Here is a 57,671-nt window from a genome sequence, read left to right as displayed (position 1 = left end):
GTAATTTAGCAAATGGCTCTCAAAAAACTTATGAAATACTAGAGCGTGATCCGAACATCGACGTTTTGGAGTATGGCTGCCTTAGTTACTGTACAAAATGTTCAGAATCATTTTATGCAATCGTCAATGGTGAACTAGTTGAGGCTGATTCTCCTGAAGAGTTGACGAAAGCCATTTATCAATTTATCGAAGAAAATCCGTTATGGTAATGAAGGCGTAATACCTCATTCATATACTGATGAAACGCTTACTAATACTAAATTTGAACATATAAAAAGGATGTTATGCCAAAAAAATCGACATAAGCATCCTTTTTTTATGTTTGAGTTATTAATATGTTTGAACAAATCAATTATGCCTCGGCAATTAAAGCTTCTACTACATAGGTAGGTTGCTGTTCCTTCTCAAGTACAGCCTTTGTTGGTGTAACACCCGTATTGACATGGATTGTGTCACAGCCAAAACGAATTCCACACATAATATCTGTGTCGTAATTATCGCCAATCATCACCATTTCATCTTTCTTAAAGCCATGCTCTGTTGCAATGACTTCAAGCATTGCAGGTGATGGTTTACCGATATAGATTGGCTCAACGTTTGCAACTTCACCTACTAATCGGGCAAACGACCCATTACCTGGTAAAAATCCATGTTCTGTCGGGAATTTAATATCTTGATTCGTAGCTATAAACGTCGCACCATTTTGCACAGCAACTGTCGCCTTCGCAAGTGTCATATAATCTAGATTTCGATCGATTCCCATAACAAATACCTCTGGCTCATCCTCGGTAGGTTCAATGCCTTCATCAAATAACGCTTTACGAATACCATCAGAACCTAACATGGCTACTTTTTTGCCAGGGAAATTCAAGGCTACATATTTTGCTGTAACTAATGCACTAGAGTAAATATGCTCTAACGGTGCATTCACACCTATAGCACTTAAAGCTTCTTGCAATTGCTCTCTTGTTTTAGAAGAATTGTTTGTTACGTAAAATGGCTCGATTCCTGCTTGTTGTAACTGATGAATAAAAGTAATCGCAGAAGGAATGCCTTCCTTTCCACGGTACACTGTACCATCTAAATCAAAACAATACGCCTTGAAGGTTTTCATTGATGATCCTCTGGTAAAAATGCTGATACAGGGCCGAGTTCATTTGTTAAATAACTATTCACAGCTGGAGAGAATTGCTTTAATGCTGGTAAAGTCGTTGTTAACACATTAACAACTTCCTGAACATCTACATCTGTGAATTCACGAACAAGCATTTTACGTAAGCCAACTACTGCTTTTAGCGGTGCTTCCATTTCAGTAGATACAACTTTTTCATCGATTAAAATATCAATAATATCCTCATAGCTTCCTGGATCACGCATAATGAAGCCGTCAATCATTAAATTACCTACGTCCATCATTGACTCCATCACATTGTGACCAATTCGCTCGATTGCTAATTTCTTAATATCGTTTTCTAGCCAGCTATCTTCTGACTCTAAAGTTGCTAATAGTCCATCTAAGTACTGTAAATTTTTTGTGATTTTATTACGATCTACAAAATACACAAGGAAAGCCCCCATTCAAATCTTTAAAAGTTGATAGTCATTTCTCTTCTATAGTACCATATCTATAGGACTGGAAGGAGATTAAAAGATGGAACGTTTTTTTTTATATGATGATGTAGAAGATACGAAAACACGCTTTGTTAGTTTTGCAGGGAATAAGTTACGTTATGATTTGGCCATTTTACAATCGGGCCGTTTCTTTGGGAAAGTGCTTGTCATGGATATTCAATTTGGACGCTTTGCTATAATTGGTCCAGATGATGTAGAAGAGCCTGGCTATCTTGAACACGTATACAATCGCACTGAGGAAGATACAGTCGAGCTACGGGAATATTTACGTGAATTATTAAATTAACATCCTTCAAAGTGGGTGTTTTTTGTATAGCAATTAAGAATTTAATACAAAAAAATTCCGCTTTTCTGCGAACATAGGGTTCTACTTTGCGCACTGTGCAACAGAAGGTTAGCGGAATTTTTTTGTAAATATCTTAAGTATCAATGATGCCTCGACGGATCGTGCTTCTATTTTTCATTATTCAATTTAGCAGGATTATCCTTATTGCGAGGCTTGTCTTTGTTTTCATTGTCGTTTTGTTTTTTGGCTTGTTGATTTTGCCCAATTACTCCTAAGTCATCAACACTAATATCAAAGCCAAATCCATATTCTTCTCGATCTAACGATTTTTTATTTTCTTTAGTCAAATTAATCACCTCCAATAAATAAATTATCCTTTTTTACATGATTTATACGCTTTGTCTTTCCAATTCAACAATACTAGCGTTATGCTGTTGCATCTTTAATAATCCAATCAGCAGCACTAATTAAATCTGGAAAAATCGCATCTGCCAGCGGATCTTTCGCACCTAAAAATACTCCCTTAGTTCCTGCTCGTTTGCCTGCTATAATATCTGTATCCGTATCTCCCACCATGTAGGAATTTTCCATGTCTATATTATATTTTTCACCAAGATCGACGATTAATTTACTATTGGGTTTACGGCAGGCACAACCTGACTTTGGTTTATGGGGGCAATATACGACTTCGTGAATAATGGCCCCTTCTTTCTTCAATTCTTTTACCATATGCTCATGTATTTTTTGTAGCTGCGTTTCTTTCATAAACCCCAATCCAACGCCACCTTGATTGGTTACTACAAATATATAGTCGAAGTATTTATTCAATTTTTTTATAGCTTTCGAAACATGCGGCAGGAAATAGAGATCCTTTGGTTTATTGACAAATTTAACGCGATTCGTTAACACTTCATTGATGACCCCATCACGGTCCAAAAATACAGCTTTTTTCATCTAAACAACACACACCTTTAATATAAAATAAGTAGGTTGGTATAAAAGCCAAATATACAGGCATCTCAATAGCGTGAGGTTGATTTCCGTTCCGGCTGGGCGCTTTCCTGGGGGTGTCCGATGAGCCGCTTGGGCCAACACGATGTTGGTCACGAAGGCGTTATCACAGGACGTGATGGTTTTAGCCTTCGTTCCCCTATCGCTAATCCCCAAGGAGTCGCCCAGCCTCCACTCCAATCAACTTTATCAAGGGAATGCGTTTTATCAAGTGTCATCCCAACTTTGGTGAAAAGCCAAAAATAAAATAATTTTGCATTGCTTTTATTATTACCAAATTTAAAAAACCTATCACTACAAAGTAAAAACCTGATGCAAATTTTGCATCAGGTTTTTAAAGTTTTATTCTGCTATTTGTGCATTTTCAACAAGCTTTGTCACTTCATGATCTTCACTCACTACAGCTTCTGGCTGTTGAGTAGATTTACCGGATTTTCGCAAGACGAAATATGCACAGCCAAAATTACAATACTCAAATAAATAATCTTGTAGTGTACTAATCTTCGTATCGAAAGTGGCTTTCTGATTTTTATCGTCAAAAAAGCCTTTTAAGCGTAATTGACTATAGCCCCAGTCGCCCACAATAAAATCATATCTGGCTAAAATATCTGAGTATCGTTCCTTGAATACTTCCTCTTGAAAAGCTTCTTTGTAATCTTCAATAATCTCGTATTCATATCCTTCAATATTGATCAAAGTGGCACCGCCTTCTATTTCAACATTTGTTTTTACTGTTCTGCTTGTAGCTGACGTTCTTTTGTTGCTTCGTTAACTTGTTCATCAGCATGATAGCTACTACGTACAAGTGGGCCTGCTTCACAATGCTTAAACCCTTTTTCCATTGCGATTTTACGCAGTTTACCAAACTCTATTGGAGAATAATACTTTTTAACAGGCAAATGCTTTTTCGTTGGCTGTAAGTATTGACCAATTGTCATAATATCTACGTCGTTTGCTCGTAAATCGTCCATAACTTCTAAAATTTCTTCATGTGTTTCACCTAAGCCTATCATTAATGATGACTTTGTAGGGATGTCTGGTTGCATTTCTTTTGCCAAACGAAGAAACTCTAATGAACGCTCATATTTTGCACGTGCACGTACTCTTGGCGTTAAGCGACGCACTGTTTCAATATTATGATTTAAAATATCTGGCTTCGCATCCATTAACATTTGAAGGTTCTCTTGCAAACCACCTAAATCGGACGGTAAAACTTCAACCGATGTAAACGGACTTTTACGACGAATCGCACGTACTGTTTCAGCTAATACTTGCGCACCGCCATCCTTTAAGTCATCACGAGCTACCATTGTAATAACTACGTGCTTCAAGTTCATAATAGCTACAGAATCTGCTACTCTTTCTGGCTCAGCTAGGTCTAATTCATTTGGTAAGCCTGTTTTAACAGCACAGAAACGGCAAGCACGCGTACAAACAGATCCAAGGATCATCATTGTTGCTGTACGACGTTCACCCCAGCATTCATGAATATTAGGACAGCGTGCTTCCTCACATACTGTATGCAGATTTTTTTCACGCATGAGCTTCTTTAGCCCTTTATATTCATCGTTTGTGTTTAATTTAATTTTTAACCAATCTGGTTTTCTTAAATATTCTTCTTTTTCTTTGCTTGTAGGTTTACAAGATGTCATACGGATATCGCCCCTATCAAAAATATGCAGTTTTTTATTACTATCTTCACTGTTGTCAATGTAACATAATAAACGCACTCCAACAACTATCATAATCAATTTTGCCTCGGCAAAATTGCATCCGGAATCGGCTTTGTGCTTAGGCCTGCACGACGCAGGTCAGTTAGCCGTTATCGCATGGATGCGATGATCTTAGGCTAACAAATGTTTTTTTGCGCTAAAGCTAAGCGGCAGAAACGTGTTTTGACTATGCGAAAGCGAAGCGGCAGCAAAAGGGTTTTATCTGCGCGAAAGCGAAGCGACAGCAACACGAAGTTGGTCACTCAGTCTAAGAATGCCACACGACGTGGTATTCTTAGACTGAGTTCCTCTATTTCAGCGGGTATTAGGAAACCTGTACCTGTCGCTACGCTTTCGGTACAAAAGACAACCGCTGAAAGAAGGTAAACATTTCTACTTTTTAGGTGAGACAGGTACTTGAATGGAAGGTACCTCTTCACCACCATTTGAATAAACGCTTGGCACATCCCCTCTTACTAAGCCCATTGCCACCGGAATATCCTGAGTAACTGTAGTAGTTTTACTAGCAAAAGGGACAATAATTTGCACATTTACTTCTATATGAACCCCTACCGTCATATATGCACTATTTATACCGTATTCCTTTATTGAAGAAGTAACTTCACTATGCACATTGCCAATGACATGAAAGCGTATCGGAATTTTAGGTCCTAAATTCCCGATTAAAGGGATATTTGCCGCCTGACTCAACGGCATATAAAAAACTACCCCATTCCCTTCATTGATCTTGTTATAATCATATTCAACATTATCAAGAGTTGGCAAATGCGACAACTCCCCTTGCTCTGCCTGCTCTAAATACAATTTTACTTGATTGACCGTTTCTGTCCGAACTCTATTAATCGTTTCTGTATTAACTTTTAAATCAGCATGGTTGCCAGGGGATACTTCTACAAGAATATCATTAACATCCATAACACTTGATGTACGAGAATCAATCGCTTTACTCACAACGGAAGATGCAATCTTAGCCGTTTGTATTTCAGCATAATCTAAGTAGGTCGGCATAAGCTTCTCATTTAAATAATAAATAAATAAAAAAACACCGATAATAACAAATACAACTACTAGGGTTAATCGATTCAACCGACTTCCCTTTTTCCTATAGGTGCCGTGATTACTATATGATCGTAATTTCATTCTTTTTCGAGGGAAAAACAAAAAATCTCCTCCTGTTCCTTAACGTATGAACAGGAGGAGATTTTTATTCGATTTTCAATGGTGCAATATAATCCACTTCAACGCTTTCTATTATTACGGCTGGGTAGCTCCCTAAATTAATTTCATATGTAGCTGCTAATAGTTGATTTTGCTCCTCAAAAATACGAATCCACGGTAAAGCTGGATTCAATGTATTTTGTCTTGATACAATACCTCGACGTCCATCCGATAATTTTAAAATAACACCATTTGGATAATGTACAACAGACCTTTTCAATGCTTTTACAATACGTGCATCGTATATAGTTCCAGCGCCTGCTTCTAAAATTGCTAGACCCTGAGAAGGTAGCATTTTTTCACGATATACACGACTTGTAGTCACCGCATCAAAGACGTCTGCTACACCAATAATTTTGGCGAACGGGTGGATTTCAAAATCTACTAATCCCCGTGGATAGCCACTCCCATCAATCCGTTCATGATGTTGGAAAGCACAATGTGCAACAATCAACGATATGGAATGTAAATTACGTAACAAGTCAAAACCATATCGAGTATGCTGCTTCATCGATTCAAATTCCTCACACGTTAGGCGCTCAGGCTTTGTGAGGATTTCTTTTGGTACCATAAGCTTCCCAATGTCATGTAACAAAGCGCCAATCCCAATTAAACGTAAATCCTCAGCTGAGTACCCAAGCTCTCTAGCAATCGCTATCGAATATAGTGTGACTTGAAAGGAATGTTGATATAAATATTCATCGAATAAATACGCATCTGTTAGTATTGTTAAAATTTCAACATTACCCCTAACTGCCAACAGTAACTCGTCTACAATTGAAACAATAGCTTTTGATTGTTGGTCAAGCACATAAGAGGCATTTACTGGACTTAAACCATTGATTGATTGGAATGAATCTTTAATGGTTGAAATTGCTTTATTTCGAATATCAGTTGAAACTGTTTCCTGTACCTCAATACCCTTAGAAATTTTATCGTCAATATATAAATAATGCATATTTAATTGTTGAAGTCTTTGTATGATACGTTCATTAATGACAACATCTTTCTTTAAAAGAGGATGCCCCGCCTCATTCCAAATGGTTCTTGCTAATACCATTCCTTCTTTTAATACATCGATTGAAATTAATCGCATGACCTTTTCCCCAATCCATTTTGAAAGCGTTTTATCTACTATTACTAAAGAATCTTTGACCATAATCTATCATAATGTTTCGTAAAAATTCGGGTAGAATATATTTTTTCTTAGCATATTTAAAGCTTGGATAAAAATAACCGAACGTAAACAAATCAAGTGTTACTAATTTATAAATTCGATCATTATCTGCAAGCTTCCCATTGATAAGTAATTGACGATCTTCATTCATTGAAAAGCCATAGGTTAACATCTTCCCAAAAATAACGCCTCTAAACCCTAATCCTTTTAGCTCAATATAGGGCCATTCTTCATTTTTAGATTGCTGAAAAATTTCTTTCATTTCAGCAACTGATAATTCAATCGTACATAAATTTATAGGATGTGGGAAAATTCTATGCAAATCTAGTGCTGTCACTGTTCCCTTAGGTAAACCATCTAAAAAAATACCCGCGTTAAATAACGCACAATCTGCTCCACTTTTCTCTAAAATCGCACGCGCAAACAAATCGGATAATTGCGAATAATGGAACCATTCCTTATTGTACGATTTTTCCGTAGTGAATACTGGAATATCGAGTAATCGTTTGCCTTCTTTTTCAAAAGATTGAACGATTTCATGTTCATTTTTAATCGCAGGCAAATCACTATTATGAATTAACGTATCCTTTTTTTCAACAATTTTCCTGTTTTTTGTATCATATCCTAACATAAGATGGCCAGTATATTGGCCAAATTTTCCTCCACCCGTTAATAAAACGCCATTAATAAGCTTTCCATTAGGGAGAACGTGATGTGTATGTGAGCCGAATATAACATCTATTTCTGGGCATTCCTCAGCTAAAAGCTCATCCTCTGATATCCCTAAATGTGACAAACAAACAATTATATCTACTTCTTCCCGAAGCTGAAGTGCTAAGCGAATGAGTGTACTTCGTGCCTCATCTATCTCCCAGTCTAATTCGTTATAATAAATTTCAAACATAGCCGTTGCTGCAATGACTGCAACCTTTGTGCCATAAGCAGTTGTTAATACAACATACGGCTTCATCCACGTTGGATTTGGTCCTTGAGAGGCATTCACATTAGCAACTACTACGTCAAAAGTTGCTTCATCATACAAATGGTGCAGCTCCACATGGGACAATGTTATACCTTCATTATTACCAATCGTTACTACATCGTAGCCCGCTTCATTCAATAACCTCACATTGCCCTTACCGACTGTTGCTTCCGTATAAATATTTGAACGATCTAAATGATCGCCGACATCAAATAAATAACTTGTTTCTCCCATGGTTGTAAGTTTCGTACGCATTTCTTTCACATAGCTTTGCATTCGTGGCCAATACTTAAAATGACTGTGCAAATCATTCGTGTGAAAAACATGAATTTTTTCCAGCAATTAAGCCACCTCTTCTTTAAAATAGCTTCTATGTCTGTAGAAGACTTTCTATCAAAGTCTCGTTTACTTTTCGGACCTATAGACATCTAAAATCAATGTGACAATAAACCTTCGATAATAGAACGAATTCCTAATAATAATAAAATAACTCGAAGCGCTACTACAAGCGTATCTGATTTAATTCTTTTATTTAATGCTGCCCCTAGCTTTGCTCCAATATAAGCTCCTGGAATAACAGGAATCGTATAAAGCCATGGAACGTGTCCTAAATAAATATGACTCGCTGAATTAACAATCGACGATAAAAATACCATGAACATCGATGTTGCCACTGCCACGTGCGGTGGGAATAAAAATAAAATAATCATGGCAGGCACAATCATCGAGCCTCCACCGATACCAAATAATCCAGAGGCAAAGCCAATGCCAAATGTTAATGCAATGGCAAACCAAATTGGATACCCATATATAAAGGTATTTCCTTCTTTATCTTTGAATTCCTGTTGCATACCGTTTTTTACAAACCATTCTACAGGTTTCAATCGATCACGTACAAGTAATATCGTCGCTAAAATGATTAGTAAAATACCAAAATACAAATTAAATGATGGTACATCTAGCCCCTTATTTACCCATGCGCCCAGCATCGTTCCAGGTATACTCCCTATAAAGAATATCCAACCACTCTTATAATCAACTGTTTTAGATTTCATATAGCTTAACGTAGAGGCAAGTCCAGTAAAAATCATCATGACAACAGATAAACCAACTACTTTTTGAGGAGTGATATCTGGAATCATCCCTAGATTTAACCCAACGTATAAAGTTGCTGGGACTAAGATAATTCCTCCACCAAGCCCCACCAACGAGCCAATTATCCCAGATAATAATGCAATAATAACTAAAACAAAAAATTCCATTATAGTTCCCCTTCAAACATGTTTAATTGTTTAGGCGCTAACCCTATATCTCTAATCGCTAAAATACCTTGTAATTCCTTTGCATTTTTCGCAGCATGAAGCCCTGAATTATTATTAAATAATACATACAGTTCCTGTACTTCTGATTGAAGATGCTTCAAATGCTGTCCAAGCTGCTGTAATTCTTCACTATTATAATCATATAAAAAACGAACCTTCCGCCAGTTCTCGGCATTTCCAGTATTACGCCACCCATGAATGTTACGTCCATGAATACGTACAAGTGCCTTAGTCGCAGTAACCGTAGGATAAAATGGTACAGAGCCCACGCCAGCCTGTGGTTCATCACAAATTGTATGAATGAATTGATGCTCTCGTAAAAAATCCATTGTTTGCTGCACTACATTGTCCGCATACCATGTTCGATTGCGAAACTCAATCGCTACGTCAAAGCCTTTGAGCTGCTGCCTAATATACAATAAGTATTGTACATTCTTAGTCTGACAATCAAACCACGGCGGGAATTGTGCTAGTACCATTGCTAGCTTCCCATGACGTTTAAATTCATTGGCACATTCGATAAAGGCATTAAACATGTCATTCTTTGATTCAAACGGTATATCGCCACGTAAATGACCAGTCATCCCTTGATAGGCCTTCACAACAAAACGAAAATTTTCGGGTGTATCCTCACACCATTTCCGTACATTTTCTTTAGAAGGTATGGCATAAAAAGAAGTATCCACTTCGACCGTTAAAAAATGCCCTGTATAATCGAATAATTTGTCCTTTGAGGCAGTCACTTCACTATAAAGCGAAGGATGATCACCCCAACCAGTTAATCCAACTATAATCATGTGACCCCCTCCTCTATGTACATTTATCATAGCATACACTTTCTAATGAAATATGAACGTATCGTAAAAAAACACACCTTATAAATATAGACAGCTAGATGGATATTACCATCATTTACCTATATGATAAAGTAAAGGATTATCATCATAGCGTGGGGTTGATTTCCGTTCCGGCTGGGCGCTTTGTTGCTAATCCCCAAGGAGTCGCCCAGTCTCCACTCCAATCAACCTAAGCACATGGTATACGTTTTAATAAATGTCATTCTGAACTTTTAGTCAAAATATAAAATTCATGCGAAAGGATAGTGTTATAAATGATTACTGAGCTACAGCAAAATGAATTTCACAGGTGTAAAGAGCTGTTGAATAAACAAGGCCAATTAGAAGTTCAAGCAGTTGTAGAGGGAGTTAATCCTGGACGAATATTTGTGGATAATATCGACACACCACGTACAGCACTTATTTGGTTAGGCAACAATGATGGATTTTTATTTATAGGAAATGAAAAAAATGACCAATTTAATAATCAAATAAATGATTTTATCGATCAAGTTATTGTACCCGAAGCGAAAAAAGTGGGGTTACATTACTTTGAAGGTATTGGTAACCATCAAAAGTGGAATCAAACGATTGAAAAAATATTTAAACATCGTGAACTTGGTAGTTGGAAGCAAAGAGTATATAAGCTACATAAAAATAACTATATAGCTAATAATGAGCCCGATATTAAAGAAGGCTACACTGTTTTAAAAATCGATAAGGCTCTCTTCAACGATAACACAATTAAAAACCCTGAATATTTACAGTCAAAAATATTATCGTTTTGGTCTTCTTCTGAATGTTTCTTGGATAAAGGAATTGGGTACTGTGTCGTTTACAATCACCATATTATTAGTCTTTGTTTTTCAGGCTTTGTTGTTGAAAATGTCCATTGCATAGATATCGAAACTTTAGAAGCCTACCAAGGAAACAAATTAGCACAAAATCTTGCTCACCAATTTGTAAAAGATTGTTTGGCCCAAGATTCGATTCCCTATTGGGATTGTATGGAGTCAAACAAGCCTTCCATCGCCGTAGCAGAAAATACAGGGTTTACCAATATTTTTAACTATGTAGGATACGAGTTTTCATTTAACTAATATGGTAGAAACCCCGTTAAGTGCATCGTGTCCACTTAACGGGGTTTAATAGTAGTTAGGCTTTAATTAATAAAACTTCACTACATCTTCAAAAGGTAAAGAAGTTTTTTCTCCTGGTTGTTCATTTGGTTCACCAAATGGCATTTGAGCTACTAGGCTCCATTCTGCAGGGATATTCCAAGTTTCTTTAACTTCCTCGTCAATAATTGGATTATAGTGCTGAATAGATGCGCCAATTCCTTCAGTAGTTAAAGACATCCATGTTGCGTATTGTAACATAGCATTTCCTTGATGAGACCAGAATGGGAATTGCTCTTTATAAGAAGGTGCGTTTTCTTGCATTTGTTTGATTGTTGCTTGATTTTCAAAGAATAAGATTGTTCCTACTCCATCTTTAAAGCCTTGTAAACGCTCTTCTGTTGCAGCAAAATTTTCTGCTGGAACACGAACACGCAATGTTTCTTTAACAATATCCCAAAACTTTTCGTGCTCATTATCCATTAAAACTACTACACGTCCACTTTGCATATTAAATGAAGATGGTGCATGTACACTGATTTTTAACAGCTCTTCAATTTTTTCTTTTGTAATCGCTGCGTTCTTTTTCACTTTACGGATTGAACGACGATTAATAATTGCATCTTTTAAATTAGTTGTTGTTAATGACATTTGTATTTCCTCCAAATTTTAATTAAATAAATTTTATTTACATAGATTTTTACAGGCGCTTCATTTTATACGTCACTGTTTAAATCTAGTATTTACATTCCTATTTTTTTAATTGCTGATCGATGACTTGCGCAATTCTTTCTTTACTAGCTAATCCTTGGATCATTTCATCACCAATAATTAGTGTAGGAACAGCCGTAATATTCGCTTCTTCATAAGCATGTTTTAAAGCTTCTTGATGAGCTTCACGATATTTACCTGAAAGCAAAGCTTCCTTGAACTCTTCTTTTGGCAGACCTACTTCATTCGCTAATTGAGTTAACACGTCTACATCCTCAATATTTTGCTCCTCTTGGAAAAACGCGGTGAAAACTCTATGATGAAATTCATTTCCTTTTCCATGTACTTTAGCGAATTGATATCCTTCAAAAGCTACATTTGTATAAGGATGTGGAGATACACGCGGTAATCGCATATCAATCCCTAACTTTTTAGCTGTAGGAAGAATATAGGAATCCCACGACCCTAATTTAGCAGGCTCTTTCCAAGGATCGATTTTAGGATATGGTTTAGGCCTTAATTCAAACGGCATCCACTCTATCTCTATATCCTTTTCTTTTGCAATTTCATCCAATGGCCCTTTCCCTAAAAAACAGAAAGGACAAATAAAATCCGAATATGCTTTTATTTTAAGAGTCATCCAATAAAAACTTCCTTTCTTTTTTGTTGTAACCATTTTAGTTACAACAAAGTCAAATAAATATGCATTCAGGTGAAAAGATAAAAGAATGCATTTATTGTGATTGTTGAATTTCATGGATTAAAGATGTAATCACTTGTTCCATCGTAATATTAGCTAATACTTGCTCCATCGCTTCTTGTGCTTGCACTAAAATTAGCTCTAACACAGCCTGTATATTTGCACCAATAGGACAATCAGGATTGGGATTTTCATGTAGATGAAATAACTTATCTTCTTCTACAACTTCTACTGAACGAAAAACCTCTAGCAAAGTGATAGCATCTAGATCTTTGACTAAAGAAGCTCCACCTGTTCCCCGGCGCACTTGCACTATACCTGCCTTTTTAAGATAGGATAATATTTTCCTAATTACTACTGGATTTGTATTTACGCTTTCCGCCATAAATTCTGATGTGCAAATGGTCGATGGATTTTGTTTGATGATTGATAAAATATGAACAGCGATTGTAAAACGACTGCTAATTTTAATCTTCATCACCTCCAGCTGTAACCATTATAGTTACAACAGAAAAATAAGTCAACTGTTTTATAAAAAAATACAACATGCGAAAAAATATAGATTGAAAAACTGTTGGGTCTATACTTGAACAAGCTATTTTATAAGATACTGCTACATACCTTCTTAAAACTTACTTCGACTGTATGCTGGTCCTCCTTCCATAAGAGGGTCTACCACGTTTACAAACACTTGATTATTTTTAAAGGTATTGATATTTTGAACAATTGAATTCTTCTTGAAATCTTCTAATGCATTTGGCGAATCTGAGTTTTCATCTGCTGAGAATTGTATAAATAAATAGTCTAGATTCATATCTGCCAATTACACTACAGAAAGTGCTTCTTGCTAACTTCATTAGGAACCTCTAAACCAAGCTCTCCGTATCATACAGGATTTAGGAATACTTCTTTTGGATATACATAAGGTTGCCCTCCTCTAGCCCTTAAGTTTTTCAATTAAAGTTGATTTTGCAGCTTTAAGTAAAGCGTGTATAGTATTATAAAAGTAAAGTTCCCAAAGCATTGCTGGATCTGGCACCTTTCACAGAAATAACAGTATTCAAAAAATTTGAGTTTACCTATAGTCTTTTGTTTAAAAAAGAAAAAAAGTGGGGATGCACATGTACATTTTTATCGGGGTAATTATCTTCTTTCTACTCATTTTTGTCGCACTATGGATATTACCACTGAAGTATCAAAAAATTGAATGGATTGAAACGAACGCACAGATTATCGAAAGTGATTTTTCACACCGAACAGTTGGCCATGAGATTACATATGCAAAAGGAGAATCAAAACGTAGAGTAAAGTTGACAGTACAATTTACGTCATTACAAAATAAATCAATCACTGTCACGCGCAAAGTATGGACATATACGAAAAATCGTGCTTTTTTTGAGGAAGGACAATGGGTGACGATTCTTTATAATAAAAAGAAGCCTCAACAGTTTAAACTCAAATATCAAATATAGAAGGTTACTAAGTTAACTGAATGGGAGATCATTCTTTTTTCCATCGATTGAATCATCCTAAAATAAACATCAACATTTCAAAAGCATATCAATTATACCTCGGCATAATCGTCCGGAAAGGAGTTCTTTATGCTTGCACAAAGAACTCCTTTCCGACTTACGTGACGTCCGCCAGAGGCTTTCACTTATTCCATAGTAATATTAGCTAATACTTGTTCCACCGTCATCCGCTTCTTTTTCCCCCTCATCCTCTTTCTAACCAAAAAGTGAATTCTTTTTATCTAGTAGCTCGATTTATTCAGAGGTCACTGACTAGATGAAGTAATTTCCTTCAGAAACTCCTTTGTCTGCTTCAGGCTACTTATGCTAGCCGGGGAGGCCATATCAAACTGATAGCCATGACCTACCTTCATTTCAGCAGGGTCGAAAAATAGAGAGTTGACTTGAACGTCCTTTTCTTTAAGTGTATCCACGAAAGTCCTAGCCTGTGATTCAAACGAATTCGTATTGCCGTCAGTCACAAATGCTGGTGGAAAGTCTTTTGTAACGTACTTTGAAAGGTTTAAAATATCAAATTCCGAGTTGTTCATCCAGTTTTTATCGCCCAAAATGCCCCAGCCCATTCGCTTGAGTACGAATTGTTGTGAAGACTTTAAATCGATACGCTGTATTTCTGAGATATCGTATGGAGCGCTGTATAACAATAATCCTTTGATTGCGTTGGTCGGCATCAGTTGTGGAATTTCCACGAGCTTTGCATATTCAGCATTGGATTGGATTAGGGCAAATTCTCCCGCCAAGAAAGCACCCGCTGAGGAACCGGCTAAAATCACTCGTGATGGGTCCAATGGATACTTCGAAGCCAAGTTCTGCAAATATGACCATACTTCCCCGACTTGTTTCGTCTGATCAAACAAAGTGGCTCCAGGCGCTAACTCGTAGTTCATCGATACTACAGCATAGCCATCAGCGGCCAAAGCTCTTGAATAGTTAGCGGCCATAAACTTATCTCCCGTAATGAAGCCTCCTCCATGGATAAAGAGGATAACGGGCAGTGGCTTTGAATCGCCTTGAGGGAGATAAAGGTCGAGTTTATTTTCCTGATACTTGGATGGATATGAGATGTCTGAGATCACCTGAGTTTGCTCCATGAGCGTGGGTAAATCAGATGGATTGGAACCAAAATTTTCAGGATTATTCTTGCTAGCCAGTAGTTGCATCACCCAAATCGTCGGCTGCGGCGTCCAAATGGCAAAGGCCGATGTGATCAGAACAATAGCCAAAAAAGCCATCAGTATAAGCTTAGTTAATTTGAGAATTTGCTTTTTTCCTATTCGTTGACGGGATTCTAGTATCTGCGACATAGATAATGCTCCTTTATAGTATTTTTGTCTACTATACTACATATTTATCATTTTGCAATTTTCAGATTTTCGAACAAAGAATTCAAACCTATAAAAAAACGCCAGGCAATTGTGTATAACGCCCTCGCTAGGCAAAAATGAAATGACTTTGCACAATTACCTATACACAAAGCATAAAATAAGTTGATGGTTAAACAAAAGGAGGACAATGATGTATCCAAATCAATACTATTATCATTATGCTCCACAGCATAATAGTACTTATCCTATGCTAAACGATGCTCAACTTGTAAATGATATTCAGAAGGCAATTAATGCTGAGTATAGTGCCGTTGCTTGTTATGAGAAGTTAGCTAAGATGGCACCTACGGAGGATGAGAAGAATAGAATACTTGAGATCCAAAAGGATGAACTACGCCATCTCGATGAATTTAGCAAAATTTATACGAATTTAGCAGGAAGAAAGCCTTCTTATCAAATAATTGAGGAATGCCCTGACAACTATAGGGCCGGAATCGAATTTGCTTTTAAAGATGAACAAGAAACTGTTGATTCTTATTTAGATATAGCAGATAAAGCAAATGATTTGATGATTAAAGAAAGGTTTCGACGTGCAGCAGCAGACGAGCAAAATCACGCTGTGTGGTTTTTGTTTTTTTTTCAAAAAGCCCCGACATAACACATATAAATAAACAAACTCAAAATTACGGTCATCCAGATTTATTACATCCTCCTACATTGGCATCCCCTCGATTGTTGGGTGAAAACTTAACTCAAACTATTTTTGATAATTTTCTAGGGAACTTTAACTTTTTTAATAATACATTTGGGCATATAAATACTTTATTACCGTTTTTCGGACATAATTGGGTACCGTTTTCTAATGATGAATCGCAGTTATTCGTAACAAACTCAGATAACAATAAAATAGCATATGCGACTAAGAGTCATAGGGATAAAGACAATATTTCTATATACGAATCGTTTATAGCTTTTAATATTCCAACTGAAAATTTTCCAACCGTTTTTTCTCAACTTTATAACGACTCTTTGAACCACCAAAACAACATTAGATACTTACCTTAAAAATCAAAAGAAGGAGACGAATTTTAAAGTTCGTCTCCTAGCCATTTTTTATTTAATTTCTTTCCATAAAGACAATGCGAATATCCAATTTGGATCTCCATATCCTTGATAGCTTTGCACAGCTTCATATATTTTACCTTGATGCTCTACTTTATCGCCTTTTGTGTACGCCTTAGATGGACTCCATTGCTCATAAGACGCCCCTTGCTCTTTTGTAGTCACAGTGAAAACGGAACTTTTATTAGATTCATTTCCAGCTGTATCAACAGCAGTGACTGCATACTTATATGTTGTATTTGATTGTAGATTCATGTCCATAAAGGAAATAGTTTTCGATGTTCCAACTACAATCATTTGTCCTACTTGTGTGCCTCGATATATAACATAGTGGTCAACTGCTACATTATCTTCTGATGCACCCCACATTAAGTCTACATTTGAGGCTGTTACTCCCATCGCATGAAGTGAAGTTGGTTGCGTTGGTGCTTCTGTGTCCGGAACTGCATTCATTGTCTCTACAGCTATAGATTCACTTTCTTTAGAAACATTTCCAGCTGCATCCACTGCCTTTATTGTATATGTATATTTTGTATTCACTTTTAAATTTTTATCTGTGAATGTTGTTCCTGGTACCGTTCCAATTGCTTTACCATCACGTAATACTTGATATTCTTTTACACCCACATTGTCTGTAGAAGAATTCCATTTTAGCTCGACACTGTTAGAAGTGACTTTCGTTGCCTGTAATCCATTTGGCTGAGTTGGAGCTTCCTTATCTACATCCACATTATTCACCAAATTAACATCAATTACATTATAAAAAGCATTTGAAGTATTCGCTACATCCCAAACAGCTAAAATAACGTGGTAGCCACTACGATCAGTTGGTACGTTAATTGTATGAGTTAAATTAGTTGATGCTTCAGTACCGTTATGTTCAACAGTTCCAATTGGCTCAAGATCCGCACGAGTTAATGGTTTATTAGGATCCCATCCCTTTTTTGTAATATAATAGTGCCATTTGCTTGTTAAATGCGACGCAGTGTACTTCCAAGTAAAGGTATTTGGTCCCCCTGTAATCGTATTCTTAAACCAGCGATTTACAGATTGTTGATCGAGGATGCCACCAAACATACCTCCCGCTGATGCGATTTTACCATCAACTGGTCCACCTTGTGGAAATCCTTTTTTGGCCTCCAAGCTCTGAGGCTCATACATAACGTTTCCACAACTCAAGTTAAGCGCGCCATAACTTTGGCTACATAAAGCAGCACGGCTAGCCGGTTTTTCAACAAACCCATGTGCATATGCATTTGGCGCCATTGCAATCCCCATGATTCCAGCTGCTAATATGGCAGCACTTAATCCCTTTTTACTTTTACTTAATTTTGTGAATTTAGTGTTCATATAAGTAGTCTCCTATCTTTGAAAATGTATTTCTACTCGTATGATAGACTATGGATTAAAAATTAAGCAACCTATGTATGAATATGACAAAAGTCTCATTATACTGTTATGTTTTTTCACAAAAGATGTATATTAAAAGCTCTAAATATAATAAATATCTTATAATTATGTGCCTTTTTATTTAAAAGAGCTTTGGATATTATTAAAGTGTTCATAAAATATTCAAATTAAAATTTGTCAATTCATGATCATCTTCATAATTTTTTATTTCGCGTAAAATAGGTTAGTAAGCTATGCAAACAACATCTGCATAAAAAAAATCGAGTGCAATGCACTCGATTTTTTTATGTGGCAATAATGGGCTTTGACCTTGGCGCAATACCTTTATTTACCAACTATTATCGGCGTATTATCCGATAGAACCTTCCATCTCGTAGTCGTATATTTCTTGTAAACCAACTAATTAAATCACATTAAAATGTTGTTATATCAACCTTTTATAGAAAGTGAATTGTCAAAATTAAATCATATAAATACAATTAACTTAGCACAAACTTGGCAAAACACTTACTTTTTAACCTTATCTTACTTCAATGTTGTAAATATAAACTTCATAATCATCCATTTCTGGGAAAGCTATGGATGAAGGTATTATAAAGTCGTATTTTTTTCCAGCATTTAATGAGGAAAGCGTCTTATTTGAGCCACCAACAATTTTTCCATCTTTTTTAAATACAATTCCAACATCAACAGAAGAAATGTCAACTTCACTTGTGTTTTCTATAAATCCACTAACTTCATAACTCTTTAAGACACTTCGTTCTACTGTAAGATTCGTTAAAGAAATATCAGATGACGTAACAACAGGCTTTTCCTCTATAATCCAATCTTTATCTTTTACTTCAAGCTCTACGCTAATATCAGCAAAATCTTGATGTTGGATGGCTGGAAAATTCATTACTACTGTTTCACCTGGACGAATTGTTTTAACAGATTTTGGCTCTGATATCACTACACCATTATCATCTGTGATAGTCCATTTTATATTTGAATATTGCGCAGTATGCTCACTATTTGGATTTTTAAATACACCTGCTACTTGCAAATAACCGTCTGAATCACGCTCATATCCATATTCCACTACTTCCAAATCTTTAATTTCAATTTGTTGACTAACATCTTCATTGCTTCTTTCATTATGTACTTCATTTTTTGATACACTATCGGAAGTTTTGCTATTTTCGCAAGCAGCCATCATAATTACTATGTAAACAAAACTTAATACATAAATAACTTTTCTCATAAATCCTCCTAATCAAACAATATCTACCAATAAGTATAGCATATCTCAAATTTTAACAATATATTTTTATAATTATTTAAGTAGTAGCTATTAAACATAAGACATTATGTATAATTTTAAAAAAACTTTTTTTAAAATTATAACTAGAATGATGGAACTTTTTAGACAGCCTCTTTTGATATGCACATGGCATGACTTTGCATAAATTTAGCACGAAGTAAGAAGGCAAAAAAATACCCCGTCACAAACATTTATGTGACGGGGTTTGAAGTTTTATCCAATACTGCCTTCCATCTCGAATTTTATGAGACGGTTCATTTCTACTGCGTATTCCATTGGTAATTCTTTTGTGAATGGCTCGATGAAGCCCATTACGATCATTTCTGTCGCTTCTTCTTCAGAAATACCACGAGACATTAAGTAGAATAATTGTTCCTCTGATACTTTTGAAACTTTCGCTTCATGCTCTAAAGAAACATTATCATTTAAGATTTCGTTGTATGGAATTGTATCTGAAGTAGATTGGTTGTCCATGATTAACGTATCACATTCGATGTTAGCACGTGCACCACTTGCTTTAGGGCCGAAACGAACTTGACCCATATACGTTACCTTACCACCTTGTTTAGCAATCGATTTAGAAACGATTGTTGAAGATGTGTTTGGTGCCATATGAATCATTTTCGCACCTGCGTGTTGGTGTTGACCTTTACCCGCTAATGCGATTGATAATGTCATACCACGAGCGCCTTCACCTTTAAGGATACAAGCTGGGTATTTCATTGTTAATTTAGAACCAATGTTACCATCGATCCATTCCATCGTACCGTTTGCTTCAACAACAGTACGTTTTGTTACTAGGTTATAAACGTTGTTTGCCCAGTTTTGAATCGTTGTATAACGGCAGTATGCATCTTTACGTACAACAATTTCTACTACTGCTGAGTGTAAAGAGTTTGTCGTGTAAACAGGAGCTGTACAACCTTCAACATAGTGTACGTGAGCGCCTTCATCTACAATAATTAACGTACGTTCGAATTGACCCATGTTTTCAGAGTTAATACGGAAGTAAGCTTGTAATGGCGTTTCCACTTTTACACCTGGTGGTACATAGATGAATGATCCACCTGACCAAACAGCTGAGTTTAGTGCAGCGAATTTGTTATCAGTGTAAGGTATCACTTTGCCCCAGTATTGTTTGAATATATCTTCGTTTTCACGTAAAGCTGAGTCAGTATCTTTGAACACAATACCAAGGTCTTCAAGGTCTTGTTTCATGTTATGATAAACAACCTCAGATTCGTACTGAGCAGATACACCAGCAAGGTATTTTTGCTCTGCTTCTGGAATACCTAATTTATCGAAAGTTGCTTTAATTTCATCAGGTACTTCATCCCAAGATTTTTGTGTAGCTTCTGATGGTTTTACGTAATACGTAATTTCATCAAAATCTAAATCTCCTAGGTCGCCACCCCATTGCGGCATTGGTTTTGTATAGAAAGTTTCAAGTGCTTTTAAGCGGTATTCAAGCATCCACTCTGGCTCTTGTTTCATAGTTGAAATTTCACGGACGATTTCTTCAGTTAAACCACGTTTTGAACGGAAAATTGATACGTCCTTGTCATGGAATCCGTATTTGTAATCGCCAATATCAGGCATTTTTTTAGCCATCGTTTCTCCTCCGTTCATGTTGTTATCTTGTTTCAAGCTCGGATATCTTGCTTTGAGTGAAAGCACCTATAGTGACTCTCACTCAAATTTAGATATTATTGCTTTACACCTTTTTCCATCGCTTTCCAAGCTAATGTCGCACATTTAATACGTGCCGGGAATTGAGAAACACCTTGCAGTGCCTCAACATCCTCAAGGTCATATTTCTCGCTATAGTCTTCGCCCATCATCATTTTAGAGAAAATTTCAGCAAGCTCTAATGCTTCCTCAACTTTTTTCCCTTTAATGAGCTGCGTCATCATGGAAGCAGAAGACATCGAAATCGAACAGCCCTCACCGTCAAACTTCGCATCTTCTACAATACCGTCAGTCACTTTTAGCGTTAAGTGAATACGGTCTCCACAAGTCGGATTGTTCATATCGATCGTTACAGCATCGTCTTCAATAGATCCTTTATTACGAGGATTTTTATAGTGATCCATAATGACTGAACGATATAGTTGATCTAAATTATTAAAAGACATCGCCAAAATACTCCTTCGCAGAACGTAACCCTGCAACTAGGCGGTCAATATCTTCTTCCGTGTTATACAGATAGAAGCTTGCACGCGCTGTCGCTACTTGTTGAAGACATTTCATTAGTGGCTGTGCGCAATGATGTCCTGCACGAACAGCAATACCGTTCATATCAAGAACCGTTGCCACATCATGTGGATGTACATCGTCTAAGTTAAACGTTACAAGTCCACAACGCTTCATTGGGTCACGTGGGCCGAAAATTTTAAGTCCGTCAATTGTTTCAAGCTGATCCATCGCGTAGCCTGCAAGTTTATGCTCATGCTCCGCAATGTTATCTAGCCCAATTTCAGTTAAGAAATCAATAGCGGCTCCTAAACCTACTGCACCTGCAATAATAGGAGTTCCACCTTCAAATTTCCACGGTAATTCCTTCCACGTTGAATCATAAAGTCCAACAAAGTCAATCATTTCGCCACCAAATTCAATTGGCTCCATCTTTTCAAGGTGTTCCTTTTTACCATATAGTACACCTATTCCAGTTGGTCCGCACATTTTATGACCTGAGAACCCTAAGAAATCTACATCCAAATCTTGTACATCGATTTTCATATGTGGTGCCGCTTGTGCACCATCCGCTACCATTACAGCACCGTTCGCATGCGCGATTTGAGCGATTTCTTTAATTGGATTAATCGTTCCAAGGACGTTTGACGCCATTGACACCGACACAATTTTTGTTTTAGGTGTAATTGTCGCACGAACCTTTTCTAGGTCAAGTGTGCCATCCGCTTCAAGCTCAATATATTTCAGCGTTGCATTTTTTTCCTTCGCTAGTTGTTGCCAAGGAATAATATTAGAGTGGTGCTCCATGTGAGTAATGACAATTTCATCACCCTCAGCAACATTAGCACGACCATAACTTGATGCAACTGTATTTAAAGCAGTTGTCGTACCGCGAGTAAAAATAATTTCTTGTGTTGACGTAGCATTAATAAAATTACGAACCTTTTCACGTGCACCCTCATACTTGTCAGTAGCACGGTTACCTAATGTATGCACACCACGGTGAACATTAGAATTATCGAATTCATAATAATGCTTCATTGCTTCAATCACTTGAATAGGCTTTTGAGAAGTTGCTGCGCTATCAAGGTAAACAAGCTTATGACCATTTACTTCCTGATCTAAAATTGGGAAATAGCTTTTAATGTCTTTATTCATCATTAGCGAACTTTCCTTTCAATAACCTCCGTCAGTTGCTTTTGAACGCCTTCAATAGGTAATTGCGTAACAACTGGCGCAAGGAATCCATGGATAACAAGGCGCTCTGCTTCTGCTTTCGAGATACCACGACTCATTAAGTAGTAAAGTTGTAGTGGATCCACTCGACCAACAGATGCTGCGTGTCCTGCTGTTACATCGTCTTCATCGATTAATAGAATCGGGTTTGCATCGCCACGAGCTTTTTCAGAAAGCATTAACACACGTGATTCTTGCTGTGCATCCGCTTTTGTCGCACCGTGTTCGATGTAGCCAATACCATTAAAGATTGATTGTGCTGCATCTTTCATTACACCATGCTTTAAGATATGACCATTTGAGTTCTTACCCCAGTGACGAACTTCAGTAGTAAAGTTAAGTTTTTGTTCACCGCGACCAACAACTACTGTTTTTGTATCAGCATGAGAACCGTCACCGATTAGATGTGTAATGTTTTCAGAAATAGTATCTGAGTCATTCATTAAGCCAAGAGCCCAATCTACTTTCGCATCACGAGCTAGTCGTGCACGACGATTTACATAAGTAGTATATCCTTTCGCAAGTACATCAACCGCACCGTAAGTAACTTGTGCATTGTCTTGAACTACTACTTCTGCAATGATGTTCGCTTGACCTTTTGCTTCTTCAACTGTTGAAATATATGTTTCAACATAAGTTACAGCTGAATTTGCTTCAGCAACAACTAACACATGGTTATATAATGAAGCTTCTGCGTTATCGTTTAAGAATACTACTTGAAGTGGTTGTTCGATAATGACATTTTTAGGTACATATACGAACACGCCACCGTTAACAAGTGCCGCATGAAGCGCTGTTAATTTATGCTCATCAACTTTTACAGCTTCTGTCATAAAGTACTTTTTAACAAGGTCGCCATGTTCACGAACCGCTGTTAAAATATCTGTAAAAATAACACCTTTATCAGCTAGTTCTTGTGATGTTTTAATGAAAGCTGGTGTGTTATTGCGTTGAACATAAAGATTTTCTTGTGCTTCAAAATCAATTAAAGCTTTTGCTTCTTCTGGTAATGCATCAAGTGAAGCAAATCCTTCACTGTCAACTGTGTGAGTTGGGAAATTTACGAAATCCCATTTTGTAATATTTGTTCTGTCTGGTTTTGGCAAATCTAAACCAGTTACTTTGTCTAGTGCTGCCGCGCGAAGTTCTGTAAACCAAGCCGGTTCTCCATTTGCTTCTGAGAACGAGCGCACGTCCTGTACTGTTACAGGCAAGTTAAGTTCCACTGTCATGCTAGTTCGTCCTCCCTCTTATGCTTCTTGTTCTTCAGTTTCTTCTTCGATACCTAATTCTTTTTTAATCCAGTCATAGCCTTCCGCTTCTAAACGTTGTGCTAATTCTTCGCCACCTGATTTAACAACGCGACCTTGCATCATTACGTGTACATGATCTGGTGTAATGTAGTTAAGTAGGCGTTGGTAGTGAGTGATCATTAAGCAGCCGAATCCTTCTCCACGCATTGCATTGATTCCTTTAGAAACAACTTTAAGCGCGTCAATATCAAGACCAGAGTCAATTTCATCTAAAATTGCGAAAGTTGGTTTAATCATCATTAATTGAAGAATTTCGTTACGTTTTTTCTCACCGCCAGAGAAACCTTCATTTAAATAACGTTGTGCCATATCTTCGTGCATTTCAAGGAATTCCATGTTTTTATCTAATTCACGGATAAATTTCATTAGAGAAATTTCATCGCCCTCTTCACGGCGTGCATTGATAGCTGAGCGTAAGAAGTCAGCATTTGTTACACCAGCGATTTCAGAAGGATATTGCATAGCTAGGAATAAACCTGCTTGAGCACGCTCGTCCACTTCCATTTCAAGTACATTTTCGCCATCAAGTTCTACTGTACCAGAAGTTACTTCATATTTAGGGTGACCCATAATTGCAGATGCTAGTGTTGATTTACCAGTTCCGTTTGGTCCCATGATTGCATGAATTTCATTTGTATTAATTGTAAGGTTTACGCCTTTTAAAATCTCTTTCCCGTCGATTTCAACGTGAAGATCTTTAATAACTAAAGTTGACATGAAAATACCTCCATAGTGTGTTCAGTGAATGGTGAACCATTCCTTAATTATCATCATTCTAATCTTAACTGAAAATCGTTCTCTATGCAAACCATTTCAATCACTTTCAATTTTCTCTGAAACAATCCTTAAAAACAAAGAGTTTGTAAGCATTTTCAGATTATTGCCAATCGTCATTGACAATGAGAATCAACTTACCTCATTTTCAATGAAATAATTCTAATTGAGAATCAGTTTCATCTAGCTACATAGTGAAAACCCCGCAGAAAGTGCGAATTGTAGCGGTTTTGTGACAGAAATGTATAAATAACAATACCAATACTATAACCTTTTTTATTAGAATGGAATCAAATAAAGGAAAAAAATCAAGGGTACTAGTTCGTAAATTTAGGACTTACCATCATAACGTGGGTTGATTTCCGTTCCGGCTGGGCGCTTTGTTGCTGACGCTTCGCTTTCGCACAGTTAAAACATTTGTTGCTGACGCTTCGCTTTCGCACAGAAAACATCCGCTGCGCTGCAGGGTCTCGGGCCAACACGAAGTTGGTCACGAAGGCGTTATCACAGGACGTGATGGTTTTAGCCTTCGTTCCTCTATCGCTGATCCCCAAGGAGTCGCCCAGCCTCCACTCCAATCAACCTATTTGCATGACAAATGTTTTAACAAAATGTCGTCCCAACTTCAATGATGGACTAAAATTTATTGGAAATTCCAACTCATCACCCACTTTTGATGACGAGCCAAAATTAATAATTGAAAGTCACGCAATTTTCTTTTAATCATTAAAGCTCGCAAGCTAACATTTGTTTATTTACAATCATTTTTCATCTTAAATAGTATATAATTGAGGTATAATCAATCGTATTTTTCGATTAATAGAGGTGAGGATCTAGTGGAGTTACGTCAATTACGTTATTTTGTTGAAGTTGCTGAGCGTGAACACATTTCAGAAGCTGCCGAACATCTTCATGTTGCTCAATCTGCAATAAGCCGACAAATTGCTAATTTAGAAGATGAATTAGGCACACCACTTTTTGAACGTGTAGGACGAAATGTTAAATTGACACCGATTGGAAAAACATTTCTCGAGCACACAATTACAGCTTTAAAAGCCATTGATTTTGCCGCAAAGCAAGTTGAAGAATATTTAGATCCTGCTAAAGGTACGATAAAAATCGGTTTTCCTACAAGCTTGGCTAGCTATGTATTACCAACTGTTATTTCAGCCTTTAAGCGTGAATATCCAGATTTGCAATTCCAGCTCCGTCAAGGCTCCTATCGTTTTTTAATAGATGCAGTCAAAAATCGCGAGTTAAATTTAGCTTTTTTAGGTCCGCTTCCACCAAAGGACGAATCGATCCATTCAACAATATTATTTACTGAAAATATCGCTGCATTATTACCAGCAAAACATCCATTAGCCAAAAAGGAAAGTATTCAGCTTGCTGATTTACGTAACGATTTATTTGTATTATTCCCAGACGGATACATACTACATAAAGTAGCTATGGATGCCTGCCGAGCTGCCGGCTTCTCACCGAACGTCATCTCCGAGGGTGAAGACTTAGATGCACTAAAGGGTCTTGTCGCTGCAGGCATCGGGGTCAGCTTATTACCAGAAAGCTCACTGTATGATTCAGCTGCTCGCTTCACAGTAAAAGTACCGATTACTGCACCTACGATCCCAAGAACAGTCGGTATTATTTCACCTGTAAACCGCGAAATTGCACCATCAGAAAAAATTTTTTTAGACTTCGTGACAAATTTCTTTTCACGACTTTCTCAATTTCAATAAAAAAATCGCCGAAGTTGGCGATTTTTTTTGCTTAAGGCTTAAGGTGCTTCTATTCTTCAGATTGGCTGTTCTATCCGTCGCTCTCGCCTTTCCATCCGTCGCTTTGATGTTTCTTTCCGTCGCTTCAGCTCTTCTTTCCGTCGCTCTGGTTTCCATCCGTCACTTTGGCTCTTCTTTCCGTCTCTCTGATTTCATCCGTCGCCTTGGCTTTTCTTTCCGTCGCTCTCGCCTTTCCATCCGTCGCCTCAGCACTTTTATCCGCCACTTTGACTGTTCTATCCACGATTTTGACTGGTCTATCCGTCGCTCTCGCCCTTCCATCCGTCGCTTTGATGATTCTCCGGGCTCCCCTTTTTTCCGCGTTCCATCTAACAGGCTGGGCACAAAACGACATTACTTATCACATTGCTTAAAAGAGTTGAAAGCAATACAATTGTAATTGGAGGGATAATTATGATTAAGACAGCTATCTGTGATGACATACCCCAAATGGCGGATGCAGTAGAAGAATTGTTAATACAATACAATCAAAAATTATTTGAATCCAATGTTTTCTATTATCCTGAAAAGTTAATCAGACATATGAAAAAAACTGAGTTTGATTTATTTATTTTAGATATTGAATTTCCTAATACTACAGGTATTGATCTTGCTGAAATAATTCGCCAAAACAATTTAAATGTTCCTATCATATTTTTAACTAATTACAGAGAATATATGGAGGACGTCTTTAAGGTACATACCTTTGATTTCATAATCAAACCTGTAACTAAAGAGAACTTATTTCCGGTTTTGGATCGAGTAACTAGATATCTAGATGTAAGAGAAGAGAGGTTCATTTTTTCCTATAATAAAATATCTTATAGCCTCCATATAAATGAGCTTGTTTATTTCGAGAAAAGTCGTCGCCAAGTTATTATTCATTCGTTAAATGAAGATTATGTCTCTAATATGTCTACAACTACAATTCTATCTAAACTTAATGACTGTTTTGTTCAAGTACATGCATCTTTTATAGTTAATGTAAAATATATCAAAGAAATAGGGAACAATTTCCTGGTATTAAAAAAAGATAACAATAATTCTATTGAGATACCAATGAGTAGAAAATATAAGGAAACCGCTCGAGATAAAATACTAATGAAATTAAGGGACATAGTATGATAATCATATTTATTCGACTATTAAGTTTTGTAACTTATATCTTCTTACTTAACTTTTTTTTCTCAAGCTGGTCATCGTCTCAGAAATTGTTTAGTAAACTAAATTTGTTAGTTATCCTACTTCTTTTCCTGACTGTAGGAAGTTCCTTCATTATTAATGGAACTTTTTTGCCATTCGTTAATATCCTACTAACAGTTTCATTGATATTGATAATTGCTAAGCAACACGATGTCCCAATGAAAGAAACTATTTTTTGGACAATTGTTCTTTTATCAATTAACTTCATATGTGAATCACTGTCACTTGCATTATTCAAAAATTTATTCTCATCAACCGTCTATTACTCAAATAATACCATTTTCATTATTATCACTACTAGTTTTACTATGATTTTTGGAATACTTATATTTTCCGGAATTAAATTCTTATTTCTTCAAAAAGACAATCTTTTTCAATCCATTAATATTTCTGCGTTATTAGCTCTAATTTCGATCCCTGTTATTTCGATAATTGTTTTGTTAGGCTTCTTATTATCCGAGATAAACGTCAACATTAACTCACAACTAATTGAGTTTTTGGTGGCATCAGGTATTCTATATATGAACATATGTGTTTTGTATTTGTACAATAGTCTAATCCAACACTTAAGAAAAATAAATCATATTTCAATCCAAAAAAAAGCACTTGAATCAGAAATAAAATATATTGAAGAAGTTAAAAAAAACCAACTAAAAATCAAAGCCATAAAACATGATTTAAAGAATCAGTTTCTAGTTTTATTAGGTCTGCTTGACCGTAAAGCTACAGAGGAAGCAAAAGATTATTTGATGAGTTCCATTGAAGGACTAAACCAACAATCAAATTTTTACACTAGCGACAGTGTGCTAAATTATTTATTGAATGAGAAAATCTCAATTGCTAAAAAGGAACAAATTGATTTCAAAGTTAAGATCTTTCTATCAGAAAAAATTAGTATTGATAACGATATTCTTACAATAATAATTGGAAACTTAGTCGACAATGCATTAGAAGCTTGCATTAGAATAAAAAAAAGTGAAGACAAAGAAATATTACTAGTAATTAAGCAGTTCAATAGAAACCTCTTGATTGATATATCTAATACTTTTGTTCCCTTAGAGACTAAATCTAGAAGAAATCGTCAATATGATGGAATAGGTGTTAGAAGTATAAATGCTTTAGTTGAAAAGAATGGTGGTCTGTATAAGCATTGGATTGAAAACAAGAAGTATTTTGTAAGTATTGTACTTTTTGATACCTATTAACTTTATACAATCTATTCTTAATCAAAATATTTTTAATAGATAATCGCTCGACCTCAAAATTCTAACTTTTAAGGTCGAGCGATTATCTATTTTTTGTTTGTTCTGAAAAGAATAAGCGATTACAGCAAAGTATTAATGATAGAGTTCGTCATATAGTCTCGCTTTCATCTATTCTTTTACCAACATAACGAAGTATAGGAAGCATCACCAATAATACACATAAAGCTCCTATGGATGCGACAAATTGAAAGTTTATTAATGACAGTGCAGAAACGTTAGCTAATACAACAATAGAAATAATGCTAGTAATTACTGTATACATTGTTGATGAAAAATAAATACCAATAAAGCTAGAAAAGAGGACGATTGACAAAGTTAGTAGTACACAAACTACTGCAACAAAAATAAAATCCACCCAATAACTTTTAATTGGTTTACCCAGTATTGGAAAAATAGTTTCTCCTATTGAAAAAATTGAGTTGACCAATAGAAGTGCTACAAATTGGGGCAAAGCCAAGATACATCCAAATACTATGTTCTTGATTAAATACAATCTACTTCGTTTTATTGGATATAAAAAAACTCTATTTCTATGATCACCAACATAATTTTTAACAATATAACGGCTTATTGCTACAGCTCCATATACCGAAATAATACACATAGTTATTGTGCTTGCTAAACTAAGTATCGCTGGGTAACTTGTTAAAATATCATCTCCATCATTCCCCTCGAATTTTCCCACAATTACAAAAAAATAAATAAAAATCAATTGAGAGAGAAAAGTTAATGCAAATGTAGGAAATATAATTTTCTTCATTTTAGTAATCTCAAAATGATAATAATTCATTTATTAAATACCTCCATTTACTTTCATTTTTCCGCAGTTAGTTGGTGGTAATAGTCTAATATTCCACCTTCATAAATACGGTTGATATCATCAATTTTTCTCATCTCCGTCGTTCTGCCATTTGACATCAAAACAATATCAGTTGAAATATCTTCAAGGTCAGTGAAAGTATGACTTGATATAAGTATAATTTTTTTTCTTGATAACGATTTCAAAATGTTCTTAACTAATTCAATTCCGTCAGGGTCTAGTCCATTAAAAGGTTCGTCTAAAATTAAAATTTCCGGATTGTGTGTCAGAGCTACTGTCAATTGTAGCCTTTGCTTCATCCCTAAAGACATTTTTCCAATAACCGTTTCTGGAGAAACATTCAATTTCACTTGTTGCAAAAGAGGGCCCCAAGAACTAGGTTTGTTTAACCCATAATAGTGAAAATGTTCTTCAAATAACTCATGAACAGTAAGTTCAGAAATACTGTCTAAAGAAGTAAATATCGTTCCTATTTTCAGTAAGTTTTTATAATTATCCTTTTGTGAAACAAGATTATCACCAAACCAGACTTCTCCCTCATCAACAACAACCAATCCACAGATACTTTTCAACAAAGTAGTCTTCCCAGCACCATTTGGCCCTATTAGTGCATGTATTCCTCCTCTTTTGAAACACAAATACTCCACATCAATCACTAGATCATTCTTAATATATTTTTTTAAATTTATTAGCCTAACTTGATCCATATTGACTTACTCCTTTCTCGATAGGGCAAATAATGATAATCCAAAAGTAAATAGTGCCCATATAATAACCACAAATAAATCCACAAATGAAATTGATCCTAGGCCAAATAGTGTAGCTCTAATCAAATTACTCGTTGTTACAAAGGGAAGTACATTGTATATAACTGTCATCCAATCCGGAAGTCTATCAGCAGGGTAAGTAATAGGAGAAAACAGTAGACCACCTATCATAATAATTTGTGTCACCAATGCAACAAAATTCGATGGAAGCCAATATGCTATCGCAAAGCCAATAGAAATCATTGCTATTTGTGCCAGCAGGATAATAAGAATACTTGTAAGAGATACGTTGATCGATATATTAAATCTCATCATAGCAGCCAAGCATGACATTAATATTCCGGGTAGTGAAGCGATACCCCATATGATAATATCCGCAATCAGAATACTCATACGATTGACAGGTAAAGTCTTTTGATATTTTACAATTCCATCTTGTTTAGCAGTATTAACTATTTGAGCTGCTAAAACACAGCCAACAGCAATAATCCCCAAAGTAATCGCACCTGAAGATAGATATAGTGAAGTTCCTTCATCTATTTCCGGTATCAATAAAGCAAGCCCATATACAATGGCGAGCGCTAAAGCTGCTTGAGCTATACTAAAAGTTGGCAATAAATATTTGTGCCTAATCAGACTCCAACGCATCAAACCCCAAAACTGTAGTAAACTATAGTTTTTTGGCATTGCTTCAGCATGTATTTCAAGTTTACTCTTCATTTGTCAACTCTCCGTATAGATTATTTATTGAAGATGGTGCAAGCCGATAGTTAACTACTTCATTTTGACTGATTTTTCTTAACACCCAATTCAAAGCATCTGGAACTTGTTTATGTGTTAGCTCGAAATCATATTGCATTTCTTCATCATTAAAATCAATATCTAATGCTTCTGGAAAATCATTTAAGTCCAACGAATTATTAACCGTTATTGTTAGTAAGTTTGATACAGATAACCCTAATTTCACTTCTCTAATGGGAGAATCCTTAATCAATTTTCCTCGATCCATAAGAAGATATCTATCAGTGTATTGTTCTACTTCTAACAAATTGTGCGTGACTACAACGATAATATGTCCTTTTTGCGCAAGCTTCCTCAAGTATCTCCAGATGATTTTTCTTCTCACAGGGTCTACATCATTTGTAGGTTCATCTAATAAAATAATAGGTGGGGGTGCTACAACTGCCATAGCAAATGAGGTAAGTCTTTGCAACCCCCCAGATAATTTTTCTCCAGGTTTATTTGCCCATTCCTCAATTTGCAATTCCTGAATTATGTCATCAGTCAGTTGCTTATTTTCATATCCACTAACACCTTTTATTCTTAACACTGACTCAACAGATTGTCTCAATGTCACACCAGCTAACGGTGCATGAAACTGCGGCATCATTGATATTAAACTTCGGGCAACTTTAGTTTCTTTAACTAAAGAATGTCCCTGATAAGTTATAAAACCACTATCTGGTTTTGTTACACCAATTATTTGGTTTAAGAATGTTGTTTTACCAGCACCATTGTGACCTGTTAGAGCTACAACTTCACCCGCAGAAAAACAAGTCGATATGTTATCATTTGCTTGTACATTGCCTTTTCGATAGCTTTTACTAATTGAGTAGATACATAAATCATTTTTCATTTCTTCACCCCTTTATTTATTTAGTGCACTATGTTAATTACACTATGCACAAAAGGAATAAACCATAGAAAAACTAATATGAACGTAACGAAGTATCCTATTAAGCGAATTTTACTTAGAAAGGGATTCTGGCTGTTTGAAGCCTTTGAACTAAATTCTATGAAAGGATCGTCAATAACCATAGATATCAAAAATTGTCCATCACTTTTTTTATGAAAGCGCAACTGCCAAAGAATCCTAATCCACAATATAGAGCAAGATACAGGAAGAACCCAGCTATTAAGCCAGAACTGAGAATACGTTAAAATCGAAAGGAGGAATAAATCAAAAATTACTCCCGCACTAATTGCAGTAATTCTACCTAAGAATGACCATACCCAGATATGGGACATTGCAACTGTTGCGGTTGCCTTTTTAAAGTTTAACTTCAATCCTCCTTTTGTCTTTTTCCAACTATTAGCGAATAGCATGTGCATTACCTCATGAATAGAAGTAGTCACTATGGAGAAGAGTATAATAAAAAGAATATTTACCCATATGTTTGTATCTTTTGAGATTAATTTGCTACCAATTGGAATACCAAAAAAGAATGTAGAAACAATTATACTTATTAAAGAAATGAAGCCAACAATCAATATTCCTTTTCTAAGAGTAGTCCACTTTTTCGCAACATTTTCTTCCGAAAAATCAAAATTTTCTGATTCGATAGACTGAATAAATCCAGTTTCAGTAAGAGTGTTTATAAACTCTTGGTCATAAATTTCTGAATTAAGAACCCCTGATGATAAAACAGTAACAATATCTTCGTCAACAACAATTGGTTCAGATTTAGTTGATAAGATTATATAATCCCCACACTTAAGTTTTCTGCTAAACGTTGGATTTAAGACCAATAATTTAGACATAATATACTCACTTTCCATCTTCGTAGTATTGGAAGATTTCCCAATCATCTATCTCACCTTCACCACAAGTTGGACATTCTTTTGGAAATCTCGGCCATGAAGGATGTCTAAAAGAGGAACCATCTTCATAATTGATTTCGCATTGAGTTCCCAAACTCCTTGGTGCAGCATAATTAGTCACCAATCTGACTAATTCATCAACAATCCCTGAGGTTAATTGGAAAATTCCTGGTCCGTATGCAATTGATGGGGGATCAAAATTAATTTCTCTAAATCCCACAAATTGTTCGATGAACTTTGGATCGTTTTTACTAAAATTCAAATTTAAACAGTCGAAACAACCTGTTTCCCTTGGAATTACTGTGTAAACTCGTCCTCTACTTACTTGAGAGGCTCCAAATACACATGGTAATCCAGCCCGCACAATCGCTTGGTTAACAATTCTATGAATAATAAAAGGAGGTTCATCAATTGCGCAAATTACCACATCCACGTCATTCGTATATAATAGAACATCCTCAACAGTGACAATTTTTTTATTATGACTCTCAATGATTATGTTTGAATTCATTTGAGAAAGTGATTCTTCAGCTACTTCAGTTTTCAACCTACCAATATCAGATTCTCTGTATAGAAATTGTCTCCCAAGGTTACTTGCTTCAACTCTATCATAGTCAACAATAGTAATTTTTTTTGGACCTAATCCAGCTAAAAGGGTCAAAATATTTGACCCTCCACCTCCAAGTCCCAATAAAAGTATACGTGTATCATTCATTTTTCTTTGAATGTCAAATCGATTACCTTGTGTATTCGTAAATCTGCTGAAGTAGTTAACATTGGCAATGTATCTGTCTTGAATTTCTTGTTCAGGTAGTGTTTCTTCAAGGACTCCTTCACTATCAAGTAATTCTATTCCACCAATAACGTCCTCCTCAGTCAAGCTAGGAAACAAGGTCTGCATTTCCTTTACTACTTCATCTATATGTCGTCCGTCCAGTATTTTAGCTAGTTCCCAATACTGTTTTTCTGGATCTTCGAATTCTGTTGTAATCCCCAGCTGCGCTCCAATTCTAAATACTTCTGGATTTAATTGATATAAAGGATAAATCGGTTTTATTCGCGGATTTTGAAATGACATAACTAAAGACCTCCTTATGTTATTATTTCTCTGGCGTGTTTATTATCGAAAGTCATATAGTAGATTTTTGATAAATCAACTGCACAGATTTCAAAATATCGTTTATGTGTTCTGAAATTAGTTAAATAAAAACCAAAGGCAAGATTATTAGATAACCTCGCTTTTGGTTTTCGACTGTCCTTAAACGATAATCCACCATGCTGTAGCATCAACCTTTACCGCTTTCCTAACTTTAACATTTTTCATAGCTATCCCTCCCTTCGTATTAAGTTACACCTTTGCATAATAGGTTAGGTGCGTTTAATCACATATAGGGTTTAGATATCAATAGAATTCTTTTAACCTAAAAATTAAAAGATTTTACTTTCTATCGTTACGTTCATAATAATGTTAAACTTCAAAAAATTCAGTTAGCTGTAACAATTGACAATCTAGATGTAATAATTAACCTCGTATATGACTCATAAATCAAAAATATGGTCAAATTCTTTCGCCTCCAATCGGAAACAAGAAATAGAAGTTATTTTTACTTTTTTATAAAAGCAGTGTAATCTTTACTAAATATCTTCTTGGATTACACTAAAATTGCTAAATCAAGTGCATCTTTATGGAATCTTTTCGATGAAGCCAGTGAACAGCAATTTCAAATAACTAACACCAGAGTTAATACATAAAATGTTCTAGAAACTTATTGTTCATGAACGAGATACAAGCACACAATGAGATTCATAGTTTTGGTCTAGGAGGATTAATCATCACAGAAGATGCATTAATCTAACAGGAAAAAATAAGAGAAAATAAAAAAAGCAATATGACCACAAATGTGATCAATATTGCTTATCGGTAAATATTTCCGTATAAAAAGTTACCTAAATGGCTTTGGCGTTTTGATTTGTCACTTTGATGTTTTCATCCGCCGTTTCTGCTTTTCTTTCCGTCGCCCTCGCCTTTCTATCCGTCACTTTGACGTTTCTTTCCGTCACTTCGGCGCTTCTTTCCGTCGCTTTGACTTCCATCCTTCGCCTCGGCACTTTTATCCGCCACTTTGGCTCTTCTATCCATCATTTTGACGTTTCTATCCACGATTTTGACTGTTCTATCCGTCACTTTGGCTTTTCTTTCCACCGCTCTGATTTCTATCCGCCACTTTGGCTCTTCTTTCCTTCGCTTTGATGTTTCTTTCCGTCACTTCGGCTCTTCTTTCCGTCGCTCTCGCCTTTCCATCCGTCGCTTTGATGTTTCTTTCCGTCGCTCTGATTTCATCCGTCACCTTGGCTCTTCTTTCCGTCGCTCTCGCCTTTCTATCCGTCGCTTTGACGTTTCTTTCCGTTACTTCGGCTCTTCTTTCCGTCGCTCTAATTTCATCCGTCACCTTGGCTCTTCTTTCCGTCGCTTCGATGTTTCTTTCCGTCGCTTCAGCGCTTCTTTCCGTCGCTCTTGTTTCCATCCGTCACCTTGGCTTTTCTTTCCGTCGCTCTCGACTTTCCATCCGTCGCTTTGAGGTTTCTTTCCGTCACTTCGGCTCTTCTTTCCGCCGCTCTGGTTTCCATCCGTCACCTTGGCTTTTCTTTCCGTCGCTCTCGCATTTCCATCCGTCGCTTTGACGATTCTTTCCGTCGCTTTGACGATTCTTTCCGTCACTTTGGCGCATCTTTCCGTCGCTCTTGTTTCCATCCGTCACTCCGGCAATTCTATCAATCATTCCGCTGATTGTTCGTTAATCCATTGTAACGTTTCTGAGCCTAGGCCTCCGGCACGCCATAAAACAACCTCATTGTAGCTTCTCTTTTGCACGTGCGCTGTCCATTTTTTAAGTGTTTCCTGATCGGCGTACCAAACTTCATTCTTAACATTTTGTTCATCTAAAAAAGTGAAATAAGCCGCACCACTTGCTTGATCGCGATGTTTAACCGCTTTCGTATTGTTTAGTAATTCCTCTGCTTCTACCTCCGTTAAAGCAACCGTCTTGCCTTGATTTACCCATTGGAATCCGCCAGTTGCAAAAGCAATCGCTAATTTTTGATTAGACTTCCTAATTTTTTTTACTAAGTCATTTAAAAATGCAAAGGTTGCCTTTGGACCTGGGCCACTATGATACCCGTGCACATTATAAGCCATCACTGCATATTTAGGCCCACTCGGTAATTTAATATTAAATGGAAATCCTGGCTCTAGTACGACATGTAATGAAACATCCTTTTTTAATAGCTGTTCATAAAGTTCCTCTATGAAATGGACGTACCTAGAGAGATCCTCTTTAGCAACCTTTTCATAATCAATTTCGATACCATTCACATTATATTGTTCAACAACCTGCATAATATTATCAATATGTCGCTGCCTTGATGATGTATCTTGAAACAATCGATGTAATAGCGCACTATCCTTTTGAACTAATGGCGCGTTATCTGTAACATAATCGTTAATTAACGTGAGTATAACAGGATGTGATTCATTAAATTGTTGCTGCGTTTGTTTCAACGTTTCTATCGCATCTTCAGTTAATAATAATTGGTCATTCTCATTAAAATAAGCACCAAAAACGTGAATGTCTTGTAAGCCCTGTTGTGAATTTTTCACATCCTCGATGGCAGATTTATTTTGCCATTCAGGTAACCAAATAGATAATTGAAGCTTGTCTTTGTGCTTCAACCCTTCCCTTGCTTTAACAGGTGCTTCTTTGCTATTACTACAAGCTGTGATAATTAGTAGTGCTATACAGATAAACAGAATAATTTTTTTCACTTGAATCTAGTTCCCCCCGTTTTAGAAGGTTTCAATAAAGAAATCAACAACATTATTAAATAAAGTCATTGTTTTGTGCTTTACTTTATCGAAATTCGTATATTGGTTAGTAAAAAGCGTATGATCGTTAACATCTGTAATCAAAATATCTTCGATGAATGTATCATAAATATCATCTGCATACTGTTCATGAGATGTTTCTTTTTTGCTGAACAACGCACCAAATCCAATTTTAGATCCTTGAATGTCAGGATTTACTTGAATTGTCTTGGATAATACCTTATCTACATCTATCTTAATTTCACCATTTTCTACATAAATATTAAATACTCTCTTTTTTGTTAAGTTTCGCGGATACTCTTCCTCGTCAATTCTAGAACCTTTTTGCGTATCCTGATAATTGTATACAGTAGCCTTATTAAATGCATACTCTTCTTCATTCCACTTTATTTCATTTAGCAGAAACCGCTCCTTCTCAACAACGCTTGATTTTGGTGATTTTTCAGAAACAACAATCTCATTATCTATTAATGCCACCCGAATATAACTATTATTTTTTTCATCATAGTTTAAATAAATAGATTGTTGTCCAACGACATTCCCTTTAAAGGCAAAGTTTATATTATATTTCTCTGGAAGAGTTTCCTTCAATAATACCCGACCTTCACTTGAAGGTGCTGATGTTATTGTAATCTCATTATCTTTAAATTCTGCTGCACCTTTTATTACAGACCATTCTTTTGCCCGTTGATGATCTCCGACTTCAAATTCTACATTTTGCTTACTAGCTTGGCGGATTTTCATCATCACATGATTGGTAGACCAATAGGGTGATACTTGTAATCTACTTAAATTGTAGAGATCAGCATCCGCATCATTATATGCTCCTAGTTCCAAATTGAAATGCATTTTATATATATCCTTAATTTGCTTATTATTCGCACTTCCAACTAACGAATCCATATTATTATAAAGTGCGTTGGCATGCATAATAGCATAGGCCTTAGGAACTTCTCCTAGCTCCTCCTTATAAATATCATGCATTAGCTTGTAATCTTTTTGGATACGTTTTTCCATTTCTTGTCGCGTTTCACTTGGAATCATATATTGATTGCGAATGAAGTCCATTAAATAATGATTATAATATTCGATAGTCGTTTTATCCGGCACATTATTTTCATCTATTACACCTAACGACTGTCCTTTATTGTTATAAATATTAATATATGTCAGACGGTACCCATTAGAGCCCAACTCCCAATAGCCACTTTTCTCCATAAGTAATAAGTCTTTCGGCTTTAAAAATTTGTTGTCCCGTGTATCCATTTTATTGGCGTACGTAAACATCGTAGCTTTATAATTTAGATCCTCCATGATGTTTTGAGCAAATATACTAGAATCTGTACGGCCATCTTCAAATGATAAATACAACGCCTTTTCTGGCAATGGTTTGTTTTGCTGATAAAAATCTAAAATATCCTGCTGAGTAATTGTTGTATAGCCTTGACTTTCAAGCAGTGCTAGTTGTTTTCTCAAATTCTCTTTAGATACATATTTAGGAGATTCACCCCTGCTCACACCAAAATATGATAAAGCGATGAAACCATCTTTATTCACTAAAGGAACCGTTCCCTCTACCCTTTTATCAGTTAAAAATACTACACGGATTAAAATAACAGCTAAAAATACAACGATAATCGTTTGAACAATGGATCGTATTATTTTCCTTCGATTTTTTTTAGCTGGATTAAATACAACATTTTTTTCACTCATTTCTTCTCACCCATTTTTCTATTTAGAATCGAAAATCGGGATTTTCGTAATTTGTGTTTTTCTAATTTCTTTTCTTTGGCGATGACATCTTGAGGTGTTTCTCTCGTACCCCATGTTGATTTCCAAAATGTAACCCATGCAACAGGCATTTGCCACAGCAAAATAAATTCATAGAAAAGTACAAAGATAAAACCAAATGCCCACAATTTACTTTTTCTAAAGAAAAGATGGGCCAAACTCATTAACATTGCCATCAATAACAAGCCCATTAAAAATGTAGTTGGAAAAATGCCATGCATAATTGGCACATAAATTAAATTGTAAACAACAACAATAGGAGCAGCTATTGGTACGATTAAACCAATGATGAAGAAAAGAAACATAAAAGGTTCCTTTTTCCACATAAATAAAAATGCTCGTAACGATTCGCGTAACCATGATCGTTTCCATCTCATTTGTTGAGATAAAAATACTTTTGTATCTGATGGAACAATTGTAGAACATACGGCATTGTCCTGATATCCCGTTCGATGTGTTTTTAAAATATAATTTGTCATACTACGGTCATCACCGAATGTTGCGGGTTGTCCAAGAAATTTTTGGTTTAACCAAGCTGTTTCGTTTTTCAAAATAAGCTCTTTTCGATAACATGCTAACGGACCAGATAAACAAGTTACTGTATCAAACCAAGACTCAGCAGCTTTCATGATCCGGAAGGCTATATAATAGCGAACTGTTTGCAATTTCGTCAGAGCATTTGTAAATTTATTTTCAACCTCTGTTCTTCCTGCCACACCGCCCATTTTAGGATCTTGGAAAGGCTGTACTAAATTTCGAATGGCATGAGGTTCTAAAAAACTATCAGAATCTACGAAAACAACTAAATCGTGTTTGGCCATATGCACTCCTGCCACTAAAGCTTCACGTTTCCCTCCATTTTGAGGTAGCTTATAGAAACTCAGGCGATCTTTTGTTTTAAATCTCTCACCCTCGTTATGAATAAGTTCTATCATTTCCTTTGCCTTTTCCTCAGTTCTATCTGTTGAATAATCATCTACAACAATAACCTCTAATTTGTCTACAGGATAATACTGATTAATACAGCTTAAAATTGTTCTATGAATCCATTGTTCTTCGTTAAACACTGGAATAATAATAGAAACGCCCGGTTCAAATTTAGGATTTATCGGTACATTCCTATAGAAAATACCAAATAAATATCTACTTAAAAGAAAAGTTGCAGCAATAATACTATATAGATATAGAAATTTATTAAATCTGAAATAAATAACACTTTCAGCCCTCATTAACATAACAATAAGAGAAACAATCAATAGAAATAGACTTGCCACAAAGATTGATAGTCCCCAACGTTTTTTAGTCATATAGTCATTTAAAGGCTGTAAAAATTCACATGCATAATAGCTTCTAGTTTCACCATTTACTTCTTTTGTAAAATGACGAACAACTTTCGCTTTTACCTTTACCTTAGATTCATAACCCTCCGGCATCGCACCACCAGGTATAGTGAATTTCATCGTAATAATTTCATCCATTAAAAAATTATTAGGACTATTTGAAAATACAAGGATACCCGTAACCGAAATATCCTCCGCATAATATTTGTCACTAACCTTTTGCTTTGCTCTTTTAATTTGTACTTCAAAATCAGTTTCATAGCGTAAACTTAACAGCTGTAAACGATATATTTCATTGACATCTGTAGAATCGATTTCTTCCTTTTGATACGAAGCACCTCGACGGTTAACGAGACTTCGTACATTTTCTGGGTCAGGAATATTCGATAAAATTCGTCGATCAGAGCGCGGTATCGTTAAAATCTCTTTTTTCTTATTCATGATTATCAATTCACTTTCTTATTTGAATCTTTTTCAATCCAAGTCGACATTTTTGCAAAACTATAGCCATCTTTTTGCAGCTTTTCAATGATTAATGGTAATGCTTCAACTGTTTTTGTTCCGTCTAAAATGTGCATAACAATTACCTTTCCAGGAGCAATTCTAGTCATCACACGATTATAAATATCTCGAGGAGTATATTTTAAATTCCAATCGAATGATGCTATATCGTACATTGCAATCGATTTGACACCGGTAGCAGCAATAATTTTCGCTGATTCTTCATTAATAGCACCTTTATTAGGCCTGAAATACAACAAAGGCTCTTCTTGCAAGGCGTATGTTAGAGCCTGATGTGCCATTACGACATCCTCTTGGAGTTCCTCGGGTGTCATTGTCGTTACATCAAGATGATTATAAGAGTGACTTGCAACCTCATGCCCTCTCTCAACAATTAATCGCGCTAATTGCGGATCCTTTTTCACGCCTTTGCCAATTAAAAAGAATGTAGATTGAACATGATACTTATCAAGAACATCTAAAATTTCTTTAACTCTCTCCTCACTTGCCCAATCATCGAAGGTTAAAGCAATTTCTTTTTTTGAAGTATTTTTACGGTAGAACATATTTGGTTTAATATTTTTGTAATCCGGGTTCAATTTAATAGCATCATAGCCTTCAATTTCCTCTAAGGATTTTGCTAAATATTGTTCATCTAATACGTCCGTTAATGTAGAAAACGCATATCCTTTCTCTTCCTCTAATTGAGACAGTAGTGGAATAACATCAATAATCGCGGGATTAATGTACGTGTTTAAATGAATAACAGATCCACTATTGATAAACCGATGAATATAATCCATTATTTCCTCAGCACTTTGCATATTTCGATCTTTCGGATTAATGGAAGATTCGACGACTCCCTTCATATTGAGCGTTTTAGTTGCTAAACGCATATTGTCAGTTGAATCACCAGAACGACTACGAACGTATTTTGGTGTATAACCTAGATGCTCTTCAAAAACTTGATTGGCTAAGTAAATTTCTTTATATGTTTCTTCATAATTTAAATCAGTCATATCAGTAAACGTTAACGTACCATTTTCTACTTCATGACCTTTAGCTAAAATATCCTTCACTAACTCAGGATCTTGCGCCACTCGCGTACCTTCTACAAAAAATGTTGCCTTCATGTTAAATTGTTCTAATACCTTTAATAATTTCTGCATTGTTTCATTGTCTGCAAGTCCATTAAAAGTTAATGCTACCTTTGGGCTAAGAATGCTTGCGTGACTATAAATTTCACTCATCGTTCCATCCGGTTCCTTTATTTCAATTGCTGAATCAACTGGTTTAACCTCATTAGTTTGAGCAGACGATTGACATCCAGCTAGAAATAAAATGAATAATAGACTACATAATTTTAGTCGCCCCGTGATCACAGAATCCCCCTCTATAACTTGTGATATTTTTCATTTTTAAACAAATAATGGGTATTACGTGTGTCAAAAATTAAAGCAGCATGTTGATCAATCAATGCATAATCAATAGCTGTATGATTCGTTAAAATGACTACAGCATCCGCTTTTTCAATTAATTCTTTTGTAAGTGAAACTGTGTTAAACATGTCATTACCAACTGTAAATGTTTCAATAAATGGATCAATAACTTTTAGACCACACCGCTTTTCCTTTAATTTATCAATGACATATAATGCTGGTGATTCCCGAAGATCATTAATATTTGGCTTATAGGAAACTCCAATAACTACAATTTCTGCATCATCTATCTCTTTTCCATGTGCACCTAAATAATTTTCTAATCTTTCAATTACAAAGCTTGGCATAGAATCATTAATTTTATCTGCCGTCTCAATTAATGTTGCTGAAACACCATGCTGCTGGCCAGCCCATAATAAATATTTAGGGTCTACTGGTATACAATGACCACCTACCCCAGGGCCAGGTGTAAATGGCATAAAACCATAAGGCTTTGTCGAAGCAGCTTCAATAACTTCCCACACATCGATATTCATTTTATGGCAAACCTGACTTAATTCATTGACAAGGGCAATATTAATTTGCCGAAACGTATTTTCTAGTAACTTTTCCATTTCAGCAATCTTTGGGTCTGTTACAGCAAACACATTTGTATTGATCACTGTTTCATAAAAAAGCTTAGAAACTTCTAAACAAGCAGCAGAGATACCACCAACTACTTTAGGCGTATTCGAAACTGAAAAATTTAAATTTCCAGGGTCCACACGTTCAGGAGAATAAGCTAAAAATATATCTTGTCCAATAATGAAGTTACCTTTTTCTAAGATCGGTTGAACTACTTCTTCTGTTGTTCCAGGGTAAGTTGTACTTTCAAGAATAATTAATGTATTAGGGGATATATTTTGTTCGATTGCATTAGCTGCATCTACAATATACGAGATGTTAGGTGTTCCATCTGCAGTCGTAGGCGTCGGTACACAAATAATAATGATATCTACATATACAAGTTTAGAAAAATCATTTGTCGGCTCAAATTTATCTTCTTTAACCGCTTTCTCGATGATTGCATTAGACATATCAGCAATATAACTATCACCACTTTTTAATTTGGCAATTTTTTCATCGTCTTTATCGAAACCAATTACTCCAAAGCCTTTATTGACGATTTCCAAGGCTAGTGGGAGCCCCACATAGCCAAGTCCAACAACCCCAATTGTGGCACTTCTTGTCTTGATTTTTTCTGATAAAGCTAATCCCTTTGACTCAATCTTTATTCCCATAAACAAATTACTCCTTTGTCTAAGTTATTGTGAAAACGTAATTCAAAGACTGCTCTGTACAATTGCTATTTTTTTACGATTCATTCCTTTGTACATGTAATCCCCTCATATCACACCCATTCTTTGCCATCAAATTCTCAAATATAAAACACACACTTCCTCAATACATCTATCATACTAAATAAAACTAAACTTTTTCTAAACAATTCCATGACAAAGTGAAAAAATAACTATCTTACCACAAATTAATTTTGACAAAATCCACAGTTCCTTCCTTTAGAACTATATATTTTCGATTAATTTCTAGATAAATACGGAATTTTATTAAATTTCAACAAGAACTAAGCAAAAAAAAATCGCCATAGCAGGCGATTTTTTTGTATTCAGGTGGTTCTATTAGTCAGATTGGCTGTTCTTTCCGTCGCTTTGACAATTCTTTCCGGCACTTCGACTCTTCTTTCCATCGCTCTGGTTTCTATCCGTCACCTTGGCTCTTCTTTCCGTCGCTCTCGTCTTTCCATCCGTCGCTTTGGTGATTCTTTCCATCACTTCGGCGCTTCTTTCCGTCGCTCTGGTTTCCATCCGTCACCTTGGCTCTTCTTTCCGTCGCTCTCGTCTTTCCATCCGTCGCTTTGATGATTCTTTCCGTCACTTCGGCGCTTCTTTCCGTCGCTCTGGTTTCCATCCATCACCTTGGCTCTTCTTTCCGTCGCTTCGGCGCTTCTTTCCGTCGCTCTCGTCTTTCCATCCGTCGCTTTGATGATTCTTTCCGTCACTTCGGCGCTTCTTTCCGTCGCTCTGGTTTCCATCCATCACCTTGGCTCTTCTCTCCGTCACTTCGACGCTTCTTTCCGTCGCTCTCGTTTCTATCCGTCACCTTGGCTCTTCTTTCCGTCACTTCGACGCTTCTTTCCGTCGCTCTGGTTTCCATCCGTCACCTTGGCTCTTCTTTCCGTCGCTCTCGTCTTTCCATCCGTCGCTCTGATTTCTATCCACGATTATGACGTTTCTATCCACGACTTTGGCTGTTCTATCCGTCGCCTCGGCACTTCTATCCGCCACTCTGACGTCTCTATCCACGACTTTGGCTGTTCTATCCACGACTCTGACTCTTCTATCCACGATTATGACATTTCTATCCACGACTTCGACTCTGTTCTAGCCGTCTCTCTAATGTTTATTAATTAGTTTTTTTACTAAAACGATCGACAATCATAGATAATGCTCCATCTCCAGTTACATTTGTAGCTGTACCAAAGCTATCTTGCGCTAAGTATAGTGCGATCATTAGTGCAACCATTGTTTCATCGAAGCCGAGCATTGTTTGTAGTAAACCAATTGCTGCCATAACTCCCCCTCCAGGGACACCTGGTGCAGCAACCATTGTAATACCTAGCATAAAGATAAAGCCGATATATTGTGCAAATCCTATATCCATACCGTTCATCATCATAACACCTAAAGAACAAGTTACGATTGTGATCGTACTACCTGATAAATGAATGGTTGCAAACAGTGGGATTGTAAAATTCGTTACTTTTTCTGAAGCTCCAGTTTTTTGTGATTGTCGCAATGTAATAGGAATAGCTGCAGCTGATGATTGTGTGCCCAATGCTGTAAAATACGCAGGTAACATTGTTCGAAGTAACATAAGTGGATTTTTCTTATTTAAAGTTCCCGCAGCAGTGTATTGAACTAGCAATATTACCCAATGCATCACAATTATGAGTCCGAAGACAATTGCGAAGACAGATAATATTTTTGCTACTTGACCTCCGTATGTCATGTTCAAGAAGATCCCGAAAATATGCAATGGTAAAAGTGGAATAATAACAAATGAAATTAACTTTTCAATGATTACATTAAACTCTTCAAAACCACGTTTCATAACATCACTTTGAATGGCAGTCATACCAATTCCTACGATAAATGCAAAGATTAATGCTGCCATGACATCCATTATTGGAGGCATTTCAACTTTAAAGAATGCCTGTGCTAAAAATTCCTCAGGGTTTTTCATGCTTTCCATATCACCATTTGAAATGAAATTAGGCAACACATTGCTTGCTACAAAAAAGGCAAATATTCCTGCAATGATTGTTGAGAAATAAGCAAAGAATGTTGCTAAACCTAATAATTTCCCGGAGCCTTTCCCAAGCTGAGCAATGCCCGGAGCAATAAATGCAATAATAATAAGTGGTACAACAAATTTTAAAAAATTACCGAATAAGCCATTGAATGTTGCAAATATACGTACAAATGACTCTGGCGCAAAGCTTCCAAGTATTACCGCTAACAAAATAGCGACAATAATTTTTGCCAATAAACCAAATTTAAGCTTCATGATATTGTCCTCCTTAAAAAAACAACTGTCTTCCTCGAATGTATTATTAGTAATTTAACATAAAAAGTTGAGAGAATATACAGCTTGCGAAATAGACGAAATTGTAAAACTCTTTTTTATTTTCTGACAAAAACATTCGTCACCATAACGTCTGGTTGATTTCCGTTCCGAATGGGCACTTTCCTGGAGGCGTACGATGAGCCGCTTTTGTTGCTTACGCACAGATAACCTCCGCTTCTCTGCAGGGTCTCGGCCAGCAGATGTTTTTTGCACGAAAGCGTAGTGCTAACGAAGCGGCAGCAGCAAAAGGGTTTTATCTGAGCAACAGCGAAGCGGCGGCAGTACTATGTTGGTCACGAAGATGTTATCACAGGACGTGATGGTTTTAGCCTTCGTTCCTTTATTGCTGATCCCCTAGGAGTCGCCCAATTAATAATGGCAAACGTTTTAAGACATCCATAACTTTTGTTGCTGAGCCAATAAAAAACAAAAAACTTAGAATAGGTAAAACTCACCTATCCTAAGCTTCCATTTAACTTCTTTCAGTAAAAGTCTCCCACCTCTATAGGTGATGAGATGAATGCGGATTTAAGCTATTTTACAACGGTTGTCCAAACACCAGCTGAAATAGAGGAACTCCGTCTAAAAACGCCACGTCATGTGGCATTACCGAAATGACCGACATCGTGTCGGCCCTCGTACAGGCCTAAGCACAAAGCCGATTCCGGACGCACTTATGCCAAGGCATAATTGATTAATCTTTAAATAATTTTTGTAAAATATAATATGATTGTTTTAAACGCTCTTCATACTTTGGAGTTTGCCATTGTTCCCAAGAGTATGCTGAGAGAGCAGGTAAGACATGATCCTTTGTCTCTGGTAAAGATTTCACTACTTTGCCATCCTTATCTACAAAGACAGCACCAATATAAATATTATCTACCTTAGTAGAAGCTGTCACTCCATCTTTATATAGATCTCCCATAAACTCACGCTGACTTGGATCTTTTGCTTGGATTAGTAGCCAAGGAATTCGTAGCTCAATAACATTATCATCCGTCCATGTATAGTCTACTAACGAATTATAATCTTTTGCTTTTGGATTGGCGTTCCCTTGAAGCAGTTTCCCTGTTTCATAAGAACTAAAATCGGTCGTAATTTTTTGCTCTGGTAAGTATAGTTGTTTATTTAGCACATAGTTAATCGGTGCAAACTTACCGCTATTTTTTGTGATAGCTGCCATACGAGGCGGAATCATTTTTAAATTGTGACCGTAAAAATAATCATAGAAATCATAGTACTCATCTATGACAACTCGAGAGTCTCCACTTTTATTTAATTCCACCATAAAATCTACGCCATTTGAAAACGTCATATCTTTTATTGATGTTGCCGACGTATTTCCTTGGTTTGGTACGACATCCAGTAAAATACGCGGTGAGGCTTTATCTAAAACATCACTTTTTATTTTGAAATACAAATATCGTTCATCATAATCGACAGCAAAATCTGTTGAATCAGAGGGTGCGGTATTGTACATTTGTGTACCTTTCCACTCCTTTGTATCGCCGTCTACTTTTACTTTAAATCGATCAAAGCTTAGTACGCCAAATTGTTGTTCGTTCGTTTGTGCATTGGACCAAAACGGTCGACGATTTGGATCATCGTAATCCATCGTATTCCAAGTCCGCTTAAACCACTCGTCCTGCCATGTGAAAATAAGACCTCCTAGCAAGCCTTCATGCATAATATCTTCATATAAATGTTGAAGTGTTTCACCCTGCTGCTGTTCGGACATATGTCCCTGATTCCAGCCGTAAACATTTTCATGTGTCTTACCACGCGCTGCTGGAATTCCAAATTCCGCAATAAGAACAGGCATACGATGAGCTTGATGTAAATCTTTTAAATATCCTGCATAACTATTTTTATTGCCCCGGAAATCTTTATAATTTAAATACTTTTGGTCGAAGTTGAAGAAGTCAGGGTAATATGGATACACATGATAGGAAGCAAATTGTCCTGGTGCCTGCATCTCACCCTTTGTATAGATAACATTTGGATTGACTCCTACTAAATCTTCATCCTCAGAAGGTTCAGATGGATGGTCTAGTAAGTCGGTCGTTACCCAGTTTGTGAAGCTCATTGGACGGAGCCAATTATATTGATCCTTCTCGTAAGTAGTAATAAGATCCATTTGCTCCGCTAACCAATGCTCAAATGGTGCAGCATTTTTCGTTTCAAAATACGTCCCATTGTATTCGCCTATATTAGCGTGTTTTTCGTTCGTACCGACTACCATATGCGGATACCATTCGATTCCAAGCACCCAGCCAATAACATATTTTGAAACGTCAACATCGTACAATCCTGAGGCATGTCCTGCTACTGGCTTCACATAAGTGTTACCGTGAATAACGTCTACCATGCGCTTCATTTCACTTTGGAAATCCTTCAAGGTAGCTTCATCATAGGCATCTAGAGAGTCAGCCAAGCCTTCCTCATTAATCCACACACCTTGCAATACATACAGTGGTTTATCTGGATTTTCTTCATTGTATTTAGCAAGTGCCCGATAAAAACCTGGTGGGTGTAATGTATAGACACGAATCGTATTGGCATTCATCTCAGCAATTTGACGGAACCAACGATAGTACTCTTCTTCCGTAATAGCAGCTTCCCCGGGGAATGCTCCCGGTTTCCCCATACCGATATTAACGCCCTTAAAGACTAGTGGCTCCCATTTCCCATCGCGTAAGACTTCAAATGATTCACCTTTAATACGTGCATTATAATTTTGTTTTTCATGATTAACGTTTTCTTTAACCTCTTTTTGCTCAAACGTTTCAAAAATTTTATGCATGACTGGTATATAAATCGACCAGTAAAATGAACTATCTGCATACTTCTCAGCGTATTTATAGATGGTCGGTAATCCCTTTATTTTATAAAGGTTCGGTACCCGTGACATATCGTTGAAATCACCAGCAAAATAATAGCTTGTAGTGTAGCGTTTGTCCTGTGAAACAATAGCCGCAAATTGCTGTGGAATATCGTTGTCCTTTAATAGTTTTTCTCCATCTTTTGTTAAGTCCCATTTATAATTAGCAAGAGCATCCTCTGCATATTTAGGCGTGATAATATCAAACCAATAGCCATAGTCAGCGCTAGCAGAAGTATTAAAGAATTTTTTCCCTTCTTCAGTAAACTGCACCTGAATGCCTTCTGTTTTTACATGCTTGTCCAGTTCCAGCACAATGAGCTTTTCTGTAATTTCATTAAATAGAAGAAAGCCACCGCCCTTATATGGCCAATTATCACCATGTTCATCTATGACCCATTGTGGAATTTCTGAGTTTTTATGATAATCAAGCTCATCAAAATAACGCCCAATCCATCCAGACCATGAAATTCCTAAATAATCCTGTAGCTCTTTTCTAACTGCCTCTGATGTTGGTGACGCAAATGTATTGTATTCGGCTATTAGCATACTTTTCTTGTTACTTGCTAAACGACCTACTATTGATTGCCATTCATCCATTTCTAAGCCACCAACAATTTTTTCTGAGCGTTTACCTAGACGCTTTTTTTCATTTAAATCATCCTTATATACTCCATACGTATCTGCCAAATAAATAACATCATAATTGCTATAGTCGGTCGGAAACTTTTTTTCAGATACTCTCTTCGTTTTATCATTCGGAATCGTACCATAGTAATTTTTGTGTACATCATATGGTTGATGATCAATTGTGTATTTATAATGGTTTAAAAACCAGTTCACACCTAAATGCTCTCGATATGTTTCATTCGGAACCGTTTTATCTAGGATCGCGACGTTCAGCGGTTTTTCATCGCTCAAATACCACCATGCTATAGGTGTAATAATGAGAATTAGAATAGCTATGACCCCTATATATATTCGCTTCATACACTTTTCTCCTTTTCAGCAATGCCGACACGCTTCATATTGCCCCAATCGCTTTTTCTTAGCACAAACCGAACTAATCCTTCACAACGCCATAAAAGAGTGAGTGGTCGATACCAAAAAATTTCAGTAAATGCTAAAAGTATCATTCGTAATAGCTCTCTCTTTTTCGGATAAGTGTTCATTGTCCATGCCTCGAATAGTATAGATGCTATTGAAAAAATAACTCCATAAATAACGAAGAGCAGCAACAGTATTACCGCTGCTTCATAATAGATTTTCCCTAAGAAAAATGCTACTACAATATAAATATAACCGCCTAGCTCAACAATTGGACCTAGACATTCTACAAGCCAAAAATAAGGCAATGCAACAAACCCTAACAATCCATATTTTGGGTTGAATGTCATCGTTTTATGCTTCCAAAGGCTTTCGAATAATCCTTGGTGCCAACGTCTACGTTGATTTCGCAATACCCCTAATGTCTGAGGTGCTTCCGTCCAGCATACAGGATCTGGTACAAACTCAATACGTTTCTTTTCTTTTTTCTTTCTGATCAAACGGTGAATATTCACGACAAGCTCCATGTCTTCTCCAATAATATTCGTTGAATAACCGCCCGCTTCCACAGCCCATTCTTTCGAAAAGACACTAAATGCTCCAGAAATAATAAGCACAAGATTAAATTTACTTAAAGCGATTCGCCCCATTAAAAAAGCTCGCAAATATTCAATTATTTGCATAATTACTAAATAATTATTTGGTAAGTGCGTTTCAGTAACGGAACCCAGCTGCATTTTCGCTCCATTGGCAATTCGAATATTTCCTCCTGCCGCAATCACTTCACCATCAGATAAAATAATCGGCTTCATCACACGAAGCAATGATTTTTCATCTAAAATTGAATCACCATCGATAGAGCAAAAATAAGGATATTGCGAAACATTAATACCTACATTTAATGCATCTGCCTTACCACCATTTTCTTTATCTACTAAAATACAATTCTTATAAATTTCAGATTCATAAATTTGTTTCACTTCTTTTGTAGGGATATTTGCACGAACAATTTTATCAACGGGCTTCATGCGAAAATGCTCGATGACAGTTTGTAGTGTAGTGTCAGTAGAACCATCGTTAATAATGATAATTTCCGTTTGCGGATATCGTAAATTCAACAATGAATAGACTGTATCTACAACTCCAATCTCTTCGTTGTAAGCAGGGACTAGTAAGGATACTGGTTTTGAGTAGAAGGCATCGATATGCGCATCATCATACTCTGAGGGATCTAATTTATAGCGTTTTCGTAAATCTAGCATGGCAATTGCAAACATTGCGCAATATGAAACAATAACGAATAGCATATAAAACAGAATAACGCCACCAAAGAACCACATACAATAATCTAAAATTAATTTCATTTGTTCCCCTGCTTTCTGACTACTGTTTCTTGTGCCATTTCAATTGCATATTGATCGTTTGAGGACTCCATAAATTGCTGTAATTTTGCAATTCCTTCTCTATTTTCTGCAATTGTTTTAGCTGCCTGTGAGCGCACCCACCAATTTTCATCTTCAAGTAGCCGTTCTAAATAAGCATAGGTATAGATTAGTGGCACATGCTTAAAGATTTTTGCAACCATTAATCTCACTTCCCACATATCTGAAGTCACAAATGGAACATAAGGATCGATTTCATCAATTACACCAATTTCGTAAAGACCCTTTAATGCTCTTATTTTTATTTCTGGTTCCTCATGTGTTAATAGCTGTTTTAACTTATCAATATATTGCATATTTCTTTTTACAGCTGCAGTATCAATTGCAGCAAATTGGATATTTTTCGCCCAGCTATCAAAGTCTTCAAACAATCGAATAAATACGTCATCCTCTAACAAGACAAATAATCTTCTATATTCGCTTTCAGAATAATGAACGCTCGATTCTTTCATTTTTTCGATAAACAATTCTGGTTGGAAGATAGAGTATATTTTTAACAGTTGAAAATATTCTTCCTCCGAAATTTTGGATTTCTCGAATTGTTGACAAGTATCTTCTAATTCATCTATCTGAAAATCAGCAATACGATATAAAGCATTCATCCTAATGCTCCATCGTTTACTTGCTAAATCCTTTTCATAAAACTGTTTTAAATAGAGATTAGAAAACTCTTTGATTTTATGTTCTACTTTGGCACTCATTATATTTTTTAAATAAGATGAAAAGATTATTTCTATAGCTGCTACTTGGGCTCTTCCACGGGGTACAAGCACTACAGAGAAATTTTCATCATTGATTAAATAGTTGTACCAGTGCTGTGAATAGTTTTGTAAATAAGTATCATACTTTTCTGCAAAGCGAATCTCCCGCTGATGCTGCAAAAGTAGATATATCGTAAATAAAAATAAAATGACTAATAAAACAACGATGGCCGTTAAAAGAAAAGAAATCGATAGCTCGATCATAGCCAAAACCTCGCAAACGTTCTCCTGATTTTTGCTTCTAACAAACGTAAATTAAATGGTTTTACGATAAATTCATCGACTCCACCTTCATAAGCATTAAGTGTCGCCCCTTCTGAGTTTCGTTCTGACATCATATAAATGATGAACTTTTTCTCATTCGGCATTTCTCGTAAAATGTGCAAAATTTCTAAGCCATTTTTTCGTGGTAAAATATCGTTCATGACAACTAAATGCATATGGCCTGTTTTATAGCTTTCGGACTGTAAAAAACTATAGCCATCTTCGTAGGTAGCCACGTCTAACGTAAAATGAGGAATGTCTAAATCATTGAGCGTTGTTTCTAGCACTTTTCTAAAGATTGCATTTTGTTCAATAACGCTTACTTTTACTTGCTCAGTTGGTTGTTCACTATAATCTGTAACTTGTTCTATTGACCAAGTCGGCTGTTCGTCATCTGCTAGTTTTTGCTTATTTTTATCTAACAAAGTTTCAAAGTTTACACTATTATTTCTTATTTCAGTAATAGAGGCTTTTAACGCGATTTGCTGATATTCCCTTTCTTGCTTCAGAATTGCAAAAATCCGTTTTAAAAACGCCTTTACCTCGACTTCACTACTTTGCAGAAAAAAAACTCCCCAATGCATGCCATCCGCTAATTGGAAAAGTAAATCTGTTTTTCGTATTTTTGATTTTAGAAAAGCTGAAGTTTGATTACGTTCTATATCAGTTCCTTGTGAGGAATTAGCTAATTTAAAAAAGACTGCAGTCATTGTGAAACGTGAGCGAATAACGCTCTCACGCAATGTTTCAAAATAACCCTTCACCTCATGCTCCTGCATGATGTCTTCTGCGATGATTAATTTATTCATTGGTGTTCACTCCAGTTGATGTAAGAAATATTTGATTTTCTTTCACGTTTTCTAGCATTTTTTTGATTTGCACACATAACTACTATAGTAATAAAGATTACTAATCAATTGCTATATAAAATTTTTGGTAAATCAGTCACTTTTAAAATATATTATATTTTTGCCATAAAACACAAAAGAAGAACTCTTTTAATAAAAAAGTTATATTTTTCTGATAAAAGAACCCCTTTTTCAACAAGAAAAAAAAGGGAATGTAAGCTTTAATTCTTACATTCCCTTTCAAACTGTAGATAAACACTATTTACATGTAAATCTGCATGGTGATTTTTTGACAACTCCTGTGGAGAGTGGCGACTCCTGTGGGATAAGCTTGGTGGGAAGCACCAACTCGGCGTGATCATTACATTTGTTTATCGATATGCTTTATTCTTTTGTCGACAAGCAAAAAGGGTTTGTAAGCTGTCATACTTACATACCCTTTTTTCGATAAATTTTATTTTACTGGTACAACTGAGCCTTTCCATTCTTCAATAATGAAGTCTTGGATTTCTTTAGATTTTAATGCTTCTACTAATTTTTTAATTTCTGGTTTTGTTTCATCACCAGCACGTACAGCGATAATGTTTACATATGGAGATTCTTTATCTTCAAGAGAAATTGCATCTTTCAATGGATTTAAGCCGTTATCGATTGCAAAGTTCGAGTTGATCAGAACCGCATCACCTTCATTATTTTCGTACATTTGTACAAGCATTTCAGGTGCCGTGTTTGCATCGAATTTAAGGTTTTTAGGGTTTTCTGCGATATCTTTTATTTCTGCTGCTGTTTTATCAACACCATCTTTTAATTTAATTAAGCCCTTAGCTTCTAACAACGAAAGCATACGACCGTGGTCTGCAACTGAGCTAGAAAGTAAAATTGTTGCACCCTTTGGAAGATCATCAAGAGATTTATATTTTTTAGAGTAAATACCGATTGGTTCAATGTGAATAGCACCAGCATTTACAAAGTCATAGCCATTTTCTTTCATGCTAAGCTCTAAGAAAGGTAGATGTTGGAAGTAGTTCGCATCAAGTTCGCCAGATTCTAAATGTTGGTTTGGCAATACATAATCTTGATATGTTTCAATGTTAAGATCGATACCTTCTTTAGCTAAAATTGGTTTTGCTTTTTCTAGAATAACCGCATGAGGTGTATTTGAAGCCCCTACTGTTAAAGTTACATTTTCTTTACTGTCACTATCACTAGATGATGAGCTTGAGCCTGTTTCTTCTTTTTTACCAGCACCACAAGCAGCTAGAGCTAATACTAATACAGATAAAAATAATCCTGTTAATAACTTCTTCATTTTATTACTCTCCCTTTTTTCTTATTTAAATATGTTAGCGGTATAAAACCGAGATAACCTCTTAGATGTTCATAGTGTGATGCTCTTTTTAGCGTTTATCTGTTTTGGCTGTAATTAAGTCGCCAATCCATTGAATAATAAATACTACTATTAAGATTAATATAGTCGCCATTAAAGTTACATCTGTGCGATTACGTTGGAAGCCATCTAAGAATGCTAAGTTTCCTAGACCACCTGCACCGATAATACCTGCCATCGCAGTATAACCAACAAGTGCTACAGCCGTTACAGTAAGACCAGAAATAAGCGCTGGTAACGATTCGGGAATTAATACTTTCCAAATAATCGTTGACGTTTTGGCACCCATTGAACGAGCCGCTTCAATAACACCTTTATCAATTTCGCGTAAGGCAATTAATACCATTCGTGCATAGAATGGTGCAGCTCCAATAATTAATGCTGGTAAAGCCGCATCTGCGCCACGAATTGTGCCGAGTAAAAACTTCGTAAATGGAATTAATAAGATAATCAATACGATAAATGGAATCGAACGGAAAATGTTAACGATTGAGCCTGTTAAAAAGTTCACAATTTTATTGGCCCATAGTTGGTTGGGACTTGATAAAAATAATAAGATTCCAATTACTAATCCAAGTATAAATGTGATGACCGTAGAAATTGTTGTCATGTACAATGTTTCATACGTAGCGTCCCACATTTTTTCCCAGTCGACATTCGGAAAAAGACTAGTTAGCATTTGCAATCACCTCCGTTTGTACTTCGACTGTATTTAAGTAGCTCAGTGCAGCTGCAACATTGGCCTCTGAGCCATCAATTTGCACAATTAGTGTACCGTACGCTCCATTTTTCGTTTGCGAAATATTGCCATGTACAATACTTACTTCTACATCAAACTGTTTCACAAGATGTGAAATGACAGGCTGCTCTGTTTTTTCTCCTACAAAGATTAGCTTAACAAGTTGTCCATTAGGGTAATTTTCTTTAATTTGTGCCACAGTTTCTTGTGTTTCCTTCGTATCTGTAATTTGAGAAACGAATTTTTTCGTAATGGCAGCTTGTGGAGCTTGGAATACTTGTAATACTTCACCACGTTCTACAATTTCCCCAGCTTCCATAACTGCTACACGATGACAAATCTTACGAATAACGTGCATTTCATGTGTAATTAACACAATCGTTAGACCTAATCGTTCGTTAATATCGACAAGTAGATCAAGAATAGCATCTGTTGTCTCCGGATCGAGTGCGGATGTTGCCTCATCACATAACAATACCTCTGGATTATTAGCAAGTGCACGAGCGATACCTACCCGTTGTTTTTGTCCACCCGATAGTTGTGATGGATATGCTTTTTCGCGTCCTTCCAAGCCAACTAGTGTAATCAATTCTTTCACACGTGCTTCACGTTTTGCCTTTGGCACACCTGCGATTTCTAGTGGGAAAGCGATGTTTTCTGCAACAGTTCTAGACCAAAGTAAGTTGAAATGTTGGAAAATCATACTGACCTTTTGTCTAGCATCCCTAAGCTTTTGCCCCTTTATGGATGAAAATTCTTGATTGTTAACCGTCACCGTACCAGATGTAGGCTTTTCTAAACCGTTTAACAAGCGAATCATTGTACTTTTACCAGCGCCACTATAGCCGATAATGCCGAAAATTTCACCTTTATTAATAGAAAGGTTGACGTCTTTGACTGCTATTAATTCGCCATTCGCGGTTTTGTATTTCTTCGTAATATTTTGAAGATTGATCATAGCGAATTCTCCTTTTCTTATATCAATTATGCCTCGGTATAATAGCGTCCGGAGGCTTTAGGCCAACATGATGTTGGTCACTCAGTCGTTGCCATGAGACGTGGCGTTCTTAGACTGAGTTCCTCTATTTCAGCGGGTTTTGGATACCCGCTGAAAGAAATTAAAAAACCCCTTCACTTATAGACAAGTAGAAGGGGTCACGTAACTTATACGCTAAACCGTTCTCTCATCTTTCAAAGATAAATCTTTGGGTGATTTGGCACCTTTTCACAATTGTGATGGTTGCCGGGCTTCATAGGGCACTTCCCTCCGCCGCTCTTTATAAGAGTTCGATATATTTATTGTTTTTTTAATATATTTGTTACTTTACCACGCGATTAATATTCAGTCAATTAATTTTTTAACAATTCGTATAAATATGGTACGGATTGAAAGGCATAAACCTTTTCTGTCACTTCTCCGCCTTCACATACGAGTAAACATGGTACACTTTCGATTTTATTATCATAAGCTATTTGCTCTATAAAATTTATATTCGCTTTACCAATCTTTAACTGTGGCAGCAATTGCTCAACAACCGTCATCATTTTCGATGCAACTGCACATGTTCCACACATTGGAGTATATAAATAAAAGGCAGCCTTTTCACCGGACTGGATAGCCGCGTTCCACTGCTCTTTTGACCATTCTTCCATCTTTTTTCACGCAACCTTACAAAATATATTCATTATGGATTGAGAAATGTGCGCGAAGCAATATTGCCGCTAACACCTTCCTCGGAGTTGTCTCAACTTCCTTATATGTTGGCATCGTACGTAAATGCTCAGCCTCTGGATAATGTCTGTCCATTAATGCCCTTAGCTTATTACCTGATGTATCTGCATCAAAAAATGTATAAAGCTCACAACCCTCATATGGATCGAGTAGCTCTTCTAATTGATGCACACCAATTGTACCATTTGTACAAAGTATTTTTACGTCTTCATTTAAAATAGGTTCGATTTGAAGTTTATCCGATCGGCCTTCGACAATTAAGCATTTTCCCTCGAACATCACGCCACCCCCATTTAGACATATCCCTTATAATTCATTATATCAATAAACCTTGTCGATGATACAGTTAGATACCTATTAATAAGGGAATATACTTGTATTTATCTTACCAACTATAGTGGCAGGATGGTTGAAGATAATAAAAAACGTCGGTAGTTTTGAACTGCACCCCAATTGTTAGACACATCTAACAATTGGAGGTGCAGTTTTTCTATGGCTAAATATACTGTAGAAGATAAATTACAAGCAGTTGAGCGTTACTTAAATGGAAATGAAAGTGCTAAT

The 57,671-nt window shown here is 36.2% G+C and carries 61 protein-coding genes and 1 riboswitch (1 of these 62 running past the window's edge); of the genes, 17 read left to right on the top strand and 44 right to left on the bottom strand.

All coding sequences use genetic code 11. The annotated features are described in order from the left end of the window. Window positions 1-209: the 3' portion of a YuzB family protein gene (locus tag ACYQ73_RS24075; RefSeq protein WP_285398312.1), read on the top strand. It extends 28 nt beyond the left edge of the window; the window shows 209 of its 237 coding nt (coding positions 29-237); the start codon falls outside the window, past its left edge; it ends in the stop codon at window positions 207-209. 143 nt (window positions 210-352) lie between these two features. On the opposite strand, the gene ACYQ73_RS24070 is transcribed toward ACYQ73_RS24075, so the two are convergent. After that, on the bottom strand, window positions 353-1,114 hold the full coding sequence (locus ACYQ73_RS24070) for a TIGR01457 family HAD-type hydrolase (protein ID WP_460014762.1): 762 nt from the start codon (window positions 1,112-1,114) through the stop codon (window positions 353-355). Next, window positions 1,111-1,563 (bottom strand): DUF86 domain-containing protein, encoded by a 453-nt coding sequence (locus ACYQ73_RS24065; protein ID WP_460014761.1) that lies wholly within the window; start codon window positions 1,561-1,563, stop codon window positions 1,111-1,113. Before ACYQ73_RS24065 ends, ACYQ73_RS24070 begins: the two co-directional genes overlap by 4 nt. Before the next feature lie 88 nt (window positions 1,564-1,651). Between ACYQ73_RS24065 and ACYQ73_RS24060 the strand changes: the two genes are divergently transcribed. Then, complete coding sequence (locus ACYQ73_RS24060) at window positions 1,652-1,918, top strand: DUF3055 domain-containing protein (RefSeq protein WP_068985326.1); 267 nt, start codon at window positions 1,652-1,654, stop codon at window positions 1,916-1,918. A gap of 167 nt (window positions 1,919-2,085) precedes the next feature. Here ACYQ73_RS24060 and ACYQ73_RS24055 read toward each other — a convergent pair whose 3' ends face one another. Further along, window positions 2,086-2,280 carry a hypothetical protein gene (locus ACYQ73_RS24055; protein WP_142510565.1) on the bottom strand — a complete coding sequence of 65 codons (195 nt, stop codon included), beginning with the start codon at window positions 2,278-2,280 and terminating at the stop codon, window positions 2,086-2,088. Window positions 2,281-2,344: 64 nt separating this feature from the next. Next, window positions 2,345-2,872, bottom strand: coding sequence for a D-glycero-alpha-D-manno-heptose-1,7-bisphosphate 7-phosphatase (locus ACYQ73_RS24050; RefSeq protein ID WP_460014760.1), 528 nt, complete (start codon window positions 2,870-2,872; stop codon window positions 2,345-2,347). 120 nt (window positions 2,873-2,992) lie between these two features. On the opposite strand from ACYQ73_RS24050, the gene ACYQ73_RS24045 reads away from it, so the two are divergent. Then, window positions 2,993-3,175, top strand: a complete 183-nt coding sequence (locus tag ACYQ73_RS24045; protein WP_460014759.1) for a hypothetical protein — start codon at window positions 2,993-2,995, stop codon at window positions 3,173-3,175. A gap of 96 nt (window positions 3,176-3,271) precedes the next feature. Here the strand turns inward: ACYQ73_RS24045 and ACYQ73_RS24040 are convergent, their stop codons facing one another. From ACYQ73_RS24040 to ACYQ73_RS24010, 7 genes are all read right to left on the bottom strand, one after another. Then, the gene (locus tag ACYQ73_RS24040; RefSeq protein ID WP_460014758.1) at window positions 3,272-3,625 is read right to left on the bottom strand and encodes a YutD family protein; all 354 of its coding nucleotides are present in this window, start codon (window positions 3,623-3,625) and stop codon (window positions 3,272-3,274) included. Window positions 3,626-3,657: 32 nt separating this feature from the next. After that, window positions 3,658-4,581 (bottom strand): lipoyl synthase, encoded by a 924-nt coding sequence (lipA, locus tag ACYQ73_RS24035; protein ID WP_460014757.1) that lies wholly within the window; start codon window positions 4,579-4,581, stop codon window positions 3,658-3,660. Between the two features lie 453 nt (window positions 4,582-5,034). Beyond that, complete coding sequence (gene yunB, locus ACYQ73_RS24030) at window positions 5,035-5,802, bottom strand: sporulation protein YunB (RefSeq protein WP_460014756.1); 768 nt, start codon at window positions 5,800-5,802, stop codon at window positions 5,035-5,037. A 64-nt stretch (window positions 5,803-5,866) separates the two neighbouring features. Continuing rightward, complete coding sequence (locus ACYQ73_RS24025; protein ID WP_460014755.1) at window positions 5,867-6,976, bottom strand: HD-GYP domain-containing protein; 1,110 nt, start codon at window positions 6,974-6,976, stop codon at window positions 5,867-5,869. Between the two features lie 31 nt (window positions 6,977-7,007). Next, on the bottom strand, window positions 7,008-8,381 hold the full coding sequence (locus ACYQ73_RS24020; RefSeq protein WP_460014754.1) for a bifunctional metallophosphatase/5'-nucleotidase: 1,374 nt from the start codon (window positions 8,379-8,381) through the stop codon (window positions 7,008-7,010). Between the two features lie 92 nt (window positions 8,382-8,473). Continuing rightward, window positions 8,474-9,301 (bottom strand): sulfite exporter TauE/SafE family protein, encoded by an 828-nt coding sequence (locus ACYQ73_RS24015; protein ID WP_460014753.1) that lies wholly within the window; start codon window positions 9,299-9,301, stop codon window positions 8,474-8,476. Continuing rightward, window positions 9,301-10,158 (bottom strand): DUF72 domain-containing protein, encoded by an 858-nt coding sequence (locus ACYQ73_RS24010; protein WP_460014752.1) that lies wholly within the window; start codon window positions 10,156-10,158, stop codon window positions 9,301-9,303. Before ACYQ73_RS24010 ends, ACYQ73_RS24015 begins: the two co-directional genes overlap by 1 nt. Window positions 10,159-10,472: 314 nt before the next feature. Between ACYQ73_RS24010 and ACYQ73_RS24005 the strand changes: the two genes are divergently transcribed. Then, a complete protein-coding gene (locus tag ACYQ73_RS24005) occupies window positions 10,473-11,297 on the top strand; it encodes a GNAT family N-acetyltransferase (RefSeq protein WP_460014751.1) in 825 nt (274 codons plus the stop codon). 66 nt (window positions 11,298-11,363) lie between these two features. Here ACYQ73_RS24005 and ACYQ73_RS24000 read toward each other — a convergent pair whose 3' ends face one another. The 4 genes from ACYQ73_RS24000 to ACYQ73_RS23985 form a co-directional block, all read right to left on the bottom strand. Beyond that, complete coding sequence (locus tag ACYQ73_RS24000; RefSeq protein WP_460014750.1) at window positions 11,364-11,966, bottom strand: nitroreductase family protein; 603 nt, start codon at window positions 11,964-11,966, stop codon at window positions 11,364-11,366. 100 nt (window positions 11,967-12,066) lie between these two features. Further along, the gene (locus ACYQ73_RS23995) at window positions 12,067-12,666 is read right to left on the bottom strand and encodes a DsbA family oxidoreductase (RefSeq protein WP_460014812.1); all 600 of its coding nucleotides are present in this window, start codon (window positions 12,664-12,666) and stop codon (window positions 12,067-12,069) included. A gap of 94 nt (window positions 12,667-12,760) precedes the next feature. Further along, a complete protein-coding gene (locus ACYQ73_RS23990) occupies window positions 12,761-13,198 on the bottom strand; it encodes an Rrf2 family transcriptional regulator (protein WP_460014811.1) in 438 nt (145 codons plus the stop codon). A gap of 153 nt (window positions 13,199-13,351) precedes the next feature. Beyond that, complete coding sequence (locus tag ACYQ73_RS23985; RefSeq protein WP_460014749.1) at window positions 13,352-13,549, bottom strand: hypothetical protein; 198 nt, start codon at window positions 13,547-13,549, stop codon at window positions 13,352-13,354. A gap of 298 nt (window positions 13,550-13,847) precedes the next feature. Between ACYQ73_RS23985 and ACYQ73_RS23980 the strand changes: the two genes are divergently transcribed. After that, window positions 13,848-14,198 (top strand): DUF3592 domain-containing protein, encoded by a 351-nt coding sequence (locus ACYQ73_RS23980; protein ID WP_460014748.1) that lies wholly within the window; start codon window positions 13,848-13,850, stop codon window positions 14,196-14,198. A 305-nt stretch (window positions 14,199-14,503) separates the two neighbouring features. On the opposite strand, the gene ACYQ73_RS23975 is transcribed toward ACYQ73_RS23980, so the two are convergent. Then, window positions 14,504-15,562, bottom strand: coding sequence for an alpha/beta hydrolase (locus tag ACYQ73_RS23975; protein ID WP_460014747.1), 1,059 nt, complete (start codon window positions 15,560-15,562; stop codon window positions 14,504-14,506). Between the two features lie 211 nt (window positions 15,563-15,773). Between ACYQ73_RS23975 and ACYQ73_RS23970 the strand changes: the two genes are divergently transcribed. Beyond that, window positions 15,774-16,241, top strand: coding sequence for a ferritin-like domain-containing protein (locus tag ACYQ73_RS23970; protein WP_460014746.1), 468 nt, complete (start codon window positions 15,774-15,776; stop codon window positions 16,239-16,241). Window positions 16,242-16,696: 455 nt separating this feature from the next. Here the strand turns inward: ACYQ73_RS23970 and ACYQ73_RS23965 are convergent, their stop codons facing one another. From ACYQ73_RS23965 to sufC, 7 genes are all read right to left on the bottom strand, one after another. Then, the gene (locus ACYQ73_RS23965) at window positions 16,697-18,055 is read right to left on the bottom strand and encodes a lytic polysaccharide monooxygenase (RefSeq protein WP_460014745.1); all 1,359 of its coding nucleotides are present in this window, start codon (window positions 18,053-18,055) and stop codon (window positions 16,697-16,699) included. 580 nt (window positions 18,056-18,635) lie between these two features. Beyond that, window positions 18,636-19,358 (bottom strand): FxLYD domain-containing protein, encoded by a 723-nt coding sequence (locus tag ACYQ73_RS23960; protein WP_460014744.1) that lies wholly within the window; start codon window positions 19,356-19,358, stop codon window positions 18,636-18,638. 273 nt (window positions 19,359-19,631) lie between these two features. Further along, the gene (gene sufB / locus ACYQ73_RS23955; protein ID WP_460014743.1) at window positions 19,632-21,029 is read right to left on the bottom strand and encodes a Fe-S cluster assembly protein SufB; all 1,398 of its coding nucleotides are present in this window, start codon (window positions 21,027-21,029) and stop codon (window positions 19,632-19,634) included. Between the two features lie 95 nt (window positions 21,030-21,124). Beyond that, window positions 21,125-21,553: a Fe-S cluster assembly sulfur transfer protein SufU gene (gene sufU / locus ACYQ73_RS23950; protein WP_370042329.1), complete on the bottom strand. Its 429-nt coding sequence runs from the start codon at window positions 21,551-21,553 to the stop codon at window positions 21,125-21,127. After that, the gene (locus tag ACYQ73_RS23945) at window positions 21,543-22,772 is read right to left on the bottom strand and encodes a cysteine desulfurase (RefSeq protein WP_460014742.1); all 1,230 of its coding nucleotides are present in this window, start codon (window positions 22,770-22,772) and stop codon (window positions 21,543-21,545) included. Before ACYQ73_RS23945 ends, sufU begins: the two co-directional genes overlap by 11 nt. Further along, on the bottom strand, window positions 22,772-24,079 hold the full coding sequence (gene sufD, locus ACYQ73_RS23940) for a Fe-S cluster assembly protein SufD (protein WP_460014741.1): 1,308 nt from the start codon (window positions 24,077-24,079) through the stop codon (window positions 22,772-22,774). The genes ACYQ73_RS23945 and sufD overlap by 1 nt, the downstream gene beginning before the upstream one ends. A gap of 18 nt (window positions 24,080-24,097) precedes the next feature. After that, a complete protein-coding gene (gene sufC / locus ACYQ73_RS23935; RefSeq protein WP_024362714.1) occupies window positions 24,098-24,877 on the bottom strand; it encodes a Fe-S cluster assembly ATPase SufC in 780 nt (259 codons plus the stop codon). A gap of 437 nt (window positions 24,878-25,314) precedes the next feature. On the opposite strand from sufC, the gene ACYQ73_RS23930 reads away from it, so the two are divergent. The 5 genes from ACYQ73_RS23930 to ACYQ73_RS23910 all read left to right on the top strand — a co-directional run bounded on the left by ACYQ73_RS23930 (window position 25,315) and on the right by ACYQ73_RS23910 (window position 29,120). Further along, entirely contained in the window at window positions 25,315-25,566 is a 252-nt protein-coding gene (locus ACYQ73_RS23930; protein WP_460014740.1) for a hypothetical protein, read from the top strand. A 204-nt stretch (window positions 25,567-25,770) separates the two neighbouring features. Next, window positions 25,771-26,673: a LysR family transcriptional regulator gene (locus tag ACYQ73_RS23925; protein WP_460014739.1), complete on the top strand. Its 903-nt coding sequence runs from the start codon at window positions 25,771-25,773 to the stop codon at window positions 26,671-26,673. A 43-nt stretch (window positions 26,674-26,716) separates the two neighbouring features. Continuing rightward, complete coding sequence (locus tag ACYQ73_RS23920; protein ID WP_460014738.1) at window positions 26,717-27,112, top strand: hypothetical protein; 396 nt, start codon at window positions 26,717-26,719, stop codon at window positions 27,110-27,112. Window positions 27,113-27,126: 14 nt separating this feature from the next. After that, the gene (locus ACYQ73_RS23915; protein WP_460014737.1) at window positions 27,127-27,837 is read left to right on the top strand and encodes a LytR/AlgR family response regulator transcription factor; all 711 of its coding nucleotides are present in this window, start codon (window positions 27,127-27,129) and stop codon (window positions 27,835-27,837) included. A 236-nt stretch (window positions 27,838-28,073) separates the two neighbouring features. Beyond that, window positions 28,074-29,120, top strand: coding sequence for a sensor histidine kinase (locus tag ACYQ73_RS23910; RefSeq protein WP_460014736.1), 1,047 nt, complete (start codon window positions 28,074-28,076; stop codon window positions 29,118-29,120). 148 nt (window positions 29,121-29,268) lie between these two features. Here ACYQ73_RS23910 and ACYQ73_RS23905 read toward each other — a convergent pair whose 3' ends face one another. From ACYQ73_RS23905 to ACYQ73_RS23880, 6 genes are read right to left on the bottom strand one after another with little or no spacing between them, the layout of a single operon-like run. Continuing rightward, window positions 29,269-29,970, bottom strand: a complete 702-nt coding sequence (locus ACYQ73_RS23905; RefSeq protein WP_460014735.1) for a hypothetical protein — start codon at window positions 29,968-29,970, stop codon at window positions 29,269-29,271. Between the two features lie 23 nt (window positions 29,971-29,993). Then, entirely contained in the window at window positions 29,994-30,707 is a 714-nt protein-coding gene (locus tag ACYQ73_RS23900; RefSeq protein ID WP_460014734.1) for an ATP-binding cassette domain-containing protein, read from the bottom strand. A 6-nt stretch (window positions 30,708-30,713) separates the two neighbouring features. Continuing rightward, on the bottom strand, window positions 30,714-31,487 hold the full coding sequence (locus ACYQ73_RS23895) for an ABC transporter permease (RefSeq protein ID WP_460014733.1): 774 nt from the start codon (window positions 31,485-31,487) through the stop codon (window positions 30,714-30,716). After that, on the bottom strand, window positions 31,477-32,403 hold the full coding sequence (locus ACYQ73_RS23890; protein ID WP_460014732.1) for an ABC transporter ATP-binding protein: 927 nt from the start codon (window positions 32,401-32,403) through the stop codon (window positions 31,477-31,479). Before ACYQ73_RS23890 ends, ACYQ73_RS23895 begins: the two co-directional genes overlap by 11 nt. 20 nt (window positions 32,404-32,423) lie before the next feature. Beyond that, complete coding sequence (locus ACYQ73_RS23885) at window positions 32,424-33,308, bottom strand: hypothetical protein (protein ID WP_460014731.1); 885 nt, start codon at window positions 33,306-33,308, stop codon at window positions 32,424-32,426. A gap of 7 nt (window positions 33,309-33,315) precedes the next feature. Beyond that, entirely contained in the window at window positions 33,316-34,446 is a 1,131-nt protein-coding gene (locus ACYQ73_RS23880; RefSeq protein WP_460014730.1) for a ThiF family adenylyltransferase, read from the bottom strand. A 900-nt stretch (window positions 34,447-35,346) separates the two neighbouring features. Here ACYQ73_RS23880 and ACYQ73_RS23875 point away from each other — a divergent pair. Genes ACYQ73_RS23875 through ACYQ73_RS23865 form a run of 3 tightly spaced genes read left to right on the top strand, consistent with a single transcriptional unit; the run spans window position 35,347 to window position 36,156 of the window. Further along, window positions 35,347-35,619: a hypothetical protein gene (locus ACYQ73_RS23875; RefSeq protein WP_460014729.1), complete on the top strand. Its 273-nt coding sequence runs from the start codon at window positions 35,347-35,349 to the stop codon at window positions 35,617-35,619. Further along, window positions 35,555-35,947 carry a hypothetical protein gene (locus ACYQ73_RS23870; RefSeq protein WP_460014728.1) on the top strand — a complete coding sequence of 131 codons (393 nt, stop codon included), beginning with the start codon at window positions 35,555-35,557 and terminating at the stop codon, window positions 35,945-35,947. Before ACYQ73_RS23875 ends, ACYQ73_RS23870 begins: the two co-directional genes overlap by 65 nt. Next, a complete protein-coding gene (locus ACYQ73_RS23865) occupies window positions 35,944-36,156 on the top strand; it encodes a hypothetical protein (protein WP_460014727.1) in 213 nt (70 codons plus the stop codon). Before ACYQ73_RS23870 ends, ACYQ73_RS23865 begins: the two co-directional genes overlap by 4 nt. Here the strand turns inward: ACYQ73_RS23865 and ACYQ73_RS23860 are convergent. The 5 genes from ACYQ73_RS23860 to ACYQ73_RS23840 are packed head-to-tail and all read right to left on the bottom strand — an operon-like array spanning window position 36,145 to window position 43,602. Beyond that, window positions 36,145-37,191, bottom strand: coding sequence for a glycosyl hydrolase family 18 protein (locus ACYQ73_RS23860; protein ID WP_460014726.1), 1,047 nt, complete (start codon window positions 37,189-37,191; stop codon window positions 36,145-36,147). The genes ACYQ73_RS23865 and ACYQ73_RS23860 overlap by 12 nt on opposite strands. A gap of 21 nt (window positions 37,192-37,212) precedes the next feature. After that, the gene (locus ACYQ73_RS23855; protein ID WP_460014725.1) at window positions 37,213-38,964 is read right to left on the bottom strand and encodes a polysaccharide deacetylase family protein; all 1,752 of its coding nucleotides are present in this window, start codon (window positions 38,962-38,964) and stop codon (window positions 37,213-37,215) included. Beyond that, window positions 38,961-40,823 (bottom strand): glycosyltransferase family 2 protein, encoded by a 1,863-nt coding sequence (locus ACYQ73_RS23850; RefSeq protein WP_460014724.1) that lies wholly within the window; start codon window positions 40,821-40,823, stop codon window positions 38,961-38,963. The genes ACYQ73_RS23855 and ACYQ73_RS23850 overlap by 4 nt, the downstream gene beginning before the upstream one ends. A gap of 5 nt (window positions 40,824-40,828) precedes the next feature. Further along, on the bottom strand, window positions 40,829-42,265 hold the full coding sequence (locus tag ACYQ73_RS23845; protein ID WP_460014723.1) for a polysaccharide deacetylase family protein: 1,437 nt from the start codon (window positions 42,263-42,265) through the stop codon (window positions 40,829-40,831). An 11-nt stretch (window positions 42,266-42,276) separates the two neighbouring features. Next, window positions 42,277-43,602, bottom strand: coding sequence for a nucleotide sugar dehydrogenase (locus tag ACYQ73_RS23840; RefSeq protein WP_460014722.1), 1,326 nt, complete (start codon window positions 43,600-43,602; stop codon window positions 42,277-42,279). Window positions 43,603-43,989: 387 nt separating this feature from the next. On the opposite strand from ACYQ73_RS23840, the gene ACYQ73_RS23835 reads away from it, so the two are divergent. Genes ACYQ73_RS23835 through ACYQ73_RS23825 form a run of 3 tightly spaced genes read left to right on the top strand, consistent with a single transcriptional unit; the run spans window position 43,990 to window position 44,790 of the window. After that, window positions 43,990-44,238 carry a hypothetical protein gene (locus ACYQ73_RS23835; RefSeq protein ID WP_460014721.1) on the top strand — a complete coding sequence of 83 codons (249 nt, stop codon included), beginning with the start codon at window positions 43,990-43,992 and terminating at the stop codon, window positions 44,236-44,238. Beyond that, complete coding sequence (locus tag ACYQ73_RS23830) at window positions 44,193-44,606, top strand: hypothetical protein (RefSeq protein WP_460014720.1); 414 nt, start codon at window positions 44,193-44,195, stop codon at window positions 44,604-44,606. The genes ACYQ73_RS23835 and ACYQ73_RS23830 overlap by 46 nt, the downstream gene beginning before the upstream one ends. Continuing rightward, entirely contained in the window at window positions 44,542-44,790 is a 249-nt protein-coding gene (locus ACYQ73_RS23825; protein ID WP_460014719.1) for a hypothetical protein, read from the top strand. Before ACYQ73_RS23830 ends, ACYQ73_RS23825 begins: the two co-directional genes overlap by 65 nt. Here ACYQ73_RS23825 and ACYQ73_RS23820 read toward each other — a convergent pair. The 10 genes from ACYQ73_RS23820 to ACYQ73_RS23775 all read right to left on the bottom strand — a co-directional run bounded on the left by ACYQ73_RS23820 (window position 44,783) and on the right by ACYQ73_RS23775 (window position 57,386). Beyond that, window positions 44,783-45,946: a dicarboxylate/amino acid:cation symporter gene (locus ACYQ73_RS23820; RefSeq protein ID WP_460014718.1), complete on the bottom strand. Its 1,164-nt coding sequence runs from the start codon at window positions 45,944-45,946 to the stop codon at window positions 44,783-44,785. The two genes, ACYQ73_RS23825 and ACYQ73_RS23820, sit on opposite strands and share 8 nt — an antisense overlap. Window positions 45,947-46,700: 754 nt before the next feature. Then, window positions 46,701-49,877 carry a hypothetical protein gene (locus tag ACYQ73_RS23815; protein ID WP_460014717.1) on the bottom strand — a complete coding sequence of 1,059 codons (3,177 nt, stop codon included), beginning with the start codon at window positions 49,875-49,877 and terminating at the stop codon, window positions 46,701-46,703. Next, window positions 49,874-51,298, bottom strand: coding sequence for a glycosyltransferase family 2 protein (locus tag ACYQ73_RS23810; protein ID WP_460014716.1), 1,425 nt, complete (start codon window positions 51,296-51,298; stop codon window positions 49,874-49,876). The genes ACYQ73_RS23815 and ACYQ73_RS23810 overlap by 4 nt, the downstream gene beginning before the upstream one ends. Further along, window positions 51,295-52,341 carry a HEAT repeat domain-containing protein gene (locus ACYQ73_RS23805; protein WP_460014715.1) on the bottom strand — a complete coding sequence of 349 codons (1,047 nt, stop codon included), beginning with the start codon at window positions 52,339-52,341 and terminating at the stop codon, window positions 51,295-51,297. The genes ACYQ73_RS23810 and ACYQ73_RS23805 overlap by 4 nt, the downstream gene beginning before the upstream one ends. After that, on the bottom strand, window positions 52,338-53,210 hold the full coding sequence (locus ACYQ73_RS23800; RefSeq protein WP_460014714.1) for a response regulator: 873 nt from the start codon (window positions 53,208-53,210) through the stop codon (window positions 52,338-52,340). Before ACYQ73_RS23800 ends, ACYQ73_RS23805 begins: the two co-directional genes overlap by 4 nt. Window positions 53,211-53,703: 493 nt before the next feature. Next, entirely contained in the window at window positions 53,704-54,558 is an 855-nt protein-coding gene (locus tag ACYQ73_RS23795) for a MetQ/NlpA family ABC transporter substrate-binding protein (RefSeq protein WP_460014713.1), read from the bottom strand. Between the two features lie 88 nt (window positions 54,559-54,646). After that, entirely contained in the window at window positions 54,647-55,315 is a 669-nt protein-coding gene (locus tag ACYQ73_RS23790) for a methionine ABC transporter permease (RefSeq protein ID WP_049669084.1), read from the bottom strand. Further along, window positions 55,305-56,333 (bottom strand): methionine ABC transporter ATP-binding protein, encoded by a 1,029-nt coding sequence (locus ACYQ73_RS23785; RefSeq protein ID WP_460014712.1) that lies wholly within the window; start codon window positions 56,331-56,333, stop codon window positions 55,305-55,307. Before ACYQ73_RS23785 ends, ACYQ73_RS23790 begins: the two co-directional genes overlap by 11 nt. Window positions 56,334-56,556: 223 nt before the next feature. Continuing rightward, window positions 56,557-56,661: riboswitch (SAM riboswitch) on the bottom strand. A 64-nt stretch (window positions 56,662-56,725) separates the two neighbouring features. Then, entirely contained in the window at window positions 56,726-57,028 is a 303-nt protein-coding gene (locus ACYQ73_RS23780; protein WP_460014711.1) for a thioredoxin family protein, read from the bottom strand. 16 nt (window positions 57,029-57,044) lie between these two features. After that, complete coding sequence (locus ACYQ73_RS23775; protein WP_132361835.1) at window positions 57,045-57,386, bottom strand: toprim domain-containing protein; 342 nt, start codon at window positions 57,384-57,386, stop codon at window positions 57,045-57,047. Window positions 57,387-57,671 lie beyond the last annotated feature (285 nt).

It is taken from the genome of Lysinibacillus sp. CTST325 (genome assembly GCF_054665055.1).
The sequence above is the reverse complement of the archived record's forward strand: the minus strand, read 5'-3'. Positions and strand labels throughout refer to the sequence as shown.

Excerpts from the sequence above, each read along its gene's own strand:
- ACYQ73_RS24050 (WP_460014760.1), bottom strand. The coding sequence starts at position 2,872 with ATGAAAAAAGCTGTATTTTTGGACCGTGATGGGGTCATCAATGAAGTG.
- ACYQ73_RS23905 (WP_460014735.1), bottom strand. The coding sequence starts at position 29,970 with ATGAATTATTATCATTTTGAGATTACTAAAATGAAGAAAATTATATTT.
- ACYQ73_RS23995 (WP_460014812.1), bottom strand. The coding sequence starts at position 12,666 with ATGACTCTTAAAATAAAAGCATATTCGGATTTTATTTGTCCTTTCTGT.
- ACYQ73_RS23915 (WP_460014737.1), top strand. The coding sequence starts at position 27,127 with ATGATTAAGACAGCTATCTGTGATGACATACCCCAAATGGCGGATGCA.
- ACYQ73_RS23780 (WP_460014711.1), bottom strand. The coding sequence starts at position 57,028 with ATGGAAGAATGGTCAAAAGAGCAGTGGAACGCGGCTATCCAGTCCGGT.
- ACYQ73_RS23970 (WP_460014746.1), top strand. The coding sequence starts at position 15,774 with ATGTATCCAAATCAATACTATTATCATTATGCTCCACAGCATAATAGT.
- ACYQ73_RS23980 (WP_460014748.1), top strand. The coding sequence starts at position 13,848 with ATGTACATTTTTATCGGGGTAATTATCTTCTTTCTACTCATTTTTGTC.
- ACYQ73_RS24010 (WP_460014752.1), bottom strand. The coding sequence starts at position 10,158 with ATGATTATAGTTGGATTAACTGGTTGGGGTGATCATCCTTCGCTTTAT.
- sufB (WP_460014743.1), bottom strand. The coding sequence starts at position 21,029 with ATGGCTAAAAAAATGCCTGATATTGGCGATTACAAATACGGATTCCAT.
- lipA (WP_460014757.1), bottom strand. The coding sequence starts at position 4,581 with ATGACATCTTGTAAACCTACAAGCAAAGAAAAAGAAGAATATTTAAGA.
- ACYQ73_RS23960 (WP_460014744.1), bottom strand. The coding sequence starts at position 19,358 with ATGAGAAAAGTTATTTATGTATTAAGTTTTGTTTACATAGTAATTATG.
- ACYQ73_RS23800 (WP_460014714.1), bottom strand. The coding sequence starts at position 53,210 with ATGAATAAATTAATCATCGCAGAAGACATCATGCAGGAGCATGAGGTG.
- ACYQ73_RS24015 (WP_460014753.1), bottom strand. The coding sequence starts at position 9,301 with ATGGAATTTTTTGTTTTAGTTATTATTGCATTATTATCTGGGATAATT.
- ACYQ73_RS23975 (WP_460014747.1), bottom strand. The coding sequence starts at position 15,562 with ATGTCGCAGATACTAGAATCCCGTCAACGAATAGGAAAAAAGCAAATT.
- ACYQ73_RS23790 (WP_049669084.1), bottom strand. The coding sequence starts at position 55,315 with ATGCTAACTAGTCTTTTTCCGAATGTCGACTGGGAAAAAATGTGGGAC.
- ACYQ73_RS23890 (WP_460014732.1), bottom strand. The coding sequence starts at position 32,403 with ATGAAAAATGATTTATGTATCTACTCAATTAGTAAAAGCTATCGAAAA.
- sufD (WP_460014741.1), bottom strand. The coding sequence starts at position 24,079 with ATGACAGTGGAACTTAACTTGCCTGTAACAGTACAGGACGTGCGCTCG.
- ACYQ73_RS23805 (WP_460014715.1), bottom strand. The coding sequence starts at position 52,341 with ATGATCGAGCTATCGATTTCTTTTCTTTTAACGGCCATCGTTGTTTTA.
- ACYQ73_RS23785 (WP_460014712.1), bottom strand. The coding sequence starts at position 56,333 with ATGATCAATCTTCAAAATATTACGAAGAAATACAAAACCGCGAATGGC.
- sufC (WP_024362714.1), bottom strand. The coding sequence starts at position 24,877 with ATGTCAACTTTAGTTATTAAAGATCTTCACGTTGAAATCGACGGGAAA.
- ACYQ73_RS23880 (WP_460014730.1), bottom strand. The coding sequence starts at position 34,446 with ATGTCATTTCAAAATCCGCGAATAAAACCGATTTATCCTTTATATCAA.
- ACYQ73_RS24070 (WP_460014762.1), bottom strand. The coding sequence starts at position 1,114 with ATGAAAACCTTCAAGGCGTATTGTTTTGATTTAGATGGTACAGTGTAC.
- ACYQ73_RS24045 (WP_460014759.1), top strand. The coding sequence starts at position 2,993 with ATGAGCCGCTTGGGCCAACACGATGTTGGTCACGAAGGCGTTATCACA.
- ACYQ73_RS23810 (WP_460014716.1), bottom strand. The coding sequence starts at position 51,298 with ATGAAATTAATTTTAGATTATTGTATGTGGTTCTTTGGTGGCGTTATT.
- ACYQ73_RS23820 (WP_460014718.1), bottom strand. The coding sequence starts at position 45,946 with ATGAAGCTTAAATTTGGTTTATTGGCAAAAATTATTGTCGCTATTTTG.
- ACYQ73_RS23795 (WP_460014713.1), bottom strand. The coding sequence starts at position 54,558 with ATGAAGAAGTTATTAACAGGATTATTTTTATCTGTATTAGTATTAGCT.
- ACYQ73_RS23855 (WP_460014725.1), bottom strand. The coding sequence starts at position 38,964 with ATGAGTGAAAAAAATGTTGTATTTAATCCAGCTAAAAAAAATCGAAGG.
- ACYQ73_RS23815 (WP_460014717.1), bottom strand. The coding sequence starts at position 49,877 with ATGAAGCGAATATATATAGGGGTCATAGCTATTCTAATTCTCATTATT.
- ACYQ73_RS24000 (WP_460014750.1), bottom strand. The coding sequence starts at position 11,966 with ATGTCATTAACAACAACTAATTTAAAAGATGCAATTATTAATCGTCGT.
- yunB (WP_460014756.1), bottom strand. The coding sequence starts at position 5,802 with ATGAAATTACGATCATATAGTAATCACGGCACCTATAGGAAAAAGGGA.
- ACYQ73_RS23910 (WP_460014736.1), top strand. The coding sequence starts at position 28,074 with ATGAAAGAAACTATTTTTTGGACAATTGTTCTTTTATCAATTAACTTC.
- ACYQ73_RS23840 (WP_460014722.1), bottom strand. The coding sequence starts at position 43,602 with ATGGGAATAAAGATTGAGTCAAAGGGATTAGCTTTATCAGAAAAAATC.
- ACYQ73_RS23775 (WP_132361835.1), bottom strand. The coding sequence starts at position 57,386 with ATGTTCGAGGGAAAATGCTTAATTGTCGAAGGCCGATCGGATAAACTT.
- ACYQ73_RS23850 (WP_460014724.1), bottom strand. The coding sequence starts at position 40,823 with ATGAATAAGAAAAAAGAGATTTTAACGATACCGCGCTCTGATCGACGA.
- ACYQ73_RS23945 (WP_460014742.1), bottom strand. The coding sequence starts at position 22,772 with ATGATGAATAAAGACATTAAAAGCTATTTCCCAATTTTAGATCAGGAA.
- ACYQ73_RS24060 (WP_068985326.1), top strand. The coding sequence starts at position 1,652 with ATGGAACGTTTTTTTTTATATGATGATGTAGAAGATACGAAAACACGC.
- ACYQ73_RS23965 (WP_460014745.1), bottom strand. The coding sequence starts at position 18,055 with ATGAACACTAAATTCACAAAATTAAGTAAAAGTAAAAAGGGATTAAGT.
- ACYQ73_RS23895 (WP_460014733.1), bottom strand. The coding sequence starts at position 31,487 with ATGAAGAGTAAACTTGAAATACATGCTGAAGCAATGCCAAAAAACTAT.
- ACYQ73_RS23885 (WP_460014731.1), bottom strand. The coding sequence starts at position 33,308 with ATGTCTAAATTATTGGTCTTAAATCCAACGTTTAGCAGAAAACTTAAG.
- ACYQ73_RS23900 (WP_460014734.1), bottom strand. The coding sequence starts at position 30,707 with ATGGATCAAGTTAGGCTAATAAATTTAAAAAAATATATTAAGAATGAT.
- sufU (WP_370042329.1), bottom strand. The coding sequence starts at position 21,553 with ATGTCTTTTAATAATTTAGATCAACTATATCGTTCAGTCATTATGGAT.
- ACYQ73_RS24025 (WP_460014755.1), bottom strand. The coding sequence starts at position 6,976 with ATGCGATTAATTTCAATCGATGTATTAAAAGAAGGAATGGTATTAGCA.
- ACYQ73_RS24005 (WP_460014751.1), top strand. The coding sequence starts at position 10,473 with ATGATTACTGAGCTACAGCAAAATGAATTTCACAGGTGTAAAGAGCTG.